Source organism: Zoogloea sp. LCSB751, from assembly GCF_002028455.1.
In the GTDB taxonomy this organism is placed as follows: Bacteria; Pseudomonadota; Gammaproteobacteria; order Burkholderiales; family Rhodocyclaceae; genus Zoogloea.
In genome coordinates, this window is record NZ_MWUM01000009.1 from 1 (window position 1) to 54,565 (window position 54,565).

At 63.9% G+C, this 54,565-nt stretch carries 60 protein-coding genes (1 of these 60 cut by a window edge); 39 read left to right on the plus strand and 21 right to left on the minus strand.

Going from position 1 to position 54,565, the window contains the following annotated elements; all coding sequences use genetic code 11:
- Positions 1–614: 614 nt before the first annotated feature.
- Positions 615–743: an antitoxin Xre/MbcA/ParS toxin-binding domain-containing protein gene (locus B4920_RS30955; protein ID WP_368664723.1), complete on the plus strand. Its 129-nt coding sequence runs from the start codon at positions 615–617 to the stop codon at positions 741–743.
- Positions 744–1,069: 326 nt separating this feature from the next.
- Here B4920_RS30955 and B4920_RS11925 read toward each other — a convergent pair whose 3' ends face one another.
- Both B4920_RS11925 and xseA read right to left on the minus strand, forming a co-directional pair.
- Positions 1,070–1,657 carry a superoxide dismutase gene (locus tag B4920_RS11925; protein WP_079434916.1) on the minus strand — a complete coding sequence of 196 codons (588 nt, stop codon included), beginning with the start codon at positions 1,655–1,657 and terminating at the stop codon, positions 1,070–1,072.
- A gap of 119 nt (positions 1,658–1,776) precedes the next feature.
- Complete coding sequence (xseA, locus tag B4920_RS11930; RefSeq protein ID WP_079435074.1) at positions 1,777–3,135, minus strand: exodeoxyribonuclease VII large subunit; 1,359 nt, start codon at positions 3,133–3,135, stop codon at positions 1,777–1,779.
- 298 nt (positions 3,136–3,433) lie between these two features.
- Between xseA and B4920_RS11935 the strand changes: the two genes are divergently transcribed.
- The 7 genes from B4920_RS11935 (at position 3,434) to B4920_RS11965 (ending at position 8,476) form a co-directional block, all read left to right on the plus strand.
- A complete protein-coding gene (locus B4920_RS11935) occupies positions 3,434–4,039 on the plus strand; it encodes a MotA/TolQ/ExbB proton channel family protein (RefSeq protein ID WP_079434917.1) in 606 nt (201 codons plus the stop codon).
- 10 nt (positions 4,040–4,049) lie between these two features.
- Positions 4,050–4,472, plus strand: coding sequence for a biopolymer transporter ExbD (locus B4920_RS11940; RefSeq protein WP_079434918.1), 423 nt, complete (start codon positions 4,050–4,052; stop codon positions 4,470–4,472).
- A 14-nt stretch (positions 4,473–4,486) separates the two neighbouring features.
- Complete coding sequence (gene lpxK, locus B4920_RS11945; RefSeq protein ID WP_079434919.1) at positions 4,487–5,497, plus strand: tetraacyldisaccharide 4'-kinase; 1,011 nt, start codon at positions 4,487–4,489, stop codon at positions 5,495–5,497.
- A complete protein-coding gene (locus B4920_RS11950; RefSeq protein ID WP_079434920.1) occupies positions 5,478–5,666 on the plus strand; it encodes a Trm112 family protein in 189 nt (62 codons plus the stop codon). Before lpxK ends, B4920_RS11950 begins: the two co-directional genes overlap by 20 nt.
- 1 nt (position 5,667) lies before the next feature.
- The gene (gene kdsB, locus B4920_RS11955; RefSeq protein WP_079434921.1) at positions 5,668–6,441 is read left to right on the plus strand and encodes a 3-deoxy-manno-octulosonate cytidylyltransferase; all 774 of its coding nucleotides are present in this window, start codon (positions 5,668–5,670) and stop codon (positions 6,439–6,441) included.
- 47 nt (positions 6,442–6,488) lie between these two features.
- Positions 6,489–7,142 carry an adenylate kinase gene (gene adk / locus B4920_RS11960; protein ID WP_079434922.1) on the plus strand — a complete coding sequence of 218 codons (654 nt, stop codon included), beginning with the start codon at positions 6,489–6,491 and terminating at the stop codon, positions 7,140–7,142.
- 83 nt (positions 7,143–7,225) lie between these two features.
- On the plus strand, positions 7,226–8,476 hold the full coding sequence (locus B4920_RS11965) for a 6-phosphofructokinase (protein WP_079434923.1): 1,251 nt from the start codon (positions 7,226–7,228) through the stop codon (positions 8,474–8,476).
- 46 nt (positions 8,477–8,522) lie between these two features.
- Here the strand turns inward: B4920_RS11965 and B4920_RS11970 are convergent, their stop codons facing one another.
- Entirely contained in the window at positions 8,523–9,152 is a 630-nt protein-coding gene (locus B4920_RS11970) for a YbhB/YbcL family Raf kinase inhibitor-like protein (protein WP_079434924.1), read from the minus strand.
- A 49-nt stretch (positions 9,153–9,201) separates the two neighbouring features.
- Complete coding sequence (murJ, locus tag B4920_RS11975; RefSeq protein ID WP_079434925.1) at positions 9,202–10,740, minus strand: murein biosynthesis integral membrane protein MurJ; 1,539 nt, start codon at positions 10,738–10,740, stop codon at positions 9,202–9,204.
- A gap of 166 nt (positions 10,741–10,906) precedes the next feature.
- Between murJ and B4920_RS11980 the strand changes: the two genes are divergently transcribed.
- Both B4920_RS11980 and tilS read left to right on the plus strand, forming a co-directional pair.
- Positions 10,907–11,875 (plus strand): acetyl-CoA carboxylase carboxyltransferase subunit alpha, encoded by a 969-nt coding sequence (locus B4920_RS11980; RefSeq protein ID WP_079434926.1) that lies wholly within the window; start codon positions 10,907–10,909, stop codon positions 11,873–11,875.
- Positions 11,876–11,942: 67 nt separating this feature from the next.
- The gene (gene tilS / locus B4920_RS11985) at positions 11,943–13,199 is read left to right on the plus strand and encodes a tRNA lysidine(34) synthetase TilS (protein ID WP_161493293.1); all 1,257 of its coding nucleotides are present in this window, start codon (positions 11,943–11,945) and stop codon (positions 13,197–13,199) included.
- Here the strand turns inward: tilS and B4920_RS11990 are convergent.
- Positions 13,185–13,826, minus strand: coding sequence for a response regulator transcription factor (locus B4920_RS11990; protein WP_079434928.1), 642 nt, complete (start codon positions 13,824–13,826; stop codon positions 13,185–13,187). The genes tilS and B4920_RS11990 overlap by 15 nt on opposite strands.
- Complete coding sequence (locus tag B4920_RS11995) at positions 13,823–15,799, minus strand: PAS domain S-box protein (RefSeq protein ID WP_368664720.1); 1,977 nt, start codon at positions 15,797–15,799, stop codon at positions 13,823–13,825. Before B4920_RS11995 ends, B4920_RS11990 begins: the two co-directional genes overlap by 4 nt.
- Before the next feature lie 177 nt (positions 15,800–15,976).
- On the opposite strand from B4920_RS11995, the gene B4920_RS12000 reads away from it, so the two are divergent.
- The 19 genes from B4920_RS12000 (at position 15,977) to B4920_RS12090 (ending at position 35,566) form a co-directional block, all read left to right on the plus strand.
- A complete protein-coding gene (locus B4920_RS12000; protein WP_079434929.1) occupies positions 15,977–16,981 on the plus strand; it encodes a TRAP transporter substrate-binding protein in 1,005 nt (334 codons plus the stop codon).
- Positions 16,982–17,120: 139 nt separating this feature from the next.
- Positions 17,121–19,562, plus strand: a complete 2,442-nt coding sequence (locus tag B4920_RS12005; RefSeq protein WP_079434930.1) for a heavy metal translocating P-type ATPase — start codon at positions 17,121–17,123, stop codon at positions 19,560–19,562.
- A 14-nt stretch (positions 19,563–19,576) separates the two neighbouring features.
- Positions 19,577–19,768 (plus strand): cbb3-type cytochrome oxidase assembly protein CcoS, encoded by a 192-nt coding sequence (gene ccoS / locus B4920_RS12010; RefSeq protein ID WP_079434931.1) that lies wholly within the window; start codon positions 19,577–19,579, stop codon positions 19,766–19,768.
- Positions 19,769–20,116: 348 nt separating this feature from the next.
- Positions 20,117–20,542: a nucleoside-diphosphate kinase gene (gene ndk, locus B4920_RS12015; RefSeq protein WP_079434932.1), complete on the plus strand. Its 426-nt coding sequence runs from the start codon at positions 20,117–20,119 to the stop codon at positions 20,540–20,542.
- A 44-nt stretch (positions 20,543–20,586) separates the two neighbouring features.
- Positions 20,587–21,690, plus strand: a complete 1,104-nt coding sequence (gene rlmN / locus B4920_RS12020; protein WP_079435076.1) for a 23S rRNA (adenine(2503)-C(2))-methyltransferase RlmN — start codon at positions 20,587–20,589, stop codon at positions 21,688–21,690.
- Positions 21,690–22,484 (plus strand): type IV pilus biogenesis/stability protein PilW, encoded by a 795-nt coding sequence (gene pilW / locus B4920_RS12025; protein ID WP_079434933.1) that lies wholly within the window; start codon positions 21,690–21,692, stop codon positions 22,482–22,484. Before rlmN ends, pilW begins: the two co-directional genes overlap by 1 nt.
- 38 nt (positions 22,485–22,522) lie before the next feature.
- Positions 22,523–23,425 (plus strand): RodZ domain-containing protein, encoded by a 903-nt coding sequence (locus tag B4920_RS12030; RefSeq protein ID WP_161493294.1) that lies wholly within the window; start codon positions 22,523–22,525, stop codon positions 23,423–23,425.
- 12 nt (positions 23,426–23,437) lie between these two features.
- Entirely contained in the window at positions 23,438–24,688 is a 1,251-nt protein-coding gene (ispG, locus tag B4920_RS12035; RefSeq protein WP_079434935.1) for a flavodoxin-dependent (E)-4-hydroxy-3-methylbut-2-enyl-diphosphate synthase, read from the plus strand.
- 30 nt (positions 24,689–24,718) lie between these two features.
- Positions 24,719–26,014, plus strand: a complete 1,296-nt coding sequence (gene hisS / locus B4920_RS12040; RefSeq protein WP_079434936.1) for a histidine--tRNA ligase — start codon at positions 24,719–24,721, stop codon at positions 26,012–26,014.
- A complete protein-coding gene (locus tag B4920_RS12045; protein ID WP_079434937.1) occupies positions 26,001–26,654 on the plus strand; it encodes a tetratricopeptide repeat protein in 654 nt (217 codons plus the stop codon). Before hisS ends, B4920_RS12045 begins: the two co-directional genes overlap by 14 nt.
- The gene (bamB, locus tag B4920_RS12050) at positions 26,651–27,790 is read left to right on the plus strand and encodes an outer membrane protein assembly factor BamB (RefSeq protein WP_079434938.1); all 1,140 of its coding nucleotides are present in this window, start codon (positions 26,651–26,653) and stop codon (positions 27,788–27,790) included. The genes B4920_RS12045 and bamB overlap by 4 nt, the downstream gene beginning before the upstream one ends.
- A 15-nt stretch (positions 27,791–27,805) precedes the next feature.
- Positions 27,806–29,134 carry a ribosome biogenesis GTPase Der gene (gene der / locus B4920_RS12055; RefSeq protein ID WP_079434939.1) on the plus strand — a complete coding sequence of 443 codons (1,329 nt, stop codon included), beginning with the start codon at positions 27,806–27,808 and terminating at the stop codon, positions 29,132–29,134.
- Between the two features lie 100 nt (positions 29,135–29,234).
- The gene (gene hfq / locus B4920_RS12060) at positions 29,235–29,477 is read left to right on the plus strand and encodes an RNA chaperone Hfq (protein ID WP_079434940.1); all 243 of its coding nucleotides are present in this window, start codon (positions 29,235–29,237) and stop codon (positions 29,475–29,477) included.
- A 51-nt stretch (positions 29,478–29,528) separates the two neighbouring features.
- Positions 29,529–30,662, plus strand: coding sequence for a GTPase HflX (gene hflX, locus B4920_RS12065; RefSeq protein WP_079434941.1), 1,134 nt, complete (start codon positions 29,529–29,531; stop codon positions 30,660–30,662).
- Between the two features lie 58 nt (positions 30,663–30,720).
- On the plus strand, positions 30,721–31,989 hold the full coding sequence (gene hflK / locus B4920_RS12070; protein ID WP_079434942.1) for an FtsH protease activity modulator HflK: 1,269 nt from the start codon (positions 30,721–30,723) through the stop codon (positions 31,987–31,989).
- Positions 31,989–32,894, plus strand: coding sequence for a protease modulator HflC (gene hflC, locus B4920_RS12075; RefSeq protein WP_079434943.1), 906 nt, complete (start codon positions 31,989–31,991; stop codon positions 32,892–32,894). The genes hflK and hflC overlap by 1 nt, the downstream gene beginning before the upstream one ends.
- Before the next feature lie 2 nt (positions 32,895–32,896).
- Positions 32,897–33,082: a DUF2065 domain-containing protein gene (locus B4920_RS12080; protein ID WP_079434944.1), complete on the plus strand. Its 186-nt coding sequence runs from the start codon at positions 32,897–32,899 to the stop codon at positions 33,080–33,082.
- A gap of 11 nt (positions 33,083–33,093) precedes the next feature.
- Positions 33,094–34,251, plus strand: coding sequence for an ATP phosphoribosyltransferase regulatory subunit (locus B4920_RS12085; protein WP_368664721.1), 1,158 nt, complete (start codon positions 33,094–33,096; stop codon positions 34,249–34,251).
- A gap of 4 nt (positions 34,252–34,255) precedes the next feature.
- Positions 34,256–35,566, plus strand: coding sequence for an adenylosuccinate synthase (locus B4920_RS12090; RefSeq protein ID WP_079434945.1), 1,311 nt, complete (start codon positions 34,256–34,258; stop codon positions 35,564–35,566).
- A 151-nt stretch (positions 35,567–35,717) separates the two neighbouring features.
- Here B4920_RS12090 and B4920_RS12095 read toward each other — a convergent pair whose 3' ends face one another.
- The 8 genes from B4920_RS12095 to ompR are packed head-to-tail and all read right to left on the minus strand — an operon-like array spanning position 35,718 to position 40,939.
- On the minus strand, positions 35,718–36,497 hold the full coding sequence (locus B4920_RS12095; protein ID WP_079434946.1) for a peptidylprolyl isomerase: 780 nt from the start codon (positions 36,495–36,497) through the stop codon (positions 35,718–35,720).
- Positions 36,498–36,529: 32 nt separating this feature from the next.
- Entirely contained in the window at positions 36,530–36,793 is a 264-nt protein-coding gene (locus tag B4920_RS12100; protein WP_079434947.1) for a BolA family transcriptional regulator, read from the minus strand.
- Positions 36,790–37,089, minus strand: a complete 300-nt coding sequence (locus B4920_RS12105) for a YciI family protein (RefSeq protein ID WP_079434948.1) — start codon at positions 37,087–37,089, stop codon at positions 36,790–36,792. Before B4920_RS12105 ends, B4920_RS12100 begins: the two co-directional genes overlap by 4 nt.
- Positions 37,089–37,625 (minus strand): septation protein A, encoded by a 537-nt coding sequence (locus B4920_RS12110; RefSeq protein WP_079434949.1) that lies wholly within the window; start codon positions 37,623–37,625, stop codon positions 37,089–37,091. The genes B4920_RS12105 and B4920_RS12110 overlap by 1 nt, the downstream gene beginning before the upstream one ends.
- Positions 37,626–37,677: 52 nt before the next feature.
- Positions 37,678–38,076 (minus strand): group II truncated hemoglobin, encoded by a 399-nt coding sequence (locus tag B4920_RS12115; RefSeq protein WP_079434950.1) that lies wholly within the window; start codon positions 38,074–38,076, stop codon positions 37,678–37,680.
- A complete protein-coding gene (locus B4920_RS12120) occupies positions 38,066–38,776 on the minus strand; it encodes an MBL fold metallo-hydrolase (RefSeq protein WP_305847116.1) in 711 nt (236 codons plus the stop codon). The genes B4920_RS12115 and B4920_RS12120 overlap by 11 nt, the downstream gene beginning before the upstream one ends.
- 43 nt (positions 38,777–38,819) lie before the next feature.
- A complete protein-coding gene (locus tag B4920_RS12125; protein WP_079434951.1) occupies positions 38,820–40,172 on the minus strand; it encodes a sensor histidine kinase in 1,353 nt (450 codons plus the stop codon).
- A gap of 38 nt (positions 40,173–40,210) precedes the next feature.
- Complete coding sequence (ompR, locus tag B4920_RS12130) at positions 40,211–40,939, minus strand: two-component system response regulator OmpR (protein WP_079434952.1); 729 nt, start codon at positions 40,937–40,939, stop codon at positions 40,211–40,213.
- A gap of 592 nt (positions 40,940–41,531) precedes the next feature.
- Here ompR and tsaB point away from each other — a divergent pair.
- From tsaB to B4920_RS12155, 4 genes are all read left to right on the plus strand, one after another.
- Positions 41,532–42,224 carry a tRNA (adenosine(37)-N6)-threonylcarbamoyltransferase complex dimerization subunit type 1 TsaB gene (gene tsaB, locus B4920_RS12140; RefSeq protein ID WP_079434954.1) on the plus strand — a complete coding sequence of 231 codons (693 nt, stop codon included), beginning with the start codon at positions 41,532–41,534 and terminating at the stop codon, positions 42,222–42,224.
- Positions 42,221–42,673 carry a ribosomal protein S18-alanine N-acetyltransferase gene (gene rimI, locus B4920_RS12145; RefSeq protein WP_368664722.1) on the plus strand — a complete coding sequence of 151 codons (453 nt, stop codon included), beginning with the start codon at positions 42,221–42,223 and terminating at the stop codon, positions 42,671–42,673. The genes tsaB and rimI overlap by 4 nt, the downstream gene beginning before the upstream one ends.
- 10 nt (positions 42,674–42,683) lie before the next feature.
- Entirely contained in the window at positions 42,684–43,523 is an 840-nt protein-coding gene (locus B4920_RS12150) for a uracil-DNA glycosylase (RefSeq protein WP_216819854.1), read from the plus strand.
- Positions 43,524–43,601: 78 nt separating this feature from the next.
- Positions 43,602–44,144 (plus strand): LemA family protein, encoded by a 543-nt coding sequence (locus B4920_RS12155; protein WP_079434955.1) that lies wholly within the window; start codon positions 43,602–43,604, stop codon positions 44,142–44,144.
- 42 nt (positions 44,145–44,186) lie between these two features.
- On the opposite strand, the gene B4920_RS12160 is transcribed toward B4920_RS12155, so the two are convergent.
- Positions 44,187–46,322, minus strand: coding sequence for a PAS domain S-box protein (locus B4920_RS12160; RefSeq protein ID WP_079434956.1), 2,136 nt, complete (start codon positions 46,320–46,322; stop codon positions 44,187–44,189).
- 108 nt (positions 46,323–46,430) lie between these two features.
- On the opposite strand from B4920_RS12160, the gene tadA reads away from it, so the two are divergent.
- Genes tadA through B4920_RS12175 form a run of 3 tightly spaced genes read left to right on the plus strand, consistent with a single transcriptional unit; the run spans position 46,431 to position 47,829 of the window.
- Positions 46,431–46,916: a tRNA adenosine(34) deaminase TadA gene (gene tadA, locus B4920_RS12165; protein WP_079434957.1), complete on the plus strand. Its 486-nt coding sequence runs from the start codon at positions 46,431–46,433 to the stop codon at positions 46,914–46,916.
- Positions 46,917–46,921: 5 nt separating this feature from the next.
- Positions 46,922–47,401: a L,D-transpeptidase gene (locus B4920_RS12170; RefSeq protein WP_079435081.1), complete on the plus strand. Its 480-nt coding sequence runs from the start codon at positions 46,922–46,924 to the stop codon at positions 47,399–47,401.
- Positions 47,398–47,829, plus strand: a complete 432-nt coding sequence (locus tag B4920_RS12175; protein WP_079434958.1) for a GNAT family N-acetyltransferase — start codon at positions 47,398–47,400, stop codon at positions 47,827–47,829. The genes B4920_RS12170 and B4920_RS12175 overlap by 4 nt, the downstream gene beginning before the upstream one ends.
- Here the strand turns inward: B4920_RS12175 and B4920_RS12180 are convergent.
- The 5 genes from B4920_RS12180 to B4920_RS12195 form a co-directional block, all read right to left on the minus strand.
- Entirely contained in the window at positions 47,826–48,512 is a 687-nt protein-coding gene (locus tag B4920_RS12180; RefSeq protein ID WP_079434959.1) for a dienelactone hydrolase family protein, read from the minus strand. The two genes, B4920_RS12175 and B4920_RS12180, sit on opposite strands and share 4 nt — an antisense overlap.
- Before the next feature lie 67 nt (positions 48,513–48,579).
- On the minus strand, positions 48,580–49,653 hold the full coding sequence (amrS, locus tag B4920_RS12185; RefSeq protein WP_088179453.1) for an AmmeMemoRadiSam system radical SAM enzyme: 1,074 nt from the start codon (positions 49,651–49,653) through the stop codon (positions 48,580–48,582).
- Positions 49,654–49,656: 3 nt separating this feature from the next.
- Positions 49,657–50,220, minus strand: a complete 564-nt coding sequence (amrA, locus tag B4920_RS28415) for an AmmeMemoRadiSam system protein A (protein ID WP_088179454.1) — start codon at positions 50,218–50,220, stop codon at positions 49,657–49,659.
- Positions 50,207–51,025 carry an AmmeMemoRadiSam system protein B gene (gene amrB, locus B4920_RS12190; RefSeq protein WP_079434960.1) on the minus strand — a complete coding sequence of 273 codons (819 nt, stop codon included), beginning with the start codon at positions 51,023–51,025 and terminating at the stop codon, positions 50,207–50,209. The genes amrA and amrB overlap by 14 nt, the downstream gene beginning before the upstream one ends.
- A 37-nt stretch (positions 51,026–51,062) precedes the next feature.
- Positions 51,063–52,331, minus strand: a complete 1,269-nt coding sequence (locus tag B4920_RS12195) for an MgtC/SapB family protein (RefSeq protein ID WP_079434961.1) — start codon at positions 52,329–52,331, stop codon at positions 51,063–51,065.
- Between the two features lie 72 nt (positions 52,332–52,403).
- Here B4920_RS12195 and ispD point away from each other — a divergent pair, with 72 nt between their 5' ends.
- From ispD to thpR, 3 genes are read left to right on the plus strand one after another with little or no spacing between them, the layout of a single operon-like run.
- Entirely contained in the window at positions 52,404–53,105 is a 702-nt protein-coding gene (ispD, locus tag B4920_RS12200; RefSeq protein WP_079434962.1) for a 2-C-methyl-D-erythritol 4-phosphate cytidylyltransferase, read from the plus strand.
- A gap of 2 nt (positions 53,106–53,107) precedes the next feature.
- A complete protein-coding gene (gene ispF, locus B4920_RS12205; RefSeq protein ID WP_079434963.1) occupies positions 53,108–53,599 on the plus strand; it encodes a 2-C-methyl-D-erythritol 2,4-cyclodiphosphate synthase in 492 nt (163 codons plus the stop codon).
- Positions 53,592–54,119, plus strand: coding sequence for an RNA 2',3'-cyclic phosphodiesterase (gene thpR / locus B4920_RS12210; protein ID WP_079434964.1), 528 nt, complete (start codon positions 53,592–53,594; stop codon positions 54,117–54,119). The genes ispF and thpR overlap by 8 nt, the downstream gene beginning before the upstream one ends.
- A gap of 126 nt (positions 54,120–54,245) precedes the next feature.
- On the opposite strand, the gene B4920_RS12215 is transcribed toward thpR, so the two are convergent.
- Positions 54,246–54,565 carry the 3' portion of a host attachment protein gene (locus tag B4920_RS12215; RefSeq protein WP_079434965.1) on the minus strand. 121 nt of this gene lie beyond the right edge of the window, so the window shows 320 of its 441 coding nt (coding positions 122–441); its start codon lies off the right edge, out of view; its stop codon occupies positions 54,246–54,248.

The following is a 54,565-nucleotide window of genomic DNA, read 5'->3' on the forward strand; positions in this document are numbered from 1 at the left end:
ATCCCGCGCATCACCTCTTCAACCGCACCGGCCGTCATCGGCCCCGTCACCACCTGATCCAGCCACTGCTGCGCGCCCTCCGGCAACGCTGCAACCGGTGGCAATGGCGTCTTCTCTTTCTTCTTGGGCATACCTTCATCCTTTCTGGATGCTGTTATGCCTCAAACACAAAAATTCCGACAGGCTCGTCGAGAGGCGGGCTGGCCGCTCGAACAGCTTGAGGCAGTGGCTAAGAGGCTTCGATTCAACCTTGAAGGTGCCGCTCCCCATCTGCCAAGCCGCTGTCGTGGAAGAACAGATCATGATCTCGGCCGTTGCTGAGATTGATATCCCCTCGACGCTGGCAGCCCTTGACAGGCTAGAAGAGTGCCTGCGCATTTGGCGGACGGCGCGTGGTTTTTTTATAGGACAGCAATGGAGATGAACTTCGAACCCGACACTTTGGCATTCGCGAAAGAGCTGTATTGGGCCTCATCGGCCGAGCGCATCAGCCTAATTCGTGCAAGGGTGCCAGCTTCCCATATCCTAGAGCTCGCGGAGGCGATGAGCCTCTCGCGGAAGCGCCTTCTGAGCGTGTGATTGGGCTCGTACGTCTCATCGGTCAGGTTGCGGTGATGGTGAACGACTCGAGGGATCCGAAGGATTTCGATGCGGCACGATGGGTCGGCGAGTGGCTGGAGCCGCCGGCTCCAGCATTGGGAGGGGGCAGGCCGGCGGAGTATATGGATACGCTGACGGGGTAGGCGCTTGTTTCCAATCTGCTCGTACAGTCGCAAGCTGGAGTGTTCGCCTGATGTGCGGATGAAGACGGGCATGCCAAGTACGCAGGTCTCGATTGCCGAGACGTTATGGCCAATCAGGCCATGCTCGGTCCAGAGGGGATGGGGGCGGTCGGCTGGGCTTTAGCATTTCGAGCCATATCTACCCGCAGAATGTGACAAAGCCCTCGAAAACGAGGGCTTTGTCACATTCTGAAGCGGGCGTCGATGACGCCCGCTTGCGTTACGAATATATTGCCAGCGTTTCTGAAAAAATTACGAATATATTGTCCAGAAACACCGCTTCGCGATCAGGCGAAGTTGGCGGCAGCGAAGTCCCAGTTAGCCAGGCTGTTCAGGAAGGTTTCCACGAACTTGGGACGGGCGTTGCGGTAGTCGATGTAGTAGGCGTGTTCCCACACGTCGATGGTCAGCAGGGGCTTGCCTTCGCCGCTCTTCAGCGGGTTGCCGGCAGCACCGGTGTTGACGATGTCGACGGAGCCGTCGGCCTTCTTGACCAGCCAGGTCCAGCCGGAACCGAAGTTGCCGACGGCGGAAGCCTGGAAGGCCTTCTTGAACTCGTCGAAGGAGCCCCACTTGGCGTTGATGGCGTCAGCCAGCGCACCGCTGGGAGCGCCGCCGCCGTTCGGCTTCAGGGAGCTCCAGAAGAAGGTGTGGTTCCAGACCTGGGCGGCGTTGTTGTAGATGCCGCCGGCCGGAGCCTTCAGGAAGGTCTCTTCCACGGACAGGTTTTCGTACTCGGTGCCCGGGATGAGGTTGTTCAGGTTGGTCACATAGGCCTGGTGGTGCTTGCCGTAGTGGTATTCGAAGGTTTCTTCGGAAATGTGGGGAGCCAGGGCGTTCTTGGCGAAGGGCAGTTCGGGCAGGGTATGAGCCATTTGTTTCTCCGGGGTATAAGAAATTGTCCGACCATTCTAGTCGGGATTGGATTCTCTGCACAATCGGCCTCGGCGTACCAAATCCGGTCGCCGGTTCCACCCGCTATTTTGCACCGCAACTAGCCGGAATGCTTGTCTACCTTTGCATCTACGACACCGTCGTGGAATTCGATGCGGATGAGATTCCCTGGAACGAGCCCGCTGGCTGAGCGGATGATCTGCCCCGAGGCATCCCGTGTGATGCTGTAACCACGGGACAGCACACCGCGGGGATCGAGGTGGGTCAGGTGCTGGCCCAGGGTAGTGAGTTGTGTCCGGCGGTCGGTGAGCAGTGTGCGCATGGCGCGTTGCAGTCCCTGTTCCAGCGTACTCAGTTTCTGCCGGCAGCTGGCCAGATCGGGGCGGTGGGCGGCCAGGCGAAGCTCCAGCGTGGTGACCTTTGTCCGGTGTGCGGAAAGCTGCTGGGTGATGCGGGCCTGCTGGCGTTGCCGCAGATTTTCTAGTTGCAGACGCCCGGCGTGCAGTCGCTGGCGGGGGTGGATCAGGCGGGCCGCGGCCCGGTCGATGCGCTGGGCTGCGTTTTCGATGCGCCGTTCCATGGCCCGCTTGAGGCGGTGCGCCAGTTGTTCCAGTCCTTCCCGTGCTTCCACGTAGCCGGCGCTGACCAGTTCGGCCGCCGCGGTCGGTGTCGCAGCACGCAGGTCGGCGGCGAAGTCGGCGATGCTCACGTCGGTCTCGTGGCCGACGCCGACCACCACCGGCAAGGGGCAGGTGCGAATGGCCCGGGCGACGCCCTCGTCATTGAAGGCGGCGAGGTCTTCCAGGCTGCCGCCGCCGCGCACCAGCAGCAGCACGTCGTTGCCGTCCTGCCGGGCGCGGAGGCCGGCCTGGCGGATGGCTGCGGCGATCTGGGCGGGTGCGTCGGCGCCTTGGACCAGACTGGGGTAGAGACTGACCGGGACGTGTGGCGCGCGACGTGCCAGTGCGGCCGTCACATCGAGCCAGGCGGCGGCCTGGGGCGATGTGACGACCGCGATGCCCTGCGGAAAGCGCGGCAATGGCCGCTTGCGTGCCGGGTCGAACAAGCCTTCCGACTCCAGGCGCGCTTTCAGGCGCAGGAAGGCCTCGTAAAGATTCCCCACACCGGCCTGGCGAATGGATTCGATATTCAGCTGGTAATCCCCGCGGGCTTCGAACAGCGTCACCAGCGCGCGCACTTCGACGCGCATGCCGTGTTCCAGGCGGAAGCCGAGCAACTGGGCACGGTTGCGCCACATGGTGCAACGCACCTGAGCCTGATCGTCCTTGAGCGTGAAGTACACATGCCCGGAGGCGGCGCGGGTGAGGGTCGAAACCTCTCCGGCGACCCACAGCAGGGGGAAGCTGCCTTCCAGCGCTTCGCGGGCCGCGCGGTTGAGCCAGGATACGGAAACGACTTCGCCGGAGTTGACTTTGGTGCTGGTTTGCGGGGTGTTCATGGGGGCGAATTCTACCGGAATCCACATCCCGCCCGTGGCGGGCCAAAAAAATCCAGTTCAGACCCTTGACTTGCCGAAAAACTTGTAAGTGATTGATTTATAACATATGTGTATGTCGCCTCATTTTTGACCCGACCACTAAAAGTCCTTACAAACTACGGGTTTAGCGCCCACCCTTGGCATCAATCCACAAAGTTATCCACAGAATTTGTGGATTGTCTGACACGCTCCATGTGTTGCTCTGCAACCTAGGGCAGGTTAGAGTCATGGGCTTCGTCCGATTCCCAGGAGCGTTCGCGTGTTCGCCATTCTTCAAGCTGCCGGCTGGCCCATCTGGCCCTTGTTGTTTGCTTCGATCGTGGCTGTCGCCTTGATCATCGAGCGGCTCATCACGCTGCGCCGCAGCAAGATCCTGCCCGATGGCCTGGTGGACAAGGTGGTTGCCGAAATGCGCCAGAGTGGCGTGACTTCCGAGATGCTCAACCGCGTTGCGCTCAGCTCCCCGCTGGGGCGTGTGCTGGCCGCCGGGCTGCGCAATGTGCGCAGCCCGCGTGATGTGATGAAGGAATCCATCGAGGAAACCGGTCGCGCGGTAACCCACGACCTGGAGCGTTTCCTGACCACCCTCGGCACCATCGCATCAATCAGTCCGCTGATGGGCCTGTTCGGCACGGTCGTCGGCATGATCGAGATTTTCGGTTCCCAGGCACCTGGCGGCTCCAACCCCCAGCAACTGGCCCACGGTATCTCCATCGCCCTCTACAACACCGGTTTCGGCCTGGTCATCGCGATCCCGAGCATGATCTTCTGGCGCCATTTCCGCGCCACCGTCGATGGCCTGGTGATCGAGATGGAGCAGCAGGCGATCCGTCTCGTCGAACTGATCCACGGCGAACGCCGCTGAGGCACCGGCCATGAACTTCAGTCGCGGCCGCTCCCGCGAGGAGCCGGAAATCAACCTGATTCCGATGATCGACGTGCTGTTGGTGATCATCATCTTCCTGATGCTCACCACGACCTATTCGCGCTTCGCCGGGCTGGAAATCAACCTGCCCACCGCAGACGCGCAAGTCAGCGACGACAAGCCGGTCGAGATCAACGTGGCCGTCACCGCCGGTGGCGAGGTGGTCATCAACAAGCGGCCGGTCAGCGGCACCGATGTGGCTGCCATTGCTGCGGCGCTGCGTGCCGTGGCGCCCGCCAACGCGAAGGATCCGGTGGTCATCATCAATGCGGACGCCAAGGCGGTCCATCAGCGCGTCATCGATGTGATGCAGGCGGCGCAGCAGGCCGGGCTGATTCACATTTCTTTCGCCACTCAGGCTGCCCAGCGCTGAGTCTGCAGTCATCCATGCCTCGTAGCGCCCCCGGATTCTGGCAGAGCCGAGGGGCGCTCGCATGGAGCCTCTTTCCTCTTTCCCTGTTGTTCGTATTGCTGGCCGGCCTGCGTCGCCGGCTCTTTGCGTGGGGCATCCTGAAGTCCGTCCGCTTGCCGGTGCGGGTCGTCGTCGTCGGTAACGTCGCTGTGGGCGGAAGTGGCAAGACGCCCGTCGTGCTGTGGTTGGTTGAGCTTTTGCGCAACCGGGGCTTCAAGCCGGGCATCGTCAGTCGTGGTTACGGCGGGTCGGTCGAAGGCGTCGCTGCGGTACCCGCCGATGGCGATCCAGCCCGTTTCGGCGACGAGCCGGTGATGATGGCGGCACGCTCCGGCTGCCCGGTCTTTGTCGGGCGCGACCGTCCGGCGGCGGGGCAGGCTTTGCTGAACGCCCATCCGGACGTGGATGTGCTGATTGCCGACGATGGTCTCCAGCATTACCGGCTGGCGCGGGATCTTGAAGCAGTGGTCGTGGATGAGGCGACCCTCGGCAACTGCCTGCGTCTGCCGGCGGGGCCGCTGCGGGAAGGTCTGGGCCGCGTTCGCGAAGCGGGGCTGGTGCTGGCCCACGGTGCCTTGTCGGAAGGCTTGTCCGCAAAGATCCGCCCGGTACCTGTGTTCCAGTTCGGGCTGGCCGGTTCGCTGTTCGAGCGGCTCGGGCGACGTGAAGAGCGTTGCGACGCAGCCGCCTTCCGTGGCCGCCGGATCCATGCAATGGCCGGCATCGGACGGCCGGAACGCTTCTTCGCCCAGCTCGAAGGGTTGGGGTTGAGCATCCAGCGGCGCCCCTTTCCGGATCATCATGTGTTTACAGCAGCCGATCTGGGCATTGCCGATGGCGATGTGCTTCTGATGACCGAGAAGGATGCGGTAAAATGCGCGCCTTTCGCCCCAGCTGACAGCTGGGTGTGGCCGGTCCGCGCGCAGGTTGCGCCGGGGGCGGCGGAACTGATAGTGGAGAAGCTCGATGGACCCCCGACTGCTTGAAATCCTGGTGTGCCCGATTACCAAGGGCCCGCTCGACTTCCACAAGGACAAGCAGGAGCTGTGGAGCGTCAGCGCCCGCCTGGCTTACCCGATTCGCGACGGCATCCCGGTGATGCTGGAGGAAGAAGCCCGGTCGCTGACCGACGAAGAAATCGCCCAGTCCCGCTGACATGGGTTTCCGTATCGTCATTCCCGCCCGCTACGCGAGTAGCCGGTTGCCGGGCAAGCCGCTGCTCGACATCGCCGGCAAGCCGATGGTTCTGCGTGTCCTCGATCGTGCGCTGGAGGCCGGCGCCGACGAGGTATGGGTGGCTACCGATCATGAAGGCATCGCCGCAGTGGTCGAACAGGCCGGTGGCAAGGTCGTGGTCACCGATGCCGGGCATCCGTCGGGCACCGACCGCCTGGCCGAAGTGGCAACGCAACTGGGCTGGGGCGACGACGACATCGTCGTCAACGTGCAGGGTGACGAGCCGCTGATTCCGGCGGGGCTGATCGGTCGTGCGGCCGAGTGCCTGGCTGGCGACGCAGAGGCCGCCATCGCCACCGCCTGTCATCCCCTGGGTTCGGCGGAAGAGTTCTTCAATCCGAACGTGGTGAAGGTGGTGCTCGATGCCCGGAGCCGGGCGCTCTATTTTTCGCGGGCGCCGATCCCCTGGGCGCGGGACGCTTTTGCGGCCGAGCGCGGCGTGCTGCCCGTCGGCCTGCCGGCCTATCGCCACATCGGCCTGTATGCCTATCGGGCCGGCTTCCTCAAGCGTTATTCCACGCTGACGCCATCTCCGCTGGAGCAGTGGGAAGCACTCGAACAGCTGAGGGCGATGGCCCATGGTTTCCCCATCCGGGTCATGGTGCTGGACCAGGCCCCGCCCGCCGGAGTGGATACCGCCGAAGATCTTGAACGTGTCCGCCGGGCGTTTGACCTTGCGGAAGTTTCGCGATAGTTTCGCAATCCCATGTCGTATCGACAATAACCAGAGGAGGGAAAGACATGCGTTTGATTCTGTTGGGACCGCCGGGCGCCGGCAAGGGCACCCAAGCCAATTACATCAAGGAAAAGTTCGGTATTCCGCAGATTTCCACCGGCGACATGCTGCGTGCGGCCGTCAAGGCCGGCACCCCGTTGGGCATCGAGGCCAAGAAGGTCATGGATGCCGGCGGCCTCGTGTCCGACGACATCATCATCGGTCTGGTGAAGGACCGCCTGAAGGAAGCCGACTGCCAGTCCGGCTACATGTTCGACGGCTTCCCCCGCACCATTCCGCAGGCCGAAGCCATGAAGGCTGCCGGCGTGCCCATCGATTTCGTGCTCGAGATCGACGTGCCCGATGAAGAGATCATCGGCCGCATGTCCGGTCGCCGCGTGCACGTGGCTTCCGGCCGCACCTACCACGTCAAGTTCAACCCGCCCAAGGTGGAAGGCAAGGACGACGAGACCGGCGAGCCGCTGATCCAGCGCGACGACGACAAGGAAGAGACCGTCAAGAGGCGTCTCGACGTGTACCACGCCCAGACCAAGCCGCTGGTCGCCTATTATTCCGATTGGGCGGCCAAGGGTGATGCGACTGCGCCCCAGTACCGCAAGATCGGCGGCCTGGGCAAGGTCGAGGAAATCCGCGAGCGTGCTTTCGAAGCGCTGAAGTAAGCGCCCAGTCCGCACTCGCAAAGGGCCGGCTTCAAGCCGGCCTTTGTTTTTTCAGTGGCGCAATCTGCGGCAAGAGGATCCGAATGGCGAAGAATCTACTTTATGCACAGTCGGGCGGCGTGACTGCGGTCATCAATGCGTCGGCGGCCGGCGTCATTGCCACCGCGCGCCAGGCTGGCGATGCGGTCGGGTGTGTATTGGCTGCGCGCAACGGCATCCTGGGCGTGCTGCGGGAAACCTTGCTGGACACCGCTGCCCTGTCGGACGCCGACCTGGCCCGCCTGCGTGCGACGCCGGGCGGCGCCTTCGGGTCATGTCGTTTCGACCTGGATGCGCTGGAGCGTAACCCGGCCCAGTATGATCGCCTGTTTGACGTGCTGGCGGCCCATGATGTCACCTGCTTTCTTTACAACGGTGGCAACGGCTCGATGGAAACCTGCCGCCAGATCCAGGTCGCGGCAGACCAGCGCGCTTATCCCCTGACCGTGGTCGGGGTGCCGAAGACTGTCGATAACGACATCGTCTTGACCGACTGTTGTCCAGGGTACGGCTCGGCGGCCAAGTACTTGGCCACGTCGATCCGCGAGGTCGGCCTTGATCTGGCGGCGATGACGACCGGTGGCGGGCGGGCCTTCGTGCTGGAGGTCATGGGGCGTAACGCCGGCTGGCTGGCGGCGGCCTGCGCGCTGGCCGCGGAAGAAGAGGACGCTGCACCGCATCTGATCCTGCTGCCCGAGGTGCCGTTCGATGAAGCAGCCTTCCTCGCCCGTGTGAAGGAGGTCGTCGAGCGCATCGGCGCCTGCGCGATCGTTGTGGCAGAAGGCATTCGTGGCCCTGACGGGAAGATCCTGGCAATGCTCGACCGCAATCAGAAGGGTTACATCCAGCTGGGGGGGGCGGGTGAGGTGGTGGCCGAGCGCATCCATGCTTGCCTCGGCTACAAGGTGCACTATGCGTTGGCCGATTATCTGCAGCGTTCGGCCCGGCATCTGGCATCGCGCACGGATACTGCTCAGGCTTTCGCCGTCGGCAAGGCGGCGGTACGGCGGGCGCTGGCCGGGGAGCAGGGCGTCGTCGGCATCGACCGGGTTTCGGACCAGCCCTATCGCTGGCGGACCAATCTGAATCCCTTTGAGCGGGTGGCCAACCTGGAGCGCGCGTTGCCGCCCGGGTTCATCGCCGCAGACGGCTTCGGAGTTACCGAAGCCTTCCGAACCTGGTGCCGCCCGCTGATTGCCGGTGAAGACTGGCCACCCTTCAGGGACGGACTGCCCCATTACCTGCACCTGAAGCTGCCCTTGCTGCCGGCGCGCCTGCCTTCTTACGAGGTTTGATCCGGCGCTGTGGCCGTCTTCCTGGCGGACGGCCGCGCGCGTCGGATCAGGCCGGGACGGCCGGGTTGAGGCTGTAAGTGCCGGTCAGGCTGGCCTGGGCGAGGATGTGTCCGGTCATCGCATCACGTACCTGTTGGCCTGTGAAGATGCCTTCGATGGGCAGGCGGGGAATGTCCAGCGCGTACACCGTGAAGACGTAGCGGTGCCGGATGGCATCGTTCCACGGCGGACAGGGGCCGTCATAGCCGAAGTAGTTGCCCTTCATCTGCTCGTCGCCGGCGAACCAGCCGGTGTAGTCGTTCACGCCGTGGCGGCTGCCGTCGGGCAGGTCCGGGCCAGGCTTGCCGTTGGGCGTCACTGCGCTGGAGTGGGCGCCCTCCGCAATGCTGGTGACGGAGGCTGGCAGGTCGATCAGCGTCCAGTGGAAGAAGTCCACGCGGGGCAGGTCGGCCGGCACCGAGCGCCCTTCCTGATTGACGTCGTCGCCGCGGCTCGGGACATCCGGGTCGTGGCAGATCAGCACGAAGGAGCGGGTGCCGGCAGGTGCGTCGCTCCAGTCCAGCTGCGGATTGCGGTTGCTGCTGAGGCTCACATGGCCTTCTGCGGCGGGCACGCAGAAGGCGAACTGGCCGGGAATCACGCTGCCGTCGGCAAAGCTGTCGCTGTGTATCTTCATCTTGCTTCGTCTCCCTGGGTGGTTTGGACGATTGTAGCCAAGATCACCGTCAGGTCGTACCGCGCCGACGGAAGTCGGTCAGCCGGAAGCCGAGGGCGAACAGGACGGCGAAATACACGGCGATACCGCCGCAGATCAGTGCCGACAGGCGGACGACTCGCTCCAGGCTGCTGGCGTGCAGCCACAGATTGTCCGGGCCGGCGGTGAAATAGAGGCCACTGGCAAGGGCCAGCAGCGCAACGGCCAGCTTGGCACCGAAGGCGCTCCAGCCCGGCTGGGGGTTATAGACGCCGCGGGCGCGCAGGCCACGGTACAGCAGGGTGGCGTTGAAGCAGGAGGCGAGGCCGATGGACAGGGCCAAGCCGGCATGCTGGAAGGGGCCGATGAAGATGAGGTTCATCAGCTGGGTGATGATCAGCGACATGATGCCGATGCGCACCGGCGTGCGGACGTCCTGACGGGAATAGAAGGCCGGGGCGAGCACCTTGACGAGGATCAGCCCGGTCAGCCCGAGGCTGTAGGCGACCAGCGCGGTCCGCGTTTGCAGCACGTCGTTGGCACTGAAGGCGCCGTGGTGGAACAGGGTGCTGATCAGCGGTACGGCCAGCAAGGCAAGGCCAACGGACGCCGGCAGCGTCAGCAGCAGGGTCAGGCGCAGCCCCCAGTCCAGCAGTGCGGAGAACTCGGCCGGCTTCTCGTCGGCATGCATCTTGGACAGGCTGGGCAGCAGGATGGTGCCGAGTGCCACGCCGAGCATTCCGGACGGAAATTCCATCAGGCGGTCTGCGTAGTACAGCCAGGACACGCTGCCGCTCGGCAGGAAGGAGGCGAAGACCGTGTTGATCAGCAGGGAGATCTGGCTGACCGACACGCCGAGGATGGCTGGCGCCATCAGCTTCAGGATGCGCCGCACGCCGGGGTCGGAGAAGTCCAGCGAGAAGCGCGGCAGCATGCCGATTTTGGCCAGCGGACGTAATTGCAGCACGACCTGGGCGAGCCCGCCGATGAAGACGGCCCAGCCGAGCACCAGGATGGGGGGGTGGAAATAGGGGGCGGCAAAAAGCGCCATGAAGATGAAAGACAGATTCAACAGCACCGGCGTGAAGGCCGGAATCGCGAAGCGGCTCCAGGTGTTCAGCACGCCGCCGGCGAGGGCCACCAGCGACATGAAGAAAATGTACGGGAAGGTGATGCGGGTGAGCTGGACGGTCAGCTCGAACTTTTCTGCGTTGTCGGAAAAGCCGGGGGCGGTGGCGTAGATGATGACCGGTGAGGCCAGTGCTCCAAGGATCGAGACGATCAGGACGACGAGGCCCAGGGCGCTTGCCACGTGATTGATCAGGCGGTGGGTTTCATCGGGGCCGCGCTTGTTTTTATATTCCGCCAGGATGGGGACGAAGGCCTGGGAGAAGGCGCCCTCCGCGAACATGCGGCGTAACAGGTTGGGGAGCCGAAAGGCGACGACGAAGGCATCCATTTCGATGCCGGCGCCAAAGGCGCGGGCCTGGACGAAATCGCGCACGAAACCCAGTATCCGCGACAGCAGGGTCATTCCGCTGACCGTGGCGAGGGCGCGGAGAAGGTTCATCGAAGCCATTGAGGGGGTGGGGCGGGCCAAAGAGGGGCGATGTTAGCGGCTTATTGCGCTGTGCAGCAATGCGATTTTTGCAGTAAAAACAGGGGCGCCCGGGGTGTGACGCCCGCCCTGAAGGGCGATAGGGTAAAATGGCAAAAATTTCTATGAGTTCGACCGGATGAAAACAACGTTCCTAGATTTTGAGCAGCCTATTGCAGAGCTTGAGGCGAAGATCGAAGAACTACGCTTTGTGCAGGACGATTCGGCGGTGGACATCTCCGAGGAGATCGCCCGCCTGGAGCAGAAGAACCACGGCCTGACCAAGGATATCTACGCCAAGCTGACGCCTTGGCAGAGCGCGCTGGTGGCGCGCCATCCCCAGCGCCCTTATACGTTTGACTACGTGCAGCACATCTTCACCGACTTCGAAGAGCTGCACGGCGATCGCAATTTTGCCGACGACAAGGCGATCGTCGGCGGCCTGGCGCGCTTCAATGGCCAGTCCTGCATGGTGATCGGCCATCAGAAGGGTCGCGATACCAAGGAAAAGCTGTTCCGCAATTTCGGCATGCCGCGTCCCGAAGGCTATCGCAAGGCGATGCGCCTGATGAAGCTGGCCGAGAAGTTCGGGCTGCCGGTGTTCACCTTCGTAGACACGCCGGGTGCCTATCCCGGCATTGATGCGGAGGAGCGCGGCCAGTCGGAGGCTATCGGCCACAATCTGCTGGTGATGGCGGAGCTGAAGGTGCCGCTGATCTGCACGATCATCGGCGAAGGCGGCTCAGGCGGTGCATTGGCCATTGCGGTCGGCGACCAGTTGCTGATGCTGCAGTATTCCACCTATTCGGTGATTTCCCCTGAAGGCTGCGCTTCCATCCTCTGGAAGAGCGCCGATCGTGCCCCCGATGCGGCTGAGACCATGGGGATCACCGCGTCGCGGCTCAAGTCTCTCGGGCTCGTCGACAAAGTGGTGAACGAGCCGGTGGGCGGTGCCCATCGCGATCATCGGGCGATGGCACAGAACCTCAAGCGGGCGCTGCAGGATGCTTTGCGCCAGGTGTCCGAGCTGTCGCCGTCGGAACTGCTCGAGCGTCGTTTCGAGCGACTGATGAGCTACGGCAAGTTCAAGGAAATTGCCGTCGACTGAGCTCGCAGCCCGAGTTGCCGCAAGCTGGCGGCAACTCTCCCGCGCATCTGGCCCGGTCCGGGTCGGGTTGAGCGGCGGCCTCGATTCTTCCGTATTGACGCACGTACTGGCCGGTCTGCGGCGGGAGCTCGGGATCGGCTTGAGCGCAGTGCACGTTCATCATGGGCTGGTTGCGGGTTCCGAGGCATGGAGTGACACCTGCTCCGATCTGTGCGCGGCTCTCGATGTGCCATTGGCTGTTTGTAGGGTTCAGGTGGACCGGGCCCATTCGGGCGGCCTTGAGGCGGCCGCGCGGGAGGTCCGCCGGACGGCGCTGCTGAGCGGCCTGGACGGCGGCGTGCTGGCTCTGGCCCATCATCGGGACGATCAGGCCGAAACCATTCTCTTCCGTGCATTGCGCGGCACCGGGGTCAAGGGGCTGGCCGGCATGCACGATGCCATGGATGTCGGAGTGGGTAGTTGCATCTGGCGTCCTCTGCTGGATGTTCCGCGCGCCGTGCTGCACGCATATGCGGTTCGCTATGGCCTGCGCTGGGTGGACGACCCGAGCAACACGGATACGACGTTTTCCCGCAATTTCCTGCGTAACGACATCCTGCCGCAGCTGGAGGGGCGTTTTACCGGTGCGTCGGCCAACCTCGCCCGTTTGGGGCGGCTGGCCGGCGAGGCGGAACTGCTGCTGGAGGAACTGGCCGACAGCGACCTGGATAGGCTGCGCATGGCGGGAACCACGCAAATGAGACGTCCGCTGGCGCTTGAATTGTCGTCCGCCCGGCTGCGCAATGTGTTGCGACGCCTGTTGGCGCAGGCCGGCGTGACAATGCCGGAAGAAGGGTTGCTGCGGGAGGTCGAGCGGCAGTTCCGGGAGAATGGCGCGGCGTCCGGTTCGAGAATCCGCTTGGGCGAAGTTGTGCTGTGTGTCTACCGGGAGCGCTGGTGGCTCGAGGCGGCCGCTGCGCCGGTGGCGGTGTCCGGATCCCGTCTTTGGAATGGCGAACCCTCCCTGCCCTGGGCGGGAGGTGTGCTCAGTTTCGCTACGGAGTACGGGCAGGGGCTGGCGGCGGGCCTATTGATGACGGGCGTGCCGTGCCGGGTGCAGAGCAGGGTGGCGGGCGTACGCATGCGCCTGCATGCCGGGAGTCCATCCCGTAGCCTCAAGAACCTGTGGCAGGAAGCGGGAATTCCGCCTTGGTTGAGGGACGCGGTGCCGATGTTGTGGGTCGGTGAGCGCCTGGCGTGGATCGCCGGGGTTGGCGTGGCTGCCGAATTTCAGTGTCCGCCCGGTGAGGCGGGCATCCAGCCGCGCTGGTCAGTGTTCGCCTGAATTTCCCGTGCCTCCGGCGCCCTTGTCCCGACCGGGGGCGAGCAACTGGGCCAGCTCGACAGCAGAGCGCACGCCCATTTTCTCGAAGACCCGTGCTCGGTGGACCTCGACGGTGCGCATCGAGATGTTCAGTTCGTCGGCAATGACCTTGTTGAACTTGCCCGCCAGTACCAGGTTCATGACTTCCTGCTCCCGGGGGGTCAGCAAGGCAAGATGGTGGGTGACGGAGGCCTGGGTCGCCTGGCTGGCCTGGCGTTTGGCGTCGCTGGCCAGCGCGCGGATGACCACGTCCACCAGCGCATTGTCGTCGAAGGGTTTCTCGAGGAAATCGAAGGCGCCTTTCTTTAGCGCACCAACGGCCATCGGCACGTCGCCATGGCCGGTCAGGAAGATGACGGGCAATGTGTTGCCGCGTTCCTGCAGCACGTCGAAGCATTCCAGGCCGCTCATTTCCCGCATGCGGATGTCCAGCACGATGCAGCCATGCCAATCCGGTTGCCAGGCGGCCAGGAATTCCTCGGCAGAACTCCATTCCGCACTCGCCACCTCCCGGGTCCGGAAGAGCCAGGTGAGGGCGTCGCGGATGGCTTCGTCGTCGTCGACAATATGGGCGAGGGGCGTGCTCATGGCGGGATCGGCAGGGAGAAGTGGAAAATCGTACCACCGCCCGGGTTGTTCTCGAAACTCAGGCGGCCCCGGTGCAGTTCGGCGATCGAGCGGCAGATGTTGAGTCCGATGCCCATGCCCTCGGCCTTGGTGGTGAAGAAGGGGGCGAACAGCTTCTCGGCGACTTCGGGCGGGATGCCCTTGCCCTGATCCGCCACACTGCACAGCAGCATGCCGCTTTGCTGCTGAGTCTGGATCAGCAGGCGGCGCGTTTCGCGCGGGTTGTCCGCCATGGCGTCCATGCCGTTGCGGATCAGGTTTACGGCGACCTGTTCGATCATCACCGGATCTGCGTGAACGCAGGGCAGGTTCTCTTCCAGTTCCAGTTCGATGAGGACGCCACGTCGTTCGGCGTCGGGCTCCACCAGCCCAACGGCTTCCTTCAGGATGATATTCACGTCTACTGCTTCGAATTTCGGTTCGCTGCGCCGGACGAAGGTGTGCACCCGCCGGATGATCTGGCCGGCCCGCTGGGCCTGCTTGCCGATCTTTTCGAGGATCGTCGTGAGTTCTTTTTTTGGCAGTTCGCCGTTGCCGAGCATGTTCAGGCAGCCGGTGTTGTAGCTGGAGATGGCAGCCAGTGGCTGGTTGAGTTCGTGGGCCAGGGTGGACGCCATCTCGCCCATGGTGACCAGGCGTGCGGTGGCCTGAAGGCGCTCCTGCTGCTGGCGGGCAAGTTCCTGGGCGCGCTTCTGTTCGGTGACATCCACCACCGAGCCCATCCAGCCGATGTGCTTGCCATTGGAGTCGATCAGCGGTGCCTCGATGAGCAGGGCGTCGAAGCGCTCACCATTGCGGCGCATCAGGCGGATCTCCATCCCCTGGGGCGGCGCATTGCCACCCAGCACCAGTTCATGGACGGCACGGGTGCGTTCCAGGGCTTCCGGGGCCCAGTAGGGCATGGGCGGCATCAGCCCGACCAGTTCTTCGGCGCTCCATCCGACCATGCGGCAGAAAGCCGGGTTTACGTAAGTGATCTTGCCGGTCAGATCGCGGGCGCGCATGCCGGTGTTGAGGGAGTCCTCCATTGCCTTGCGGAAGGCGTGTTCGGCGCTGAGGGCCCGTTCCGCCTGCTGCCGGCGCTTCATGTGCCGACGCAGTTGCCACAGGCTCCATACGATGGCCGCGCCGAGGATGCCGAGGGACCCCATCAGCAGCAGCGGAATCCAGCGGACTTCGCTTTTGTAGGCGGTGACGTTGACCGTCAGGCCGTGACCGGGCGGCTCGAAGGGAATCTCGTAGTTGAGGCTCGACAGCGGGGAGACCTTGGATTTGGCGGCGATCTCGGTGCCCAGATTGTTGCTGACCGAAACCCGGTAGCGTTCGGAGAACCACCATGGAATCTGGCGGCCGAGCATGTTGTTCAGCGAGTAAACGCCGACCACCGAGCCCAGGTAGCGGCCGCCGTCGAAGATCGGAACATGGACCTCGAACTGGGTCTGGTTGTCGAGGACGGCGTAGGCGTCGCTGTATACCGGGCGACCGAGGGAGCGGGCCAGGCGATACGCGGACGATGAGGGAAACGTGCCTGATGCTTCACCGACCAGGTGGCTGTCGGTATAGGGCGGCTCGGAGCCCCTGACGCGCCCGTTGGGGTCGAGCCATAGGATGCGTATCAGTCCGCTTTCCGGGTCGAGCGCCTGCTTGATGCGTGCCTCTGCGGTGGCGTTCGGGCGGCCGTTGGATAGCAGGGCAGGGCCGAGCTGGGTCAATTGAGCGTCGTTGCGCTCGAACTGGAAGGACAGGTTCTGCTCCATCCACAGGACGTCGTTGATCAGCGTGGCACGCTGCTCCTCGGCGTCCTGGCGGTGGGTGAGCCACAGCAACGTCGCCATCGTGGCGATGAACAGGGCCACGGCGGCATAGGGCAGGCTCCAGTACCAGCTCGGTGGAGGAGGGGCTGAGTTCGACGGGGGCAAGGGGTTGAGAATCACGAACGGGAGGATTCCTGGTTATCGCCGACCTGGCCTTCTTGAGCCATTCGATGTTTCCACACTGCGGATGACCACAATTGAGACTGTGGGTGCCGCCTTTCACAGTTCGGCGAGTCAGTCTGCCGCAATTGCGGCTCATGTACCATGCCGCTTCGATTGCCGATGATGGAGATTCGAATGAAGCTGCGCACCCTGCTGTTCGGCCTTGCTGCCATGGGGATTTGTGCCACGGCCGCGGCCCAGGCGTCCATTGTGATCAAGTTCAGCCACGTGGTGGCGGCGGATACGCCGAAGGGCAAGGCGTCCGAGTACTTCAAGAAGCGCGCCGAAGAGCTGACCCATGGCAAGGTGAGAGTTGAGGTCTATCCGAACAGCACGCTGTACAAGGACAAGGAGGAGCTCGAAGCCCTGCAGCTGGGCGTCGTGCAGATGCTGGCGCCGTCCCTGGCCAAGTTCGGTCCGCTCGGCGTGAAGGAGTTCGAGGTTTTCGACCTGCCTTATATTTTTGACGACTACGCTGACCTGCACCGGGTGACCCAGGGGCCGGTGGGGGCGAGCATTCTGAAGCGGCTCGAGTCGAAGGGGATTGTCGGCCTCGCGTATTGGGACAACGGTTTCAAGTCCTTCTCCGCAAACACCCCGATCCGCACGCCAGCCGATCTGCGCGGCAAGAAGCTGCGGATCCAGTCATCGAAAGTGCTTGAGGAGGAAATTCGTGCGGTTGGCGGCCTGCCGCAGGTGATGGCGTTCTCGGAGGTATATCAGGGGCTCAAGACTGGGGTCGTCGACGGAACGGAAAATCCCCATTCGAATACCTACACCCAGAAGATGCACGAGGTGCAAAAGTACCTGGCGGTGACCAACCATGGTTATCTTGGCTATGCAGTCATTGCCAACAAGCGTTTCTGGGATGGCCTGCCCGCCGACGTGCGGAGCCAGCTGGAACAGGCGATGAGGGAGTCCACCACCTACGCCAACCGTATTGCCAAGGAAGAGAACGACCGCGCGCTGGAGGCGATCCGCAAGAGTGGCAAGGTTCAGATCTACGTTCCGAACAAGGACGAGCGCATGGCTTTCAAGAAGGCCATGCTTCCGGTGCACCAGAAGATGGAGGCCCGTATCGGCAGCGATCTGATCCGCTCGATCTACCGGGAAACCGGCTTCGATCCTTCGCGGCTCTAGTTTGTCCGCTCGGCCCTCCTGCAGGGGTGGTTCGCCGCGGGGGGCTGCTTTGTGATAAAAGGCGTGTTTTCCCGGCGGCCACTGTCCGGCTGCAGGCGAGTCTTGTGTGAGGCCTTCGTTGTCGTCCCCTTCCCCCGTTTTGCCCGAGCATGGCTGTTATCACTGCGGGTTGCCGATTCCCGCAGATGTGGACCTCCCCGTTGACGTCGAGGGGGTTCGCCACCAGATGTGTTGTACCGGCTGTCAGGCGGTTGCCCAGTCCATCGTCAGCAGCGGGCTCGTCGATTACTACAAGCGTCGCGACGCCATGCCCGAGCAGGCCCGCGAGGCCATGCCTGATGAGTTGAAGGATCTGGGGCTGTTCGACCACCCGGACTTCCAGCAGGGTTTCGTCAAGCCCATCGGCGAACACGAGCGTGAGGCTGCGCTGATCCTCGAAGGCATCACCTGCGCTGCGTGCATCTGGCTGAATGAACAGCATGTGGCGCACCAGCCCGGGGTGACCGCGGTCGACATCAACTATGCGACGCGGCGCGCCCGCGTGCGCTGGGATGAGCGGCGCATCAAGCTGTCGGACATCCTGGCGGCCATCCAGGCCATCGGCTATCGCGCCTATCCCTATGATGCAGCGCGGTCCGAGCAGATTTCCCAGCGCGAGCGCCGATCCGCCCTGTGGCGCCTGTTCGTGGCCGGCTTCGGGATGATGCAGGTCATGATGTACGCCTTCCCGGTATACATCGCCGAGGCGGGCGACATGACCGCCGACATCGAACAGCTGATGCGCTGGGCGAGCCTGATCCTGACCGCGCCGGTCGTGCTCTATTCCGCAGCACCGTTCTTCAGTCACGCCATCCGCGACATCCGCCTGCGCCGCCTGGGCATGGACGTGCCGGTCGCGCTGGGGGTCGGGGCAGCCTTCCTGGCCAGCTGCTGGGCCACGCTGGCCGGCAAGGGGGAGGTGTATTTCGATTCGGTGACGATGTTCGTTTTCTTCCTGTTGTGCGGCCGCTATGTGGAAATGCTGGCACGCCAGAAGGCCGTGCGCGGTGTGGAGGAGATGGGCAAGGCCCTGCCGGCCTTCGCCGAACGCCTGGCCGCCTACCCGTCACAGGAAGGGGAGAAGGTCCCGGTGTCCCAGCTGCTGACGGGGGATGTGATCCGCGTCAAGCCGGGCGAGGCGGTGCCGGCGGATGGTGTCGTCGTCGAGGGGCACAGCGAAGCCAATGAGGCGCTGCTGACCGGCGAGAGCCGGCCGGTACCGAAAACGCTGGGCAATGAGGTGACCGGGGGCAGCATCAACGTCACCAGTCCGCTGTTGGTGCGTGTGACCCGTACCGGCGAGCACACCCGCCTGGCGGCGATCCGTCAGCTGATGGAGCGGGCGTCGACCGAGAAGCCGAGGGTGGTTCAGCAGGCGGACCAGGTGGCGGCCTGGTTCATCGTCGTGCTGCTGATTCTGGCCACGATCACGGCGGCGGGGTGGTGGTGGTTCGATCCGGACCGGGCCTTGTGGGTCTTCGTGTCGGTGCTGGTGGTCAGCTGTCCTTGTGCGTTGTCCCTCGCCACGCCGGTGGCGCTCACCGTGGCCACCGACGCACTGGCGCGAATGGGCGTGCTGGTGACGCGCGGCCATGCGGTCGAGGCGTTGGCGCGGGCCGACCACTTCGTCTTCGACAAGACTGGAACCCTGACCTACGGCGCGATGCGCGTCGAGCAGGTACGTCTGCTCGGGAGTCCGTCGGAAGAGGAAGCCCTGGCTCTGGCCGCCGGGCTGGAGCAGGGGTCTGAGCATGCCATTGCGACGGCCATCCGGCTTGGGGCGACGGCGGTGCCGGTCGCTTCGTTCGGAGCCATCAAGGCAACGACGGGGCAGGGGGTATCGGGCGAGCTCTCTGGTATCGCCTACCGTATCGGCCGTCCGGCCTTTGTGGCTGAACTGACGGGAGCTCCGATTCCTGCGGCCTTGCTGGAGGATGAGCGCTCGGGTCGAACGGTGGTGGCGCTGGGGTCGTCCGCCGGCTGGATTGCCGGCTTCTCGCTCAGTGACGGACTGAGGGAGGATTGCGCATCGACCTTCGATGCCTTGCGCGGGCAGGGGATTGAGCTGTCGATTTTCAGCGGAGATACACCGGCCACGGTTGTCGAGCTCGGCAAGCGTCTGGCGGTGTCCCGCGCAGTGGGGGGCATGACGCCAGAGGACAAACATGCCGAGCTATCCCGGCTGCAGCGCGACGGCGCTGTGGTGGCGATGGTCGGCGACGGTGTGAACGACGCACCGGTGCTGGCCCAGGCCCAGGTGTCGATCGCCATGGGCGGCGGCACGGATCTGGCCCGCAATCAGGCGGACATCGTACTGCTCGGTTCGCGCCTGGGCGCGCTGGCGGACGGCGTCGGACTCTCGCGGCGGGCGTTGCGCATCATCCGGCAGAACCTGTGGTGGTCCTTCGCCTACAATTTTACGGCGGTGCCGCTGGCGATGTCCGGCCTGGTGACCCCCTGGATGGCTGGCATCGGCATGTCCGCCAGTTCCTTGTTCGTCGTCCTGAATGCCCTGCGCCTGCAACGGCGGCGGGCGAACTGAAAGCCTCTCGCCTCATGGAAAGCCTTTACCTGCTCATTCCCCTGTCCGTGCTGCTCGTCTTTCTGATCGGGGTGATCTTCTGGTGGTCCGTCCGCAGTGGTCAGTTCGATGACCTCGAGGGGCCGGGCTATCGTGTCGTCAGTGATGACGACACGCCGCCGAAAGCCCCGCCCGGACCGGCCGGCAAGGGTAAGGAGGAGGGCTGATCCCGGGGGTTTATTCACCCCTCAATGTGAAGGGTTTTTGACGCAGGTCAAGACTGCCCCTTCGAAGTTCTCTCATACTTCGCACCAAGTTCAAGGCGCAAACAACAAGCAATACCGGGCGCCTTCTGGATTCAGGTCCAGACTAAAGTCTCTCTGTTGGGGTTGGGGGTGCGCGATGCGCACCCTTTTTTTTCGTCTTCAGCCGTCCTGGCACGTAGCCTCGTTCCTCTCGTCTCCAGTCTGCCTTCCGTAGGGGTGAGCCGAAAAAAGCCGAATTGACGCATCAACCTGCTAAAATTCCAAGCTTTCGGTTTTTCGACCATCCTTTGTCTCACTGGAGCTAGCAACATGGCTATTGAACGCACCCTCTCCATCATCAAGCCCGATGCCGTCGCCAAGAACGTGATCGGCCAGATCTACGCCCGTTTCGAAGCCGCCGGCCTCAAGATCGTTGCTGCCAAGCTGGCCTACCTGTCCGAGCGTGAAGCCGGCGAGTTCTACGCTGTTCACAAAGAGCGCCCCTTCTTCAAGGATCTGGTCTCCTTCATGACCTCCGGCCCCGTGATGATCCAGGCCCTGGAAGGTGAGGACGCCATCGCCAAGAACCGTGAGCTGATGGGCGCCACCGACCCGAAGAAGGCTGCTCCCGGCACCATCCGCGCCGATTTCGCCGAGTCCATCGATGCCAACGCCGTGCACGGCTCCGACGCGCCTGAAACCGCTGCCGTGGAAGTCGCTTTCTTCTTCCCCGGTTTGAACATTTACAGCCGTTAATGATCTCTACCAGCGGGGCGGACTTCTCCGCTCCGTTGGTCTGGATGGAAACACACGTGGTCAATCTTCTCGATTTCGATGCCGACGCCCTCACCGAATGGTTTGTCCAGCAGGGTGAAAAACCGTTTCGTGCCAAGCAGGTGCTCCGCTGGGTGCACCGCTTCGGCGCCACCGACTTCGAGCAGATGACCGACGTCGCCAAGTCGCTGCGGGCCAAGCTCGCAGCGACGGCCTGCATTACGCCACCGGTCCCTGTGCGCGACAGCGTTTCCACGGACGGTACGCGCAAATGGTTGCTCGACGTGGGCAACGGTAATGCGGTGGAAACGGTGTTCATTCCCGAGACCAACCGCGGCACCCTGTGCATTTCGTCGCAGGCCGGCTGCGCCCTCGACTGCGCATTCTGCTCGACCGGCAAGCAGGGGTTCAACCGTAATCTCACGGCGGCCGAGATCATCGGCCAGCTGTGGCTGGCCAATCGCATGCTGGGTGCCAACGGCGATGGCGAGCGTGTCATCAGCAACGTCGTGATGATGGGCATGGGCGAGCCGCTCGCCAATTTCGACAACGTCGTCTCGGCGCTCAAGCTGATGCTCGACGACAACGCCTACGGACTTTCCCGGCGGCGCGTCACCGTGTCCACTTCCGGTATCGTGCCGGCGATGGATCGCCTGCGCGACGCCTGCCCGACCGCACTGGCCGTATCGTTGCACGCCTCCAACGACGCGCTGCGCGACAAGCTGGTGCCGATCAATCAGAAATACCCCCTGCGCGAATTGATGGCCGCCTGCCGGCGCTATCTCGAGAAGGCGCCGCGGGATTTCATCACCTTCGAATACGTCATGCTCGATGGTGTCAATGATTCCGACGTGCATGCCCGGGAACTGGTTGCGCTGACCCGCGACGTTCCATGCAAGTTCAACCTGATTCCCTTCAATCCGTTTCCGAGCTCGGGCTTCGACCGTTCCCCGGCGCCCCGTATCAAGCGCTTTGCCGAGATCCTCATCGACGCCGGCATCGTCACGACCACCCGCAAGACCCGTGGTGACGACGTGGATGCGGCTTGTGGCCAGCTGGCCGGCCAGGTCAAGGACAAGACACGCCGGACGGCCACCCGGATCGTGCCGGTGGTGGAGGTGCGCTCCTGATGCGTGGCTGGCGTGGGCTGGGGTTGCTGGCGCTTTTGCTCAGCGGTTGCGTGGCGCCCTTGCCGTCCGGTGAGACGGGAGGCCGGCTGGAGCGCCCGGTTGCCGATCAGCCGGCGGTTACGGATGCTCGGCGCAAGGCCAAGATCCACGTGGAATTGGGGCAGGCTTATTTCCAGGTCGGTCGGTATGGCGTTGCGCTCGACGAAGCCCGTGCGGCGATCAGCTACGATGCGGGCTATGCGCCGGCCTTCCAGTTGATGGGCATGGTCCACATGTTCCTGCAGGAGAACCAGATCGCGGCGACCAACTTCGAGCATGCCATGCGGCTGGCTCCTGGTGACCCGGAGATCATGAACAGCTATGGCTGGTTCCTGTGCTCAACAGGAAAGGAAAGTTCCGGGGTGGAACTGCTAACCAAAGCCGCACGTAACCCGTATTACCAGACACCGACCCGGGCCTACGCCAATGCGGGCTTGTGCCAGCTTCGGCTGAAAAACGATGCGGCGGCCGAAGTGCAGTTTCAGCGGGCGCTCGAGGCAGACAGCGGCAATATCCAGGCCTTGTTTCATCTGGCGGACATTACTTATCGGCGCGGTGCTTACGAGGCATCGAAGCGTTATCTTGCCGTGCTGAATCAGGGGGGAGAGCCGACTGCGGAAAGTCTGTGGCTGGCGATCCGCATAGAGCGCCGCCTGGGGAACAGGACTGCCGAGGCGGGCTACGTCCAGCAATTGCGGCGCCGTTTCCCGGAGTCGCCGGAATATCAGGCTTTCTTGCAAGGGCAGTATCAGTGACAGATTCTCAAGCACTTCCGTCTTCGACAGCACCGGTTGTGACTGACATCTCCGTGGGCGAGATTCTGCGCAGGGCTCGCGAGGCACAAGGCTTCAGCCTTGCCGAAGTGGCGAATGCGCTAAAGCTCAATATCCGGCAGATCGAGGCGCTGGAAAGCGGCCGTTTCGACGAATTGCCTGGCCTGGCCTTCACGCGTGGCTTTCTGAGGAATTACGCGCGTCTGCTGCGGCTGGATGTGGCGCCTTTGCTGGCGAATCTGGACCGGCCGGGCGATGTGGCATCGGTGGAGCTGATGCCCGCGTCGAACGCCCATGGAGACATCCCGCAGGAGGGGCGTGGGCGCTTCCGGAAGTCCATTCTCCCCGGAGTCCTGGCTGCTGCGGGTCTGCTCGGTGTGGTCGTGGCAGGGTGGTATTTCGACACGCAGAAGAAGGTGGCCGAAGAGGTGGCTGTGCAGGTGCCGCCGGTGGTGGCCGAGGGGGCACAAGGCGAGTCGGTACCCCAGGTTCCGGACGCTTCGACTGTTCCGGCTGCCCCGGTAGTCCCGGTGCCTGCGCCGCCGGCCGAGACGGCGGCGCAGCAGGCTGCGGTACCTGCCGCCGACCCGCGCGAAGGGCCTGTGCCTGCTGCTGTGCCGGCAGTGCCGGCCCCAGCTGAAAAAGTGGCCGAGCCCCCGTCTGCCAGACCCACCGGCCAGACCGGCACGGATCAGCTCGTCTTCGAGTTTTCTCAGGACGCATGGGTTGAAGTGAAGGACAGGAACGGCAAGATCCTGTTGTCTCAGCTGGGTAAGGCTGGTTTGCGTCGCGAGGTGAGCGGCACCGCGCCGTTCTCCCTGGTCGTCGGCAATGCCCGTTACGTCAAGTTGCAGCGCAACGGCACGCCCGTGGATCTGACCCCGGCCACCAAGGTGACGGTGGCTCGTCTCAAGCTCGAATAGTCAGGCGCATTTATGGATCTACTACTTTCGGGGCGCGCTTGCGCCCGTCGTCAGACTCGCCAGGTTCGCGTCGGTCATGTGTTGATCGGTTCCGGCGCACCCGTCGTCGTGCAGTCGATGACCAATACGGATACCGCCGACGATTTCGCGACCACGATGCAGGTGGCCCAGTTGGCGCGGGCCGGCTCCGAGCTCGTCCGGATCACCGTCAATAACGACGAAGCGGCCAAGGCCGTGCCGAAGATTCGCGAGAAGCTGCTGGCGATGAACCTCGATGTTCCGCTGGTCGGCGATTTCCATTACAACGGCCACAAGCTGCTGGCCGACAATCCGGCCTGCGCCGAAGCGCTCGACAAGCTGCGCATCAATCCAGGCAACGTGGGGCAGGGCGCCAAGCGCGACACCCAGTTTGCGTCCATCGTCGAGATGGCCTGCAAGTACGACAAGCCGGTGCGCATCGGTGTCAATTGGGGCAGTCTCGATCAGTCTGTGCTGGCACGGATCATGGACGAGAATGCCAAGCGGGCCGTGCCGCGCGATGCCGGCGCGGTGATGCGCGAGGCGCTGGTCACGTCGGCGCTGGAGTCTGCAGCGAAGGCCGAGGAGTATGGCCTGGCTGGTGACAAGATCATCCTGTCCGCCAAGGTCAGTAGCGTGCAGGATCTGATCGCGGTCTACCGTGACATGGCCGCCAAGTGCGACTATCCACTGCATCTTGGTCTGACCGAAGCCGGCATGGGCTCGAAGGGCATCGTGGCGTCCACGGCGGCGCTGGCGGTGCTGTTGCAGGAAGGCATCGGCGACACGATCCGTGTGTCGCTGACTCCCGAGCCCAACGGCAGCCGGACCCAGGAGGTCATCGTCGCCCAGGAGATCCTGCAGACGATGGGCTTGCGTGCGTTCACCCCGATGGTTACCGCCTGTCCGGGCTGCGGTCGGACCACCAGTACCCTGTTCCAGGAACTGGCCTCCGACGTGCAGTCCTTCGTGCGCGACAACATGCCGATCTGGCGCGATCAGTACGATGGCGTCGAAAACATGAGCCTGGCAGTGATGGGCTGCATCGTGAACGGTCCGGGCGAGAGCAAGCATGCGAACATCGGCATTTCCCTTCCGGGGACCGGCGAGTCGCCGGCTGCGCCGGTGTTCGAGGACGGCGTGAAGACCCAGACTCTCCGGGGCGACAACATCGCCAACGAATTCAAGGCCATCATCGAAAACTATGTGGCCCGCACCTACCCCCGCAAGGGCGCAGCGGCCTGATCCGCGCGTTACAGAAAAACAAAAGGAACCATGAGCAAGACCCTCCAGGCCGTGCGCGGGATGAACGACATCCTGCCCGACGAAGCAGAAATCTGGGAGCAATTCGAGGAAATCGTCCGCAACTGGCTGCACAGCTACGGCTATCGCCCGATCCGCATGCCGCTGGTCGAGCCGACCCCGCTGTTCAAGCGAGCCATCGGTGAAGTGACCGATATCGTCGAGAAGGAGATGTATTCCTTCGAGGATGCCCTCAACGGCGAGCATCTGACCCTGCGTCCGGAAGGCACCGCCTCCTGCGTGCGGGCCGCGATCCAGCACAATCTGCTGTTCAGCCATCCGCGTCGCCTGTATTACCAAGGCCCGATGTTCCGTCACGAGCGTCCCCAGAAGGGGCGCTATCGCCAGTTCCATCAGGTCGGTGTCGAGGCACTGGGCTTCGAGGGGCCGGACATTGATGCGGAGCACATCTTGATGTGCGCGCGCCTGTGGGACGATCTCGGCCTGGATGACGTCAAGCTGGAGATCAACTCCCTGGGCAGCAGTGAGGAGCGTGCGGTCCATCGGGCGGCCCTGATCGCCTATCTCGAGCAACATCAGGCACGCTTGGACGAAGACGGCAAGCGTCGTCTCTACACGAATCCACTGCGCATTCTCGACACGAAGAATCCGGATCTGCAGGATATCGTGGAGGGTGCCCCCAAGCTGGCGGAGTTCCTGGGTGAGGAGTCCATCAAGCATTTCGAGGGCGTCCAGGCTGTCCTGAAGGATGCAGGGCTGCCTTATCGCATCAACCATCGGCTGGTGCGAGGGCTGGATTACTACAACCGCACCGTGTTCGAGTGGGTCACGACCCGACTTGGCGCCCAGGGCACTATTTGCGCCGGTGGCCGTTACGATGGCCTCATTGCGCAACTGGGCGGCAAGCCCGCGCCGGCAGCGGGGTTTGCCATGGGGGTCGAGCGTCTGCTGGCCTTGTGGCAGGAGAGCGGCGGCCAGGCGGAACGCATCGTGCCCGATGTGTACCTCGTCCATGCCGGCGAGGAAGCCCAGCGGGCGGCTTTCCGAGTCTCCGAGATGTTGCGCGGTACCGGTTTCTCGGTGACCCAGCATTGTGGTGGCGGTAGCTTCAAGTCCCAGATGAAACGGGCTGACGCCTCTGGTGCTCCGTTCGCCGTGGTGATCGGCGACGACGAGGCCGCGGCTGGTGAAGTCAGTCTCAAGCCCTTGCGCGACGGTGGTGAACAGCTCCGTGTTCCCATGGAAGTGCTCCCGGAAACCCTGGCGGATCGCCTAATCGAATCGGAAGAAGACGATGGCAGCATTTGACCTCGAAGAACAAGAACAGATTTCCCAGATCAAGGGTTGGTGGGAACAGTATGGCAAGCTCGTGACGGCGCTGACGATTGTCGCCGCGCTGGCCTCGGTGGCATGGCAGGGGTGGAACTGGTACGTTGGCAAGCAAAGTGCCGAGGCTTCCGCGCTCTACGATGTCATCCAGCAGGCAGCTGCCGAACGCAATGCCCAGAAGGCTCGTGAAGCTGCCGGTACGCTGATCGAGAAATACAGCAGTACGGCTTATGCTGATCTGGCAGCCCTGCTGTCCGCCAAGGTTCAGGTCGAAGCGGGTGACTTGAAGAACGCGCGGGTGCCGCTGTCCTGGGCCGCCGAAAAGGCCAACGATCCGGCCCTGCGGGGGCTGGCCAAATTGCGCCTGGCGGCCGTTCTGCTCGATGACAAGGCATACGACGAAGCCCTGGCCCAACTGCAGTCCGCACCCGACGAGAGTCTGGCTGCCCGTTATGCCGACCTCAAGGGCGACATCCTGGTCGCTCAAGGCAAGCCGGCAGAGGCGCGTGCCGCCTATAAGGCAGCGGTGGATGCCCTTGGCACGGCCTCCAAGGTGGAAGCGGCGACCCTGCGTGAGATCGCCCAGGCCAAGCTGGATGCGCTTGGAGGTGCCCAATGAAGCGACTTCGTCCGGGTCTTGTCGCTGTTCTTGCGTCTCTGAGTCTGGCCGCATGCTCTACATGGAACCCCTTTGCATCGGGTGACGGAAAACTGTCGGCACTCAAGCCTTTGAGCAGCCCCGTTCGTACCGCCGAGATCTGGCGCACGAGTGTCGGCGACTCGGGACCATTCGTGCTGCAGCCGGCGCTGTCAGGCGATGTGGTGTTTGCCGCCGGACGCGATGGCAAGGTCGTGAAGCTCCAGGGCGGAAAGACCGTCTGGAAAACCGACGTAGGTGTCACCGTATCCGGTGGGGTGGGCAGCGATGGGCAGCTCGTGCTGGTTGCTTCTCCGAAGGGCGACGTCGTCGCGCTGGATGGCGCCAACGGTCAGGTCCGCTGGAAGGTCAAGGTCAATGCCGAGGTGCTCGCCGCGCCGGCTGTTTCGGACGGTATCGTCGTCGTACGCAGTGCCGATAGCCGCTTGTTCGGTCTTGAGCCGGGCAACGGTAAGCAGCGCTGGGTTTACCAACGGGCGACACCGCCGCTGGCCCTGCGCAGTGCGGCTGGTGTCGTGCTGGACGACAAGCTGATCCTGGCTGGCTTTCCAGGCGGTAAGCTTGCCGCGCTGAATCCGGCCACCGGTGCGCTGATGTGGGAAGGCACCGTCGCCATTCCGCGGGGGGCCACCGAGCTCGAGCGCGTGGCGGACATCACCAGCCTGCCGGTGATGAGTGCCCGTGCGACCTGCGCCGTGGCTTATCAGGGGCGGGTGGCATGCTTCGACATGGCCAACGGCTCCACTTTGTGGACTCGGGATCTGTCCAGTTCCCGCGGTCTTGATCTGGATGAACGCCACGTTTTCGTGACCGACGAAAAGGGAGCGGTACACGCCCTCGATATCGCCAATGGTGCGAGCGTGTGGAAGCAGGACCAGCTTGCCGGGCGTTCCCCGGGGCGTCCCCGCGTCATCGGTGCTTATGTGATCGTCGGCGACGGCTTTGGCGACGTCCATGTGCTGCGTCGGGATGACGGAACGCTGGTTGGTCGTGCCCGAATCGTGTCCAGTGCCATTGCGGCTGACCTGCAGCGCGCGGGGAGCGACGTCGTGGTACAGACCCAGAATGGCACTATCTACGCCCTCGGCGTGCAATAACGGAGTCGTTGACGCGTGAAACCCACTCTAGTCCTCGTTGGACGCCCTAATGTGGGCAAGTCGACCTTGTTCAACCGCCTTACCAAGACCCGCGATGCGTTGGTCGCGGACTTCCCGGGTCTGACCCGCGACCGTCGCTACGGCCTTGGTCGAGCGGTCGAGCGGGAGTTCCTGGTTGTCGATACTGCGGGTTTCGACCCGGTGGCGAAGGAAGGCATCGTCCACGAAATGGCCAAGCAGGCGGAACAAGCCATCGCCGAAGCGGATGCGTTGCTGTTCATGGTGGATGCCCGTGCTGGACTGACGCCCCACGATGAGCAGATCGCGAGCCATTTGCGTCGCGCCGGCCGCCCGACCTTCCTGGTCGTCAATAAGGCCGAGGGCATGAACCGGGCGATGGTGTCGGCCGAGTTCCATGCGCTGGGGCTCGGGGATCCCCTGTGCATATCCTCGGCCCATGGTGACAACGTCAATGCGCTGATGGAGTTGATCCTCGAGAGCTTCCCCGTTGATGCAGACGATGACGAGACTGCAGACAAAGGGCCGCGCGTGGCCATTGTCGGTCGTCCCAATGTGGGCAAGTCCACGCTGGTCAATACGCTGATCGGCGAGGAGCGGGTCATCGCCTTCGACATGCCTGGCACCACGCGGGATGCCATTGAGGTGCCTTTCGAGCGTAACGGTCGGAGTTATACCCTGATCGATACGGCAGGCCTGCGCAAGCGTGGAAAGGTGTTTGAGGCCGTCGAGAAGTTTTCCGTGATCAAGACCCTGCAGGCGGTCGAGCAGGCCAATGTGGTGGTGCTGGTGCTGGATGCCAGCCAGGAGATTTCCGAGCAGGATGCCCACATTGGCGGTTTCGTCGTCGAGGCTGGCCGGGCGTTGGTCGTCGCGGTCAATAAGTGGGATGCCATCGATGACTATCGCCGCCAGCGGGTCAAGGAGGACATTGCCCGCAAACTGCCTTTCCTTGGCTTTGCGCGCTTCCTGTATGTTTCTGCCTTGAAGGGGCAGGGCATCGTTCCGATGTTGAAGTGTGTGGACGGCGCCTATGAGGCTGCGATGACCAAGCTGTCCACACCCAAGCTGACGCGTCTGCTGCTCGATGCCGTATTGCGCCAGCAGCCACCGCGGCATGGCGGTTTCCGTCCGAAGATGCGCTATGCCCACCAGGGCGGGATGAATCCGCCCGTGATCGTGATCCACGGCAGTGCGCTGGACGATGTGTCCGCATCCTATGTCCGTTATCTGGAGAGAACTTTCCAGGAGGCGTTCAAATTGCAGGGGACGCCATTGCGGATACAATTCAGATCTTCGCACAACCCCTACGCGAACAAGGATTGAGTAACCTGTTCTCCACACCAGCGAGCTGGCGTCCGTCTGATGCGGCGGCGCAACAAAAAGCTCTATAATTATTCCAAACTAAAACCATAGAGGTTATGACATGAGCAATAAGGGGCAACTCCTGCAAGATCCATTTCTCAACGCCCTGCGTCGTGAACACGTACCCGTTTCGATCTATCTCGTGAACGGCATCAAGCTTCAGGGGCAGGTGGAGTCTTTCGACCAGTACGTCGTGCTCCTGAAGAACACGGTCACCCAGATGGTCTATAAGCACGCCATTTCCACCGTGGTTCCGGCCCGTCCCGTGAATATTCAGCAGGAACAGAACGAGGCAGCAAGCTGAGTTCCGTGACCTCTCGGCCGCAATGCGGCCCACTCCAAGTCGGGTTTCCGCGTGTTTGACCGACCCTCCGCGGGAACCCGCGCACTCTTGATACAAGTCGATTTCGGCCAGGGCGGCATCGAAGAGCGCCTGTCGGAAGTCGGACTGCTGGCGACCAGTGCGGGCGCCAGCGTCGTTGGTGTCGTCCAGTGCCGCAGGCAGGCGCCTGATCCGGCGCTCTATATTGGCAAGGGCAAGGCTGACGAGATCCGGATGGCCGCTCAGCTCGACGAAGCCGATATTGTCATCTTCAATCATGACATTTCGGCTGCGCAGCAACGCAATCTGGAGCGTGTGCTGGAACGTCGGGTGATCGATCGCTCGGCGCTAATTCTCGACATTTTCGCGCTGCGCGCGAAGAGTCACGAAGGCAAGCTGCAAGTAGAGCTGGCTCAGTTGCAACATCTTTCAACCCGGCTGGTCAGGGGGTGGACTCACCTGGAGCGCCAGAAGGGCGGTATCGGGCTGCGTGGCCCGGGTGAGAAACAGCTGGAAACTGACCGTCGGTTGCTCGGTGAGCGCGTGAAGCTGCTGAAGTCCCGTCTGACCCAGCTGGAGCGCCAGCGGGGTGTGCGGCGCCGTGCCCGGGAACGCCGCGATGTACTGACCGTCTCCCTGGTGGGATACACCAATGCGGGCAAGTCTACACTGTTCAATGCCCTGACCAAGGCGGGTGCCTATGCGGCGGATCAGCTGTTTGCGACACTCGATACCACGTCGCGGCGACTTTTTCTGGGTGAGGCCGGGAACATCGTGCTCTCCGATACGGTCGGATTCATTCGCGATCTTCCCCACTCCCTTGTCGCGGCTTTCCATGCCACTCTTGAGGAAACAGTCGCTGCGGACGTATTGCTGCACGTTGTTGACTCGTCGAGCGAAGACAGGGAAGGGCAGATTGCAGCTGTCAATGGCGTTCTCGAGGAAATCGGGGCCGGTAGCCTGCCTCAGATCCAGATCTGGAACAAGATCGATGCCACTCTGGCCAGTCCGGAGGTCCAGCGGGATGCGTGTGGTAATATCTCGCGCGTTTTGCTTAGCGCCAAGACGGGTGAGGGGCTCGGTTTGCTACGGCAGGTGCTGTCCGATATAGCGCTTGCCCACAAGGCATCATTGGTGGCCACATCGGTAACGCAGGATTCCGTCTGACGGATCCTTCCCATCACCCTTCCCGGAGCGGATTTTTACTGTGATCTCAGGCATTCTCATGTCTCTCAACGATCCCAAATGGGGTAATCGCGGCGGCGACAACCGCGGCGGCGGCGATGGAAACCAGGGGCCTCCCGATCTGGAGGAACTCTGGCGTGACTTCAACCGGCGTCTGTCCGGCATGTTCGGGCGAGATTCCGGCCAGGGCAACGGATCGGGTGGTGGAGATGGAGGCAATCGCACTCCCGATTTCAACATGCGGCAGTTTGGCGGCGGTATCGGTCTGATCGCTGCTTTTGCTGTCGTTGTCTGGCTGGCCAGCGGTTTTTACATCGTCGATGCGAGCCAGCGCGGTATCGTGCTTCAGTTCGGTCGCTTTCAGGAATCCACCGAACCCGGCCTGCGCTGGCGCCTGCCTTATCCGATCCAGACCCATGAACTGGTCAATCTGACTGGCGTTCGCACGGTCGAGATCGGCTATCGCGGCTCGGAACGCAACAAGGTGCTCAAGGAAGCCTTGATGCTGACGGACGATGAGAACATCGTGAACATACAGTTCGCGGTGCAGTACATCCTGAAGGATCCGCAGCAGTACCTGTTCAACAACCGCAACTCCGATGACTCGGTGATCCAGGCGGCCGAAACGGCGGTCCGGGAGATCGTCGGCAAGAGCAAGATGGATTTCGTGCTCTACGAAGGTCGTGAGCAGGTCGCCGCCAATGCCCAGAAGCTGACGCAGGACATCCTTGATCGCTACGCGACCGGTATTCAGGTCAGCAAGGTGACGATGCAGAATGCGCAGCCTCCTGAGCAGGTCCAGGCCGCGTTCGACGATGCAGTGAAGGCGGGCCAGGATCGGGAGCGCCAGAAGAACGAAGGTCAGGCTTACGCCAATGACGTGATCCCGCGTGCCCGCGGGGCGGCCTCCCGTCTCATCGAAGAGGCCGATGCCTACAAGGGGCGTGTGGTTGCCCAGGCCGAGGGTGATGCGTCGCGCTTCAAGCAGATCTACACCGAATACGCCAAGGCGCCGGAAGTCACGCGTCAGCGCATGTACATCGATACCATGCAGCAGATCTTCTCCAATACCTCCAAGGTCATGGTGGATGCCCGCGGTAGTGGCAATCTGCTTTACCTGCCGCTGGACAAGCTGATTCAGCAGACGGCTGCGCCGACTGCCACGCCAGCGACAGAGCCCGTGCAGGCCAGCCGTCCAGTGTCGTCCCCGGTGACCGAGAGCAATGTCGCTCCGCCGCGGGCTGACGCATTGTTGGGAGAGTCCCGCACCCGTGAGGCTGCGCGCAACCGCGAGCGGGGAGAACGTTGATGCGTGAACGACTGCCATTGATTTTTGGTGCGGGCCTGTTCGGCGTGGCTGTGCTGTCCATGTCGCTGTTTACTGTCGACCAGCGACAGCATGCACTGGTCTTCCAGCTGGGCGAGGTGAAGGGGCAGATCAGCGAGCCGGGTCTGCATTTCAAGATTCCGCTGATCCAGAACGTCCGCTATTTCGACAAGCGCATCTTGACTCTGGATACTTCCGAGCCAGAGCGTTTCATCACGTCCGAAAAGAAGAATGTCCTGGTGGACCTCTTCGTGAAGTGGCGCATCGTCGATCCCAAGCTCTACTATGTGTCCGTGGGCGGCGATGAAATGCGTGCCCGCACGCGCCTGGAGCAGACGGTCAATGCCGGTCTGCGCGAAGAGTTCGGCAAGCGTACGGTGCATGAGGTCGTCTCCGGAGAGCGGGAGAAGATCATGGATGAAATGCGCGTGAAGGCGGATCTCGATTCCCGGAAAATCGGGGTCCAGATCGTGGACGTTCGTCTCAAGCGCGTAGACTTGCCAGCTGAGGTTTCCGAGTCCGTCTATCGCCGCATGGAAGCAGAGCGGAAGCGGGTGGCCAACGAGTTGCGTTCCCAAGGTGGTGCCGAGGCAGAAAAGATCAAGGCCGATGCGGACAAGCAGCGGGAAGTGATCATTGCTGAAGCCTATCGGGATGCCCAGAAGGTCAAGGGTGACGGTGATGCCAAGGCTTCGGCGATCTACGCCCAGGCCTTTGGGCAAAGTCCGGAGTTCTATGCCTTCTATCGCAGCCTCGAGGCCTATCGGAACAGTTTCAAGAGCAAGTCGGATGTGATGGTTGTCGAGCCCAATTCCGAGTTCTTCAAGTACCTCAAGAGCCCTGGTGGGCGGGCTGCAGCCAGCGACGCTGGCAAGAGCAAGAAATAATAATGGGGCGGTCCCTCATCCTCGCCTTCGCACTGATGCTGGTGCTTGAAGGCGTTGTGCCCTTTATCGCGCCAGCCCTCTGGAGGGAAACCTTTGCCCGTCTCGTTCGTATGGCGGACGGGCAGATCCGTTTTGTTGGCCTCGGCTCCATGCTGCTGGGCCTTGTTGTTCTATTCGTTTTTTCGTAAGGCGCTACCCCATGTTGCGTTGGGTTCTACCCGAATATATCCAGGACGCTTTGCCTGCCGAAGCAGCCAAACTGGAAGATCTGCGCCGTCGTCTGCTCGACGCTTTCCGTCTCAATGGTTATCAGCTCGTTGCTCCGCCCCTGCTCGAATACCTGGAGTCCCTGCTGACCGGTGCGGGGCAGGATCTGCAGCTGAAGACCCTCAAGCTGGTCGATCAACTCTCCGGTCGCACGATGGGGGTACGGGCCGACATCACGCCGCAGGTTGCGCGGATCGATGCGCATCTGCTCAACCGGAAGGGCGTCGCTCGCCTGTGTTATTGCGGCAGTGTCGCGCATGCAGTGCCTTCGTCGCTAACGGCGACGCGGGAGCCCCTCCAGCTAGGGGCAGAGATCTATGGTCATGCCGGCCTGGAGGCCGATGCGGAGGTGATCCGTCTGCTTGCCGAAGCGTTGCAGGCCGCCGGGGTGGGGACGTCCCGTATCGATCTCGGCCACGTCGGGCTTTTCAAGGCCTTGGTCGCCAAGGCTGGTATCGGGCCGGAGCGGGAAGAGCCACTGTTCGATTGCCTGCAATCCAAGGATTTGCCTGGCTTGTGTGACCTGCTGGAAGGCGTCGCCGAGGACGTTCGTGCAGCCCTGCTGGCCTTGCCGACCTTGTATGGCGGTGCCGAGGTGCTGGCCCAGGCCCGTGCAGTCTTGCCGGCCGATGTCGAGATCCAGGCCGCTCTGGATGGTCTGCAGTGGCTGGCTGGTGAGCTGGAAGGGCTGCCGATCAGTTTCGATCTGGCCGATTTGCGGGGCTACCATTACCACAGTGGTGTGGTTTTTGCGGCCTATGGTGGCAACTCGCCGGTTGCGCTCGCGCTGGGCGGTCGTTACGACAGCGTCGGACGAGCCTTTGGCCGCGGTCGTCCGGCTACCGGTTTCAGTCTGGATTTACGGGAACTCGCTGCTCAGGTTGCCGACCCGTCGCTGCCGGGCGCCATTCTGGCTCCGGGCGGGCGCGATCCGCAGCTGCAAGCGGTCATCGCGGCCCTGCGCGGCAACGGTGAAAGCGTGGTGATTGAATTGCCCGGCCATGATGGCACGTGGCGCGAGGCCGGCTGTGACCGGCATCTGGTTCTGCGGGGCGGTGCCTGGCAGGTTGAACCGCTTCAGGGAGAGTGAATAAATGGCAAAGAACGTTGTGGTTGTGGGTACCCAGTGGGGTGACGAAGGCAAAGGCAAGATCGTTGACTGGCTGACCGATCAGGCTCAGGGTGTTGTCCGTTTCCAGGGCGGCCATAACGCCGGCCACACGCTGGTCGTCGGCACCACCGAGTACAAGCTGAACCTGGTGCCGTCCGGCATCGTCCGTGATGGCGTGCAGTGCTTCATCGGCAATGGCGTAGTGCTGGACATCCACCATCTGCTGGCCGAGGTTCGTGGCCTGGAAGCTGGCGGCATCAAGGTGCGTGAGCGTCTGAAGATCAGCCCGGGCTGTCCGATCATCCTCGGTTACCACTCTGCGCTCGATCGTGCCCGCGAGGCCAAGAAGAGCGCCGGTGACAAGATCGGTACCACCGGCAAGGGCATCGGCCCGACCTATGAAGACAAGGTCGCCCGTCGCGCGCTGCGCGTGTACGACCTGTTCCATCCGGAGCGTTTCGCCGAGAAGCTGAAGGAGAACCTGGATTACCACAACTTCGTGCTGACCCAGTATCTGGGTGCCGATCCGGTGGATTTCCAGACCGTTTACGATCAGGCTCTGGCCGATGCGGAAGAGATCCGTCCGATGGTCACCGATGTGTCCGCCGACCTATACGCAATCAACAAGTCCGGCGGCAACTTGCTGTTCGAAGGTGCGCAAGGCACCTTGCTGGACATCGACCACGGCACCTATCCCTTCGTGACCTCCAGCAACTGCGTAGCGGGTCAGGCTGCGGCCGGTAGCGGTGTTGGCCCTGGTCGTCTGCATTACGTGCTGGGCATCACCAAGGCCTACTGTACCCGCGTGGGTGGCGGCCCGTTCCCGACCGAGCTGGATTTCGAAACGGCAGGCACGCCGGGTTATCAGATGTCGACGGTCGGTCGTGAGTTCGGCACCGTGACCGGGCGCAAGCGTCGCTGTGGCTGGCTCGATCTGGCTGCGTTGAAGCGTTCCATCATCATCAACGGCGTCTCCGGCCTGTGCATCACCAAGCTGGATGTGCTGGATGGTCTGACGGAACTCAAGCTGTGCACCGGCTACATGCTTGACGGCAAGCGCGTCGATCTGCTGCCGATGGGGGCCGAGGAAGTGGTGCGTTGCGAGCCTATCCTCGAGACGCTGCCCGGCTGGAGCGGGACGACCTTCGGCGCGCGTACTTGGGACGCGCTGCCGCCCGAAGCGCGTGCCTATCTGCACCGCATCGAGGAGATCTGTGAAGTCTCCATCGACGTGATTTCCACCGGTCCCGAGCGTGACGAGACGATTCTGAAGCGCCACCCGTTCGGCGCCTGATCGACGTTTCCGGCTTGGCCCGGGTGTTGCCGTCCCTGGTGGGCGGTGTCATACGGGCCAATTGTTTGGGCACGCCGGAGGGCCACAGGGCGATAGGCAAACAAAAAGCCGACGGAAAACCGTCGGCTTTTTGTCGTTTGCGTGACGCGGATTACTTGACCGTCGCCTTGCTGCGCAGCTCGGCGATGTGGCGTTCCACGCGCTGCTGCTCGAGGCGTTGCTTGATCTGACCCTTCACCTCGTCGAAGCCCGGTGCCTTCAAGGCCCGGCTGTCCTCAAGCTTGATGACGTGATAGCCGAAATCGGTCTTCACCGGGGTGGTGGTGATCTTGCCCTTTTCGAGCTTGGTCAGGGCTTCGGAGAAAGGCTTGACGAAGCTGGCCGGATTGGCCCAGCCGAGGTCGCCGCCCTTGTCCTTGGAGCCGGGGTCCTTGGACTGCTTGGCGAGCTCCTCGAACTTCTCACCCTTTTCGAGCTTGGCGATGATGGCCTTGGCCTCGTCCTCCTTCTCGACCAGGATGTGGCGCGCCTTGTATTCCTTGTCGCCCAGCTGGGATTTGATCTTGTCGTACTCGGACTTCACTTCGCCGTCGGTGACCGGGTGGCTCTTCACGAAATCCTGCAGGTAGGCGCGAATCAGCACGGCCTGGCGGGCCAGTTCGACCTGGGCCTGGACTGCGGCGGACTTCTCGAAACCCTTTTTGCGGGCTTCCTGGGAGAGCACCTCGCGACGGACGAGCTCTTCCTTCACGGCGTTGCGCAGTTGCTCGGAGTCGGGAGCGCCCTGGGACTTCTGCTCGGAGATCATCACGTCGGCACGGGCCTGGGGGATGGCGGTGCCGTTGACCGTCACCACGTTCTGGGCGAAGGCGGGAATCGCGATGGTGGCTGCGAGGAGGGACAGAGCCAGGCGGCTCGGGATGATTTTCATCAGTTTTCCTTGCTGGTGGAGCGGGTTGAAATTCAACTTTCGTCGGGTGTCCTGGCCTGGATGGCCAGGGCATGGATTTCCTGGCGCATCAGATCGCCGAGGGTGTCGTACACCAGGCGGTGACGGGCGACTGTGTTCTTGCCGTTGAACGCCATCGATACGATGGTGAGGCGGTAATGGCCTCCTCCGGAGCGTGCCCCAGCATGGCCGGCATGCAGATGGCTGTCGTCGATCAGCTCGATGGCCGACGGTGCCAACGCATCAAGACGCTGGCGGATGTCGTCCATGACGCTCATGGCAGGACTTTCTTGAAGGGTTTTACGGTACAGCGCACGAAAACCCCGGTGGTCGCATAGGGATCGGCGGCAGCCCAGGCTTCAGCCTCGGCCAGGGAGGCGAAGTCGGCGACGATCACGCTGCCCGTGAAGCCGGCGGGGCCCGGATCCGGCGAGTCGACGGCCGGACAGGGGCCGGCCAGCACGAGGCGGCCTTCCGCCTGCAGGGCCTGCAGGCGGGCCAGATGTTCGGCGCGCACGGCCAGGCGCTTGTCGAGGGAGTTGGGGGCGTCTTCGCCGATCAGGGCATACAGCATTATTTGGATTCCTCCTCGATGTAACGGGACAGCAGCATTCCCTGAGCCAGCACGAACACGAGCATCAGGCCCATGCCGCCGAAAAGCTTGAAGTTGACCCAGGTGTCTTCGGAAAAGTTGTAGGCAACGAACAGGTTGATCACGCCCATCGCGCCAAAGAACCCGGCCCAGGCCAGGTTGAGCCTGCCCCACAGGGGGTCGGGCAGCTTCATCTGGGCTTCCAATAGACTACGGATCAGGTTCTTGCCAAGGAACTGGGCGGAAAACAGCAGCGATCCGGCAAAGAACCAGTACAGCACGGTCGGCTTCCACTTGATGAAGGTCGGATTCTGGAAGAACAGGGTGGCGCCACCAAAGAGGGTGACGATCACGAGGCTGACCCACAGCATGGTGTCCACCTTCCGATGGCGGAACCATACCCAACCGATCTGGGCGACGGTGGCGGCGATGGCCACGGCAGTCGCCGCAAAGATGCCGGCAAACTTGTAGGCAATGAAGAAAAGGATGATCGGGAACAGGTCGAAAAGAAATTTCATCAGTTCAGAGAAAGGGGATGCGAGGCGGTGAGGGCGGTCGGTAGCGTGCGCGTCAGGCGAGGTCGGCACGGTTGCGCATGTGGTCGGCAAGGCCGAGGATGGCGGTCCACAGTTTGTCCCGCAGTGGGCCGGAAGGCAGGCATTCATCGAAAGCCGTTTCCATGCACATCAGCCACTGGTCGCGTTCCCGGTTGGCAATCGCAAAGGGCAGGTGGCGGGCGCGCAGGCGGGGATGGCCGAATTCCTGTTCGTAGAGCGGCGGGCCGCCGAGCCAGCCGGTCAGGTACTTGAACAGTTTCTCTTCCGAACCGGACAGGTCTTCCGGGTGCATCTGGCGGACGTCCCATGCCTCGGGGAGGGTGTCCATGAGTTCGTAGAAACGATGGACAAGGTGACGAATGGTCTCTTCGCCACCGAGTTCGGCGTAGGGCGTGAGTGGTTCAAGCGCCATGGATATCCAGCTCTCCGATACGGCCACAGCGCAGGTTGGCGGGCAGGGCTTCGTCCATCATGCTCGGGGGAGGCAGGCCAAGGCTGGCCATCAGTTCGATGAATTCTTGCCGGCTGCGTCCGGCCAGGCGAGGATTGCCGCCTTTTTCCTGGGCGATGCTTGATACGCGTGCACCGCGGTAATCGTGGCCCGGATAGACCAGCGTTTCGTCCGGGAAAGTAAACAGACGTTCGGTGATGCTGTCGTACAGTTGCCCGGCGTCACCGCCCTGGAAGTCGGTGCGGCCGCAGCCGCCTATCATCAGCGCGTCGCCCGTGAAGAGCCGATCGCGCCAGTGGTAGGTGACGCAGCCTGGCGTATGTCCTGGTGTAGGAATGACGCGGATGACCTCGTTGCCGAACACGATGGTGTCCCCATCACCAACCGTGCGATCGGCGCAGCCCACGCCGCCGCCGGTGCTGATGACGCTGCGGGCGCCGGTGACCTCTCGTAGACCGGCGGAGCCGGTGATGTGGTCGGCATGAACATGGGTCTCCATAACCCAGATCAGCTGGAGTTCCTGCTCCTGTAGAAAGCTGATGTAGGCGCCCACGTGTTCCTTCACCGAATCGATGATGACTGCATCGCCGGTCATCGGGTCGGCCAGGAGGTAGCTGAGCGTGCAGCTGTGCGGATCGAAGAACTGGCGGAACAGGATCATGGATGTGGCGCCAAAACGGAATAGCATCGATTCTAGCTTCAACTCAGGCTTTTGTTGTGGCTCGAAGGTGGATGCTGGCAGTCAGCCCGCCGCCCTGTCGCGGTGCCAGGCGAAATTCGCCCTGCTGGCCACGTACGATGCGATCGACGATGGCCAGCCCGAGCCCCGACCCTTTGGTATTGCTGCGGGCGGATTCGAGCCGGGTAAACGGTCGCTTGACACGCTCGATGTCGGCCTCTGGAATGCCCGGGCCACGATCGAGCACGCGGATCGTTGGCCGACCCTGGTCTACGCCGATTTCCAGCTCAGGCGGCGAGCCTGCGTAACGCAGCGCATTTTCAATCAGGTTTGTGACGGCACGTCGCAGGGCTTGTGGACGGGCGGCCGCCATCACGGAGCCGATGCTGCGCAGTTCCAGCGTGAAGCCGCGGCGGGCATACAGGGTGACCAGTTCGGCGGCGAGTTCGGAGAGATCGAGCAAGTTCAGTGCTTCGCCTCCGTCCAGCTTCGAAAACTCGAGGAACTGGCCGATGATGCGGTCCATGTCCTCAATGTCGGAGACCATCGCGTCGATGTCGGCCGGATCGGCGCCACACATCTCGATGCCCAGGCGCAGGCGCGCCAGCGGCGTGCGCAGGTCGTGGGATACGCCGGCCAGGATCAGCGCCCGGTCGGCATCGAGCTGCTGCAGGTCGTGGGACATCTGGTTGAAGGCGTGGGCGAGATCGGACAGTTCGGTGGGGCCGCTTTCGCTCAATTGCGGCGGAACCTCGCCACGGCCGACGGTGCGGGCTGCGGCCGCCATCGCCTTGAGGGGCAGGCTGACTCGGGAGACGATCATGTAGGCACCCAGCGTGGCGAGACACAGGGCTGCCGCACCCCACCACATCCATTCCTGGGCGTGGGGGCGAATGATCCGCTCGCTGGGTAGCATGACCCAGAATTCCATGCTCTCCGACGGCGGGTCGTCGTCCAGCCTGAAACTGACCCAGAAACCGGTCAGGCCTTCCCAGGAGGATGCAAAGCGGGTCTCCATGCCTAACTGCTTGCGGACGTCGTTGATCACCATCCGCATGATTGCCGTATCCTCCAGCGGCTGCAACTTGTCCTGGGCCTCGGCGGGATAGATGCGAATGCCTTCCAGGGTTGCCAGATCGAGCAGCAGGTCCTTGCGTCGTGCTGGGTCGGCATTGAGGAGCGCAGTGCGGGTCAGGTTGATGATGCTGATCACCGTCTGGGCGGTCTGGCGCGCCCGGCTGGCCTGGTCGAAATGGCTGAAGATCGCCGACCACACCGCCACCGAGGCCAGCATCAGCGCCGCCACCACTAGAAAGATGCGCCATAGCAGCGTGCGGGGTGCTGCGTGGAGCAGGGAGCGGTAGCGGGCCGATGGCATGTTGCGACGGACGGACGGGAGCGGGGACGCTCCCAGCCTCACTGGGTATGCTTGTTGCCGTCCGGTACGAAGACGTAGCCAAAGCCCCATACGGTCTGGATGTAGCGGGGCTTGCCGGGGTCTTCCTCGATGAGCTTGCGCAGGCGGGAGATCTGCACGTCGATGGAGCGGTCAAACACGTCGTATTCACGGCCGCGGGCCAGTTCCATCAGGCGGTCCCGCGAGAGGGGCTGGCGGGGATGCTGCAGCAGCACCTTGAGCAGCGCGAACTCGCCGGTGGTGAGCAGGGTTTCCTCGCCGTTGCGGATCAGCATGCGGGTACCGAGCTGGACGACGATCTGGCCGAAGCGCACGTCCTCGTCATCGGCCGCCGGTGCGCCGGGGGGCGTCTGTGGCTGGCGGCGCAGCACGGCGTTGATGCGGGCCACCAGTTCGCGAGGGTTGAAGGGCTTGGGAAGATAATCGTCTGCCCCCATCTCCAGGCCGACGATGCGGTCCACATCGTCGCCCTTGGCGGTGAGCATCACGATGGGAATGCCGTTGTTGGTGCCGCGCAGGCGCCGGCAGATCGACAGGCCGTCTTCGCCCGGCAGCATGAGGTCGAGCACCATCAGGTCGAAGTGTTCGCGCAGCAGCGCACGATCCATCTGCGCCGCGTCGGCCACTGTCTTGACGTTGAAGCCCTGTTCGCCAAGGTAACGTTTCAGCAGGTCGCGCAGGCGAAGGTCGTCGTCAACGACGAGAATGCGAAAGCTCTCTTTTTCCATGGGCTGAATGCTAGCCGCTCGTTTGCAGGCCGGCTAGCGGGACGATGGAGGACACGGGTAAATAAACGTAAGTGTCGCGATTCGCCTAACATTCCCTTACAAACCGTCGCACCTTGGTTCGTTCGGCCTGCCAGAATCAAATCGGCCCGCTTCTCGGGGATGCCTGAATGATTGCGGCCGGGTTAGGATAAGCGCCATGTGCAATGAGACAACTTTGCCGAACAAGTCTGGTCGAGGCCCGAGCTTGACGCTGGGGTTGTTGCTGGTCGGTCTGCTGGCGTCGGGGGCTGCGGCAGCTCAGGGGAACGAGCGCTTAGGGCCTTTCCTCCGCCAGTATGCGGTTCCTCAGGATCGTCAAGGGCGGGAGATGCCGGCTTTTTCCGCTGAACCGATGCGACGCCAGGAAGTCGACGAGAGTCGCAACCCCCGCCGCTGGTCGCCCGAGGAGAGGCGTCAGCTGCGGCGCGATGTCCACGAGGCTGGCCGGGACGTCTACGGCGACCGTCACCGCCGTCCGGACTGAAGGCTGCTGGCGGTTCGCGTCGTCAACGACGCGGCTTCCAGGGCCGGAGGGCGGTAGAATGCGCCTCCTATGAAGATTCTCGCCCTCGAAACCTCCACCGAATACGGCTCTGTCGCACTGCTCGACGGAGATCGCCTCGTCGAGCGTCCGGTGCTCGGCCGTCCCGGCCATTCGGAAACCATTCTTCCTGAAGTGCGTGCGCTCCTGAAGGAAACTGCGGTCGAACTCGCGGAACTCGATGCGATCGCCTTCGGCGCTGGTCCGGGAGCCTTTACTGGCTTGCGTCTGGCCTGTGGCGTAGCGCAGGGACTTGCGCTAGGGGCCGGGAAGCCGGTGGTGCCGGTGGGCACGCTGGAAGCGCTGGCAGACCAATGCGATCAAACCTCCATTTTCGTAGCTGCGGATGCGCGGATGTCGGAGGTCTACTTCGCCGCCTATCGGCGAATCAATGGTGTGCTGGTCGAGCAGGCTGCGCCGGCGTGTGCCGTTCCTGCGGCCGTGGTGCTGCCGGTGGATGGCGAATGGTTCGGCTTCGGTTCTGCCTTTGGCGCCTACGGGGATGCGCTGATCCCGGCTCTTGGCGGACGCCTGGCCGGCTTCGATGCATCGCCTGTGCCCAGGGCGTCCAGCGTGGCACGCCTGGCTGCGACGCGTTTTGCCCAGGGAGGGGCGATCGACCCGGCCCTGGCGGCACCTTTGTACGTACGTGACAAGGTCGCCATGACCACCGCCGAGCGTCTCGCCAGCGGAGGGCGGGCGTGACGCTGGTTGAACTGAATTTTGTGCCCATGCGCGACGACGACCTGGAGTGGGTCGCGCTGCAGGATGCACAGCTGTACCCCTTTCCCTGGTCCGTGGGCAATTTCTCCGACTCCATGCGTTCCGGCTACAGTTGCTGGACCATGCTGGACAGGGCGCAACCAGTTGGTTATGCAGTGCTGATGATGGTGCTCGACGAAGCCCACATTCTCAACATCAGCGTGGTTGTCGAGCGTCAGCGTCAGGGCTTGGGGCGCTGCCTGCTGGCGCATCTGGGGAGCGTGGCCCGCCAGGCTGGCGCCCGTCAGTTGTTCCTCGAGGTGCGCCCATCCAATAGCGCGGCACTGGCGCTCTACGAGCGCGCCGGTTTCGAGATCATCGGTCGTCGCAAGGGTTATTACCCTGCAGCGGCAGGGCGCGAGGATGCGCTGGTGATGAGGTCCCGCCTGTGAGTACCTTGCGATGAACCTGCGTCGAAACGGCATCCTGCGGGAGATGGGGCTGGCGCCCCTGTGGCGACTCCGCAGCGCAGGCGATGAACAGGAGGACGCGGTCGTCGTTCCTGCTGCGCTGCTGCCTGAGCCGGCGGTGGAGCGGCCTGCTGCGGTGCCGCCAGCGCTGCCACGGCCCCTCCGGAACGTGTTGCCGGCTGTAGTGCCGGCGGCGCCGGAGCGCATCCAGTCCGGCGAGGCGCCGCCGGCGTCCGTCCGCGTCGCGGGGCTGGACTGGGATGCGCTCGAAGCGCGCATCCGCGGTTGCGAGGCCTGCGGCCTGTGCCGACGGCGTAAGCAGGCGGTGCCGGGCGTTGGCGACCGGGAGGCCGACTGGCTGTTCGTCGGTGAAGGGCCGGGGGCCGAAGAGGACGAGCGCGGCGAACCTTTTGTTGGTCAGGCCGGGCGCCTGCTGGACAACATGCTTGCCGCGATCGGGCTGAAGCGGGGCGAGGACGTCTACATCGGCAATGCCGTGAAATGCCGGCCACCCCACAACCGGACGCCGGACACCGCGGAGCTGGCTGCCTGCTTTCCTTATCTGCAGCGCCAGATCGAACTGATCCGTCCCCGCCTGATCGTGGCCCTCGGCCGTCCGGCGGCGCAAGCCCTGCTCAATCAGGAAATCAGGATCGGCGCCGCACGGGGCAAGCTGTTTGCTTACGGATCGATACCGGTCATCGTGACCTATCACCCGGCCTACCTGCTGCGAAATCTCCCCGACAAGGCCAAGGCCTGGGAAGATCTGTGCTTTGCCCGACGCACCATGCAGGGCCTCAAGGCTGCCGACAAGACACTGGGGCCGGTTTGAAAGCCCCTGCCCTCGGGCAGAGGGCCTCTGCATGCGCATCGTGCGTCACTCGAAGCGTTTTCACGGAAGGCCTCTTTCATGCGTATCCGGTTGCTCGTGTTCCTGCTGCTATCGGCAAGCCTGATGAGCGGTTGTGGGTATCACCAGATCCAGGCCGACGATGAGCAGGTGGTGGCGTCCGCCTCCGAGTTCATTGCGCTCAGTCGGCGGCGGGCGGATCAGGTGCCCAATCTGATCCAGGTGGTGCACACCTACGCGCCGAATGAGCGGGAAGCCTTGAGCCGCGTGAAGGTGGCGCAGGATTCCGTTGCGGAGCACACCCCAACAAAGGCCGATTCCTCGAATGGCCGGGATGCGATGCGCGAGTTCTCTGACGGGAACATGCAACTGTCCCAGGCGATCGAGAGACTGCTGGCCGTTGCCGAGAATTACCCGGCCCTCAAGGCCGATGCCAATTTCCGCGACATCGAGGCCCAGATGGAGGGCGCCGAGACGCATCTCGACGCGGCCCGGGGCAGGTATGCCGATGCGGTGGCGGCATACAACGCAGCGATCGGGACATTTCCGGGCCGCGTCACAGCGCTGCTGATGGGGGCCAAGCCCAGGGACGCGCTGCGCTGACGGGGTGTATGAAGAGGCCGGATCCGTTCGGCCGGCGCCTCCTCAGGCCTGGGGCGAACCCTTGTCGAGGGCAAAGTAGATTGCCGCACCGTGGCCTGTTTCACCTTCAGCCCAAACCTCGCCGCCGTGCCTGTGCAGGATGCGTGCGACGGTCGCGAGGCCGATACCGGTGCCGGGAAACTCCCGGTCGGTGTGCAGGCGCTGGAAGGGACGGAACAGGTTGTCCCGATAGCGCATGTCGAATCCCGCGCCATTGTCACGAACGACAAAGGCTGCATGCCCGTCGTGGTGGGTTGCCGCCACCTGGATCTCCGCCTGCTCGGTGTGGCCGGTGAATTTCCAGGCATTGCCGAGCAGATTTTCAAGCACCGTCCGCATCAGGCTCGGATCGGCCTCCACCTGCAGACAGGGGGCGATGTCGATGCTTATCTGTCGGTCCGGTTCCTGTTGTTGCAGCTCGTCGCAGATGGCCCGGGCCAGCCGGGACAGGTCCACCTGGCGTCGCTCCAGCGGTTTGCGGCTGACCCGCGAGAGGGTCAGCAGATCGTCGATCAGCTGGCTCATGCGATGAGCCGCGGCGCGGACGCGGCGCAGCAGTTCCCGGGCTTCGTCGTCGAGCCGGTCGGCGTAGTCCGTGCCGATGATGGTGCTGTAGCCCTCGATGGCCCGCAGCGGGGTCCGCAGATCGTGAGATACCGAGTAGCTGAAGGACTCCAGTTCGGCCAGTGCGGCACTCAACTGGGAGGTCCGCTCCGCCACCCTTTGTTCCAGTTCGGCATTGAGGCGCTTGATCGCGCGCTCAGCGAATTTTCGTTCGGTGAGATCCGTGCCGACGCTGACGACGTGGGGTTTTCCGTCCAGCTGGACACGCCGGCTCACCAGCAGGAAGGGGACCGGATCACGCCCGTTGCGCTGGAGCAGGACTTCCGCCGAGGCCTCGCCAGCCTGCAGGGCCGTATCGAGGCGATGGGCCATCATCGGCGCCTGTTCCTGAATCACGAGCTGCCGGGCTTCCCGGTGCACCAGCTGGCTCTCGTCCAGGCCGGTCAGATCGCGGACGAAGCGGTTCCACAGCACGAGGTGGCCGGCTTCATCGAACAGGAAGAAGGGCGTCGGCAGGCTGTCGATGAGGCCGCGGGAGAAGTCCCGCTCGGCCTTGAGCTGCTGTTCGGCCTCGATCGAAAACGGGTCCATCTCCGTAGAGGCGTCCCGGAAGACGACGACGACCCCTACCGGCGCCTTGTGGGGGGCGGCGAGGATGGGGGCGCCGCTGTCGGCAATGGGGCGCTGCCGGCCATGGCGATCGACAAGCAAGGTGCCCCGGGGTAGCGTCACCTTGCCGCCTTCGCGCATGACCCGCTGGGCCGGGCATTCAGCGGTTGTCCCGTCTTCGGCGTGGACGAGGGGCAGGACCTCGGTCAGCGGGCGCCCGCGGGCTTCCTCCTCGGGCCAGCCGGTCATCTGTTCGGCAACCGGATTCATCAGGGTAACGCGGCAGTGCTCGTCGGTGGCGATCACCGCTTCGCCGATGCTGCGCAGGGTCATGGACAGGTACTCGCGGGTAGCGCGCTGGGCGGTCTGGTCGATCACCACCCCGACAATCGCCGCGAGGCTGCCGTCCGGCTTGCGCAGCAGGGTCATGGCGTCGTGCAGCCAGAGCTGTCCCTGGCGTGGCGAATCGAGCCGATACTCGACGTCGACTTCCACAGGCGCGTGGCCCGGTGTCAGCAAGGCGTCATCGATGCGCGCCCAGATCCGCCCGAGCTCTTCGGGTGGCAGATAGCGCAGGAAATGCAGCCAGCCGCCCGGGGCGCACAGGGCATCCACCGGCGTGGCCAGCCAGTCTTCGGCGCGCTTGGATATGTACTCGTAGCGCTCGTGGCCAGGGTCGAAGCGGTACAGCATGTGCCGGGTATGGGCCAGTACTTCGGACAGATGGGCGTCGGGATGCACGTCCGGCGCGGGGCCGGCGGCAGGCTGCGGGGGGGTTGCCGTTGGTTCGGTAGCCTGCGCCGATCGCGCCAGCAGAAATCTGCAGGCGACAAGGAAGAACAGCAGGCTCGTGCCGACGATGGCCAGTGGCGGCGGCCCTCCGTACCTGCTGCCGAATACCGCCAGGCTGCTCAGCAGGGCATGGGCGAGCGTCAGAAGGACGGCTGCGCGCGTGCCGCCCGTCATGTCCGGGCTCCAGGTGAGGGGTGTCCTGCTGCGGTTTCGGTGAGGCTTTCCACGATGCTGCTTTAAAATCCTGTCTTTGAGTCTGCTTGAGCCCCTGGTTTCTTGAACATGCCCCCAATCCTTCCCGAGCAGGACACCGTTTTCATGCGCCTGGCGCTCGAGCTGGCCGAAGATGCCGGTCGTTGTGGTGAAGTCCCGGTTGGCGCACTCATCGTCGACGCTGACGGGCAGGTGGTCGGACGTGGCTTCAATCAGCCCATCCTCCGCCACGACCCCACCTCTCATGCCGAAGTGATGGCTTTGCGGGATGCCGCCGCGCGCCTCGGCAATTACCGACTGCCGGGCTGCACCCTGTACGTCACCCTCGAACCCTGCGCCATGTGCGCCGGCGCAATCATGCATGCACGGATCGGCCGGGTGGTTTTTGGCGCCCGGGATCCAAAGACCGGGGTTGCCGGTAGCGTAATCGATCTGTTTGCGGAGACACGCCTAAACCATCACGCTGCCATCGAGGGAGGCGTGCTGGCGGAGGCGTGCGGTGGCCTGCTGTCGAGTTTTTTTGCGGCCCGGCGTAAGCGGGCGGCGGGGGCATGAGCGCCATGCAGATTCGTGTCGATATTTCTGCCCAGACCTTGTCCCTGTTCGGTGACGACGGCGCCTGCATCCGTCGCTACACGGTGTCCACCGCCAGGAATGGCGCCGGGGAGGAGAAGGGCAGCTACCGCACGCCGCGGGGCCGCCACGTCATCCGGGCACGCATCGGTGCCGGCGCGCCGCTGGGGGCAGCCTTCCGCGGACGCCGCTTCACCGGCGAAGTGTGGTCGCCGGAGCTGGCCGCCGGCGCGCCGCAACGGGACTGGATCCTCACGCGGATCCTGTGGTTGTCGGGCCTGGAGCCGGGGCGGAACCGTCTCGGCAAGGTGGATTCGATGCAGCGCTACATCTACATCCACGGTACGCCCGATAGCGAGCCGATGGGCGTGCCCCTATCCATCGGCTGCGTCCGCATGCGTAACCGGGATGTGGCTGAACTGTTCGATCTGGTCCCGGTGGGGACACTCGTGGACATCCGAGAATGACTGTCCGTGCTCCGACCAAGGTCAATCTCGGCGACTGGGCGGCGTTTTCCGAGCAGGCCACGCCGATCCGCTTCCGGGTTTTCGTCGATGAGCAGGGCGTGCCGGCGGACATGGAGCTCGATGAGTTCGATGACGTGTCATGCCACGCGCTGGCCTTTGTTGGCGACGAGCCGGTGGGAACCGGGCGTCTGCTCCCCGATGGGCATGTCGGGCGCATGGCAGTGCTCGCAGCCTGGCGGGGGCGGGGCGTCGGCGCGGCTCTCTTGCAGGGCTTGATCGACGAGGCGGTGCGAAGGGGGATGGGCCGGCTGGTGCTGAGTGCCCAGACCCATGCCCTGGGCTTCTACACCCGTTTCGGCTTCGTACCGGAAGGTGAGGTCTACGACGAGGCCGGCCTGCCGCATCAGGCCATGGTGCGCCAGCGCTAGCCGGGTTCGGCCTTGCCGGCGTCCGCTGCCGCGGGCTGCCGGAACAGATGTGCGTGGAACCAGTCCGCTGCCTTGGTGGCGGCATCGTCCAGCGCGCCCGGTTCGCGGAAATGCTCGTCGGTGCCGGCAATGGTCCGCCAGTCCTTGGTGCAGGTGAGGAGGTCGAAGGCTTGCCGGACGGCCGGCAGGCCGCTGTCCTTTTCTCCGACCACGAAACGCGTCGGGCAGACGATCTGCCGCAGTGGCGAGATGCCTGCCAGGCCGGGGCGGCCGCCGCGCAGTACCAGCGCATCGACGGCCATTGGCTCCTTCGACAGCGCGCGTACGGCAGCGGCGCTGCCGGTGCTGCTGGCGACCAGGCCGACGGGCAGTGCAACGAGCGGAGGCTGATGCCGAAGCCACTCGAAGAGCGCATTGATGCGCTGGCCGAGGAGCGGCGAATTGTAGCGGGTGTCCGGGTCGCGGGTTTCCTCGTAATGGGTCAGCAGATCGAAGATCAGTGTGGCGAAACCCGCTTCCTGCAGGCGTTTGGCGAAATGGGCCTCGCGGGATTCCCGATGGTTGCCGACCGAGTTCTGGGCAATCAGGATCAGGCCCGCGGCATCGGGAGAATGGGCCAGCAGGGCTTCGAGCCAGATCGGGCCGGCGGCGATGCTCAGAGGGGTTTGACGCAGTTTCATCATGATGGTGCGCGGATTTTTCGCTCAACGATGGCACGCCGGAGAGCGCCGGGCAAGGGCGTGCCGCACCCTATTGGACGTGAATGTGCACTGGAACACGGCGCGGGCCGAAAGCGCCGCGGAATTCGCCAAAGCGGCCGGCCAGCCGGTGCCCGCAGGCCGTGCAGGTGCCCTGGGCGTCGAGTCGATAGGCGAGGATCGCGTACCAGTCCCGTTCGATGACGGGTTGCCCGCAGTCGGGGCAGTAGGTGGTGCCGCCTTCCGGATCGTGCACATTGCCGGTGTAAACATAGTGCAGGCCGGCATCGCGGGCGATGCGGCGAGCCTTGCTGAGGGTGGCCGGCGGCGTCGGCGGAGTCTGGTCGAGCTTGTAGTCCGGGTGGAAGGCGGTGAAGTGCAGCGGCACGTCCGGGCCGAGCTCCGTGGCGATCCAGTTGGACAGGGCGGTGATTTCCTCGTCGCTGTCGTTGAGGCCGGGGATCAGCAGCGTCGTGATCTCCACCCACACCTGCGTCTCATGATGTAGGTAGAGCAGGGTGTCGAGCACGGGCGTCAGGTGGGCGCCGGTCTGGCGGACGTAAAAGTCTTCGGTGAAGCCTTTGAGGTCCACGTTGGCGGCGTCCATCACCGCGTAGAAATCCCGGCGGGCGGCCGGACTGATGTAGCCGGCCGTCACCGCAACGGTGGCCAGGCCGTGGGCGTGGCAGGCGTCGGCGGTGTCCATCGCGTATTCGGCGAAGATGACCGGGTCGTTGTAGGTAAAGGCCACGCTGCGGCAGCCGTGACTGGCGGCGACGCGGGCAATGTCGTCGGGCGAGGCGGCGTCCATCAGCCGGTCCATGTCGCGGCTCTTGGAAATGTCCCAGTTCTGACAGAACTTGCAGGCCAGGTTGCAGCCGGCGGTGCCGAAGGAGAACACGCTGGAGCCCGGGTAGAAGTGGTTCAGCGGCTTCTTTTCGATGGGGTCGATGCAGAAGCCCGAACTGCGCCCGTAGGTGGTCAGCACCATCTTGCCATCCACCATCTGGCGCACGAAGCAGGCGCCGCGCTGGCCTTCATGCAGGCGGCAGTCCCGTGGGCACAGGTCGCACTGGATGCGGCCGCCGTCGATGGGATGCCAGTAACGGGCAGGATGGTCGGACATGATCTACTCCGGTTCGCTGCCCTCGTGCCATTTCTGGACCTGGTAGCGGGCCAGCATCACGTTGGGACCCCAGAAATCGGCCGGCAGGCGGGCCTTGCGCTTGAGCGCCGCCATGAAGTCACGGGGATCGGGCAGTTGATCCCACACCTGGGGCAGGAAGGTGGCTTTCTGACAGCCGTTGAAAAAGATCACGCCGTCGCGCCCCGGCACCAGCTGGGCGAGTGCGTCGGCCTCGTCGCGGAACTCCATGAAGTCGGGTTCGCTGAGCAGGGACACCTCGATGCGGACCTGCCCGAACTCCTTTGCCGACAATGGCGGAAAGCGGGGGTCGCGCAGCGCGGCGGCCACGGCGTTCTCGCGCACATCCTCGCCGAGGGCGCGGTGGGCGTTGAGGCTGCCGATGCAGCCGCGCAACTCGCCATCGATCGTTAGAGTGACGAAGCTTGCGCCCCGTTCCTTCAGCTGCGGGTGGTCGGGTGGTTGCGTGGCGGATTGCCCGAGGGCGTCGGCAATCGCCTGGCGGGCGTGGCCAAGCAGGGCCGGGCCGAGCGTGTCAGTGGTGGGCATGCTGGCGGTCCTCGGAAAAGGCGATCGAGGCGTAGCCGACCACGTGTTCCCGGTCGCCGGCGGTGTCGCCCGAGTTGCGCAGGTCGAGCACGTGAGGCGTCAGGTGGTGGCGGATGGCCGCGAGGAGCAGGCCGTTGATGGCGCCAGCGCCGCAGGCCTGCTCGCTTTCCAGGCGGGCGTCGAGCTGGCGGATCTGCGCGATGGTGGCCTTGTCGCGCAGTTGTGCCTGGCGATAGGGGTGGTAGTGGGACAGGTCGGAGCTGATGACGATCAGGGTCTCCGGGCCGCCCCACAGGGTTTCCAGCACTTTCGCCACCGTGTGCGGATCGACATCGCCAACAGCGATCGGCAGGATCTCGAAGTGATTCAGGGTGGTCTGCAGGAAAGGCAGCTGCACTTCGATGGCGTGTTCGTCCGCATGGGGGCGGTCGTCCACGATCACGCCGGGCAGCGCCCGCGCCTGCAGCCAGGCATCCCTGTCCACCGCCACGGCGCCAAGAGGCGTGAGGAAGCTCTGCGCCGCCGGGATGGCCATGCCGCGTACCGCAACCCGGTGGGTCGGACAGAGGATCAACACACGGCGGATGACGTTGCGCCGCTGTGAGAGTTCGCCATAGGCGCTGGCTGCCACCGCACCCGAGTAGATGTAGCCGGCGTGGGGAACGACCAGCGCCTTCGGCGCTTCGACGACTTCGGCGGGAATGGCCGACGACAAAAGACCTGCTACCTGTGCATGCAGGCTGTGGGGATCCGCCGGGTAGAACATGCCGGCAACCGCCGGCAGACGTTGGGACGCGTGAGCCATGATTTCCTTCTATTCGCTACAGGCTTGCCTGATTCCATTATAGGGAGGTGCGCAGCAACCAGACGATGCCGGTGCCCAGCCCGGCGCCGACGACCAGCATGCCGCCCAGGACGCGCCGGCCGAGCATCTGCCCGCCAAGGGCGAAAGCCAGCCCCGCCTTGAAGGCCAGGTTGGCCAGCATGGCCAGCAGGATGGCGATCGCAGATGGCATCAATTCGAGCTTGCCGATATTGAGCAGGCGCAGGGTCGACAGGGTGATGGCATCCACATCGGTCAGACCCGAGGCGAAGGCCAGCAGATACAAGCCCCCCTGCCCGGCAATGTCCGACAGCCAGGCCGCGCACACCAGCACGCCGGCGTAAAGCAGGCCGAAACCCATCGCCGTGCGCAGTTCGGTCGGGTTGCGGGTTTCCGGTATCGGCAAGGTATTCTGGCTGGACAGCTGGCGCCAGTCGAAGGCAATGACCACGCCGCCGACAACGACCGCCAGCACGCAGCCGGTCACCAGCAGCGGGGTGATGTCCGGCGACAGCGCGCCGGCAATCGCCAACACCCGCACGACCATGATCAGGTTGGCGAGCAGGATGACCAGCTTGGCCGTCGGTGCCATGGCCGGGTTCTCGCGAGCATGGCGGGAGAACACCATGGTCGTGGCGGTGCTGGAGACGAGCCCGCCGAGCAGTCCGAGCAGCGGTGCGCCGTAACGGGCGCCGACCAGACGCAGCGCGGCGTAGCCGGTGAGGCTGACGCCGGAGATCAGCACGACCATCAGCCACACCTGATGGGGGTTGATCGCTTCGTAAGGGCCGAAGCCCCGGTCCGGCAGGATCGGCAGCACGATCAGCGACAGCACCGAGAATTGCAGGATCGAGCGCCAGTCCTGGCTGGTCAGGCGGGCGGCGACGCCGCGCAGCTCGGACTTGAAATAGAGCAGCATCGTCGAGCCGACCGCCGCCATGACGGCCAGCCGACCGTGTCCCAGCCAGACCAGGGCGCCGAGGCAGTAACAGACCAGCAGCGCCACCACGGAGGTGGTGCCCGGGTCGTTGGGTTCGGGCTGGCGGTAGTTGGCGGCGATGATCGTCGAGGCGACCAGTGCGAAACCGCCGACCAGAAACGCGGGTTCGGAGAGTTGCTCGGTGAGAAGCCCGGCCAGGGCACCGAGCAGGCCGGTCAGCCCGAAGGTGCGCACGCCGGCGAGGGCTGACGGGCGGCGTTCCCGCTCCAGGCCCATCAACAGGCCGATCGCAGTGGCCAGGGCCAGGGCTTCCAGTTCGCGGGGATCGAAGGCTTGTGAGAACAGCATGATGGGTTCTCCGAAAAGGCGTACGGCTTAATCAGCGGCAGGATCGTGGGTGACATTGAGTAGAATCGCGCGATGCGAAATCCTACGACCCGTTGTTATGCGATGGTGCCGGCGGCCGGAAGCGGCAGCCGGATGGGCAGCGAACAGCCCAAACAATATCTTTCCCTGCTCGGCGAGCCTCTGATCCGACACACCCTGGCGGTACTGTGTGCATCGCCGGTGATCGATCGGGTCTATGTGGTCCTTTCTGTGGGTGATCAGGAATGGGACCGCCATGACTGGAGCCCTTTCGGCAACCGTCTGGTGCCCCTGTTCTGCGGCGGAGCGTCGCGGGCGGACAGCGTGCTCAATGGCCTGCGCGCCATTGCCGATGATACGTCCGAATCCGACTGGGTTCTCGTTCACGACGCGGCGCGGCCCTGCCTGGCGCCGTGGCATATCGAGAACCTGGTGCGCGAGCTGATCCATGACGAGGTGGGCGGCATCCTGGCGGTACCGGTGGCCGACACCCTCAAGCGTGAGGACAGCCAGCACCGCATCGCTGCCACCGTGCCGCGGGATGGCCTGTGGCAGGCCCAGACGCCGCAGATGTTCCGCTACGTGATGCTCAAGCGTGCGCTGGAAAATGCCCGCCACGTCACCGACGAAGCCAGTGCCATCGAGGCCATGGGCCTCAAGCCGCGCCTGGTACGCGGCGATCCGACCAATCTGAAGGTCACCTTCCCCCTCGACCTGCACCTGGCCGAGTGGATTCTTCAACATCGCGAGGCTTAGAGATGAATGTTCCGTTCCGCATCGGGCAGGGCTTCGACGTCCACGCTCTCGTTCCGGGCCGTCCGCTGATCATCGGCGGCGTGACGATCCCGTTCGCCCGCGGGCTGCTCGGCCATTCCGACGCCGATGTACTGCTGCACACGATCACCGACGCCATCCTCGGCGCCGCCGGCCTGGGCGATATCGGCCGGCATTTTCCCGACACCGATCCGCGCTTCGAGGGGGCCGATTCCCGTGTGCTGCTGCGCGAGGCCGCTGCCGCGGCGCGGGCCGCCGGCTGGCAGACCATCAACGTGGATGCGACGGTGATCGCCCGGGCGCCGAAGATCCTGCCTCATGTGCCGGCGATGATCGCCAACATCGCGGCCGACCTGGGCGTGGAGCCGGCCGTCATCAACGTCAAGGGCAAGACTACCGAGAAGCTCGGCTTCACCGGCCGCGGCGAAGGTATTGCCGCCCAGGCGGTGGCGCTGCTGGCCCGCGTGGATGGCTGAAGAAAGCCGTCGGCTGTTCGTGGCCCTGTGGCCCGGGCCGGCACTGGCCGACCGCCTGCATGACCTGGCCGGCGAGGCCCACCGCGACTGTGGTGGGCGAAGGATGCGGAGGGAGACCCTGCATCTCACGCTGGCCTTCATCGGCGCGGTGCCGGCGGACCGGCTGCCGGAGCTCCTGGCCTTGCTGGGGCAGCTGCGGGCGCCACGTTTTCAAGTGCAGTTGAATTCCCTCGGCTACTGGCCACACAACCATATCGTGTGGGCGGGGTGTGCGGAACCGCCGCCGGCCCTGCTGCAGCTGGCAGCCGACATCCGCCGGCAGACGGCGGCGATCGGCCTGCCGGCCAGCGGGCCGGCCTTTGTTCCGCACATGACCCTGCTGCGCAAGGCGACAGCCACCTGCACGCCTCCGGTTGCGGAGCCGGTTGTGTGGGATGTTGTCGAATGGGTGCTGGTGGAGTCCTGTCTGACGCCGCATGGCGCGGACTATCACCGGGTGGCAGGCTGGGCGCTGGATTGAGCGGACACGGGCGGGTGGACAAAAATCAGGCGGCAACGATGGGCATCGCAGCCGCCTGAAAGTGCGCTGACCCGAACGGGCGCGCGGGGAGGTCAGAGGAGACCTTGTTGCAACCTGACGAATGGCTCAGACGAACAGACATCCTTCCAGATGATCACGCAGTGCGGGCTCCGGCGTCTTGGTGTAGTCCTTCTCGAAGCGGTCGGTGATCAGTTGTGCTGTCGGTCGGTCGAGGACGGCGTTGAGCATGCCCATGAACGCAGGTGGTGCGATGACGATGGCGCGGCCGAATAGATTGCGGCTGCGTCCGAGATAGAGCTCCTTGGCGAGCTTCTGGGCAAAACTGCGGGCGGCGTTCTCTTTGGGTGGGGTCTGCTGCTCCCGCGAACCGTGTCCGCTGATGGATGCCTGCATCTGCCCGGCGCGATCGGACGAGAGTTCGGAAT

Excerpts from the sequence above, each read along its gene's own strand:
- B4920_RS30955 (WP_368664723.1), top strand. The coding sequence starts at position 615 with ATGGTGAACGACTCGAGGGATCCGAAGGATTTCGATGCGGCACGATGG.
- B4920_RS11925 (WP_079434916.1), bottom strand. The coding sequence starts at position 1,657 with ATGGCTCATACCCTGCCCGAACTGCCCTTCGCCAAGAACGCCCTGGCT.
- xseA (WP_079435074.1), bottom strand. The coding sequence starts at position 3,135 with ATGAACACCCCGCAAACCAGCACCAAAGTCAACTCCGGCGAAGTCGTT.
- B4920_RS11940 (WP_079434918.1), top strand. The coding sequence starts at position 4,050 with ATGAACTTCAGTCGCGGCCGCTCCCGCGAGGAGCCGGAAATCAACCTG.
- lpxK (WP_079434919.1), top strand. The coding sequence starts at position 4,487 with ATGCCTCGTAGCGCCCCCGGATTCTGGCAGAGCCGAGGGGCGCTCGCA.
- B4920_RS11950 (WP_079434920.1), top strand. The coding sequence starts at position 5,478 with ATGGACCCCCGACTGCTTGAAATCCTGGTGTGCCCGATTACCAAGGGC.
- kdsB (WP_079434921.1), top strand. The coding sequence starts at position 5,668 with ATGGGTTTCCGTATCGTCATTCCCGCCCGCTACGCGAGTAGCCGGTTG.
- adk (WP_079434922.1), top strand. The coding sequence starts at position 6,489 with ATGCGTTTGATTCTGTTGGGACCGCCGGGCGCCGGCAAGGGCACCCAA.
- B4920_RS11965 (WP_079434923.1), top strand. The coding sequence starts at position 7,226 with ATGGCGAAGAATCTACTTTATGCACAGTCGGGCGGCGTGACTGCGGTC.
- B4920_RS11970 (WP_079434924.1), bottom strand. The coding sequence starts at position 9,152 with ATGAAGATACACAGCGACAGCTTTGCCGACGGCAGCGTGATTCCCGGC.
- murJ (WP_079434925.1), bottom strand. The coding sequence starts at position 10,740 with ATGAACCTTCTCCGCGCCCTCGCCACGGTCAGCGGAATGACCCTGCTG.
- B4920_RS11980 (WP_079434926.1), top strand. The coding sequence starts at position 10,907 with ATGAAAACAACGTTCCTAGATTTTGAGCAGCCTATTGCAGAGCTTGAG.
- B4920_RS11990 (WP_079434928.1), bottom strand. The coding sequence starts at position 13,826 with ATGAGCACGCCCCTCGCCCATATTGTCGACGACGACGAAGCCATCCGC.
- B4920_RS12000 (WP_079434929.1), top strand. The coding sequence starts at position 15,977 with ATGAAGCTGCGCACCCTGCTGTTCGGCCTTGCTGCCATGGGGATTTGT.
- ccoS (WP_079434931.1), top strand. The coding sequence starts at position 19,577 with ATGGAAAGCCTTTACCTGCTCATTCCCCTGTCCGTGCTGCTCGTCTTT.
- ndk (WP_079434932.1), top strand. The coding sequence starts at position 20,117 with ATGGCTATTGAACGCACCCTCTCCATCATCAAGCCCGATGCCGTCGCC.
- rlmN (WP_079435076.1), top strand. The coding sequence starts at position 20,587 with ATGGAAACACACGTGGTCAATCTTCTCGATTTCGATGCCGACGCCCTC.
- pilW (WP_079434933.1), top strand. The coding sequence starts at position 21,690 with ATGCGTGGCTGGCGTGGGCTGGGGTTGCTGGCGCTTTTGCTCAGCGGT.
- ispG (WP_079434935.1), top strand. The coding sequence starts at position 23,438 with ATGGATCTACTACTTTCGGGGCGCGCTTGCGCCCGTCGTCAGACTCGC.
- hisS (WP_079434936.1), top strand. The coding sequence starts at position 24,719 with ATGAGCAAGACCCTCCAGGCCGTGCGCGGGATGAACGACATCCTGCCC.
- B4920_RS12045 (WP_079434937.1), top strand. The coding sequence starts at position 26,001 with ATGGCAGCATTTGACCTCGAAGAACAAGAACAGATTTCCCAGATCAAG.
- bamB (WP_079434938.1), top strand. The coding sequence starts at position 26,651 with ATGAAGCGACTTCGTCCGGGTCTTGTCGCTGTTCTTGCGTCTCTGAGT.
- hfq (WP_079434940.1), top strand. The coding sequence starts at position 29,235 with ATGAGCAATAAGGGGCAACTCCTGCAAGATCCATTTCTCAACGCCCTG.
- hflK (WP_079434942.1), top strand. The coding sequence starts at position 30,721 with ATGTCTCTCAACGATCCCAAATGGGGTAATCGCGGCGGCGACAACCGC.
- hflC (WP_079434943.1), top strand. The coding sequence starts at position 31,989 with ATGCGTGAACGACTGCCATTGATTTTTGGTGCGGGCCTGTTCGGCGTG.
- B4920_RS12080 (WP_079434944.1), top strand. The coding sequence starts at position 32,897 with ATGGGGCGGTCCCTCATCCTCGCCTTCGCACTGATGCTGGTGCTTGAA.
- B4920_RS12085 (WP_368664721.1), top strand. The coding sequence starts at position 33,094 with ATGTTGCGTTGGGTTCTACCCGAATATATCCAGGACGCTTTGCCTGCC.
- B4920_RS12090 (WP_079434945.1), top strand. The coding sequence starts at position 34,256 with ATGGCAAAGAACGTTGTGGTTGTGGGTACCCAGTGGGGTGACGAAGGC.
- B4920_RS12095 (WP_079434946.1), bottom strand. The coding sequence starts at position 36,497 with ATGAAAATCATCCCGAGCCGCCTGGCTCTGTCCCTCCTCGCAGCCACC.
- B4920_RS12100 (WP_079434947.1), bottom strand. The coding sequence starts at position 36,793 with ATGAGCGTCATGGACGACATCCGCCAGCGTCTTGATGCGTTGGCACCG.
- B4920_RS12105 (WP_079434948.1), bottom strand. The coding sequence starts at position 37,089 with ATGCTGTATGCCCTGATCGGCGAAGACGCCCCCAACTCCCTCGACAAG.
- B4920_RS12110 (WP_079434949.1), bottom strand. The coding sequence starts at position 37,625 with ATGAAATTTCTTTTCGACCTGTTCCCGATCATCCTTTTCTTCATTGCC.
- B4920_RS12115 (WP_079434950.1), bottom strand. The coding sequence starts at position 38,076 with ATGGCGCTTGAACCACTCACGCCCTACGCCGAACTCGGTGGCGAAGAG.
- B4920_RS12120 (WP_305847116.1), bottom strand. The coding sequence starts at position 38,776 with ATGATCCTGTTCCGCCAGTTCTTCGATCCGCACAGCTGCACGCTCAGC.
- B4920_RS12125 (WP_079434951.1), bottom strand. The coding sequence starts at position 40,172 with ATGCCATCGGCCCGCTACCGCTCCCTGCTCCACGCAGCACCCCGCACG.
- ompR (WP_079434952.1), bottom strand. The coding sequence starts at position 40,939 with ATGGAAAAAGAGAGCTTTCGCATTCTCGTCGTTGACGACGACCTTCGC.
- tsaB (WP_079434954.1), top strand. The coding sequence starts at position 41,532 with ATGAAGATTCTCGCCCTCGAAACCTCCACCGAATACGGCTCTGTCGCA.
- B4920_RS12150 (WP_216819854.1), top strand. The coding sequence starts at position 42,684 with ATGAACCTGCGTCGAAACGGCATCCTGCGGGAGATGGGGCTGGCGCCC.
- B4920_RS12155 (WP_079434955.1), top strand. The coding sequence starts at position 43,602 with ATGCGTATCCGGTTGCTCGTGTTCCTGCTGCTATCGGCAAGCCTGATG.
- B4920_RS12160 (WP_079434956.1), bottom strand. The coding sequence starts at position 46,322 with ATGACGGGCGGCACGCGCGCAGCCGTCCTTCTGACGCTCGCCCATGCC.
- tadA (WP_079434957.1), top strand. The coding sequence starts at position 46,431 with ATGCCCCCAATCCTTCCCGAGCAGGACACCGTTTTCATGCGCCTGGCG.
- B4920_RS12170 (WP_079435081.1), top strand. The coding sequence starts at position 46,922 with ATGCAGATTCGTGTCGATATTTCTGCCCAGACCTTGTCCCTGTTCGGT.
- B4920_RS12175 (WP_079434958.1), top strand. The coding sequence starts at position 47,398 with ATGACTGTCCGTGCTCCGACCAAGGTCAATCTCGGCGACTGGGCGGCG.
- B4920_RS12180 (WP_079434959.1), bottom strand. The coding sequence starts at position 48,512 with ATGATGAAACTGCGTCAAACCCCTCTGAGCATCGCCGCCGGCCCGATC.
- amrS (WP_088179453.1), bottom strand. The coding sequence starts at position 49,653 with ATGTCCGACCATCCTGCCCGTTACTGGCATCCCATCGACGGCGGCCGC.
- amrA (WP_088179454.1), bottom strand. The coding sequence starts at position 50,220 with ATGCCCACCACTGACACGCTCGGCCCGGCCCTGCTTGGCCACGCCCGC.
- amrB (WP_079434960.1), bottom strand. The coding sequence starts at position 51,025 with ATGGCTCACGCGTCCCAACGTCTGCCGGCGGTTGCCGGCATGTTCTAC.
- B4920_RS12195 (WP_079434961.1), bottom strand. The coding sequence starts at position 52,331 with ATGCTGTTCTCACAAGCCTTCGATCCCCGCGAACTGGAAGCCCTGGCC.
- ispD (WP_079434962.1), top strand. The coding sequence starts at position 52,404 with ATGCGAAATCCTACGACCCGTTGTTATGCGATGGTGCCGGCGGCCGGA.
- ispF (WP_079434963.1), top strand. The coding sequence starts at position 53,108 with ATGAATGTTCCGTTCCGCATCGGGCAGGGCTTCGACGTCCACGCTCTC.
- thpR (WP_079434964.1), top strand. The coding sequence starts at position 53,592 with ATGGCTGAAGAAAGCCGTCGGCTGTTCGTGGCCCTGTGGCCCGGGCCG.